Below are 57,671 nucleotides of genomic sequence, written 5' to 3' on the forward strand. Positions count from 1 at the left end.
GTAGTGTGGGGGATCCCATGTGAGAGTAGGTCGTCGTCAAGCTTCTAATACAGAAAGCCCTGATCAGAAATGGTCAGGGCTTTTCTCGTTTCTGAGATAGGTAATTCAAATACTTATAGTTATCTTATCTCCATAAAAGCACCGTCATCTCATCGAACAATTTCCAGTATATCCCCAGTTCCTTCTACAGCCGTAAATCACTCTTTCTGTGAGCATCGAATATAACGCTTCATTTTCGTTAAATTTGATCTTGTCTCGAATCTGTAGTCTGCACAAAAGTACAAGCGTTGTCTGAAAAAGCCTGTCAATCTTTTAAAGACGTAAATGACGTGTGCTAAAAAAGGAGAATGTAATTATGAAAGTAGCTTTTACGAGCGACAATATCGCTGGCGCATCTGAAGCCGTTGTGGAAGCGATCGTTTCGGCAGCAGCTTCTGGCGATGCGATGCCCTACGGTAACGATGACAGTACTGCATTGGTGACGCGAATGTTTGCTGAGCTGTTTGAATGTGAAGTAGATGTCTTTCTTGTTTCAACAGGCACTGCGGCAAATGTGTTGAGTTTAAGCGCAATGACACCGCAATGGGGAAGTGTTTTTTGCCATGAAGAGAGTCATTTACTGAACGATGAAAGTTCGGCTCCCGAGTTTTTCACTGGTGGCGCCCGTCTTGTCGGATTAGGTGGCTGTGATGCTAAGATAAATCCGCAGCAACTTCGGAAGCTCGTTAATCAAAAAGTGGGAGATGTACATTCTTGTCAGCCTGCGGCGTTAAGCCTTTCTCAGGTCACTGAAGTGGGGAGCGTATATTCGCTTGAAGAGATAAAAGAACTGACTGAGATCGCAAAATCGGCTGGTATTCCTACGCATATGGATGGCGCTAGATTCGCAAATGCGATTGTCTCATTAGGGTGCACTCCGGCGGAAATGACATGGAAAGCGGGTGTTGATATTGTTTCTTTTGGCGCAACAAAAAACGGTGCAATGGCAGCAGAAGCTATCGTCGTTTTTAATCGCACTTTAACTGAGAGTTTGGATATACGTCGAAAGCGAGGTGGGCATTTGCATTCGAAAATGCGGTTATTGTCATCGCAAATGATTGCCTATCTATCGAATGATTTGTGGCGTAAAAACGCAAGCCATGCCAATGATATGATGACTTTTTTGCAAGATGGCCTGAGACAAATTACGAGTATTAAGATAAACACACCAGCGCAAGCTAATATGTTGTTTTGTACGTTACCGGAAGGGATGGAGCAGTATTTATTAGAAGAAGGTTTTGCCTTTTATGGTGGACGTTGGGAAACAGGAGTTGTGCGTTTTGTAACCTCCTTTAGAACCCCTAAAGAAGGAATAGAGGCATTTATAGAAAGTGCCCAGCGTTTTCATGACCTTTATTGTTCCCCTGCACGAAACTGAGAAGGCGACACTCTAAATGCTTTCTTGAATGCTCGATTAAAATGACTCTGATCATAAAAGCCGACATCTGAAGAGATGTCGGTGATCCGCAAGTTAGTTTTTAGTAAATTATGGCGGGCTGATTCGAGTCGAAGATTTGTAAGCCAAGCATGAGGTGCAATCCCCAGCCTTTTTTGAAAGCGTCTGAGTAATTGAAAACGCGTCAGTTGTACTATTTCTGACAGATCATCTAAGTTTATTTTTTCGTGTAAGTTGGCCAAACAATAATCTCTGATTAACTTAAATTCAATGTTGTTCAGTCCATCTTGTGTAGGTATCAACTTCGGGTTCATATGTAGATAGGAAAGAAGTTCAGTAAGCGTATTAGACCAAAGGCTGTCTATATGAAGTTGGTTGGCCGATTGTCTGGTGCTTAAGGCGTGTTTTAGGTGTAAAAAGCCGTTTGTAATATGGTTTCTCTCTATCACTGTTGGGCGGATAAAATACTCTGCTTTGTCATCCCGGCGGCTTAACTCCGCATCTTCAAGCGCCTCTTGCATTAGTTTTGCTGATATTCGAAAGGTCGATAATTCATATTTGTCTTGTTGGTGCTGCGTTATCGGAGGCCTAAACGTTCCATCATGCACTTCTCCGGGGGGAACGATGCAAATTTGCCCAGGAAGGAGAGACATTTTTTGGCCTTGGACGGATTGCTCTAGTGCTCCTTGGGCTACTAATCCAATATGAAACTCTAGGTGAAAGTGTGGCTCGAACTTCACTTTAGACATTTTTGCTTCGCTAATTGTTAACCCAGGAAGCTCATCGATGTGTTGGTAGCGTAAAAGTGTCATTGAGTTTAATTCCTTTATGAAACTCGAAAATCAGTGCAGGTTATAAGTGCAGAGTATCCAGTAAATTAGACTAACTTGAATCCGGATACATTAAAACCTCTCTTTTTCGACGGTTGAATATAGAAATTTAACTTGGTTTTAAATAGACTTCCTTTCGTCTATAAAGTGCGCTCATGGAATGAGTGTAATATTCATATTCTCGTCTACGACGACAAGGAAGCTCTATATGATCTTGGATAACCAAAGTTCTTTTCAGGTCAGTTTAATCCCCAGTGTGTCTCAAAAAGGTCTCGAGCAAAATACGCTTGTGATTAAAGTATGTTATCGATTCTCTATGGACGGTGAGCTGGTTCCAACAGATGGAGATGAAATCAGTTTGCTTGAGTCATTCTATGGTGATCCGAGTTGTTCAAGTATTGAGACTACTTATGAAGGTGCGCCATTTAAAGAAGGTTTTGAAGTCTTAATCCAAGGGAAGTGTTTCCCTGAAAAACATCAAAACGCCTTATTTCTAACAGCGTCATTATCAGAGTCCTCAACGGGTTCCAGCCGCTTGTTCTGGCAGAAATCAGTCAATGTCTTTGGTGAGCGTCACATAAAAAATACTGTGTTCGGTAAGACGTCTACTCGACCTGAGCTATTAGGAGAGTTCGACTTAAAATGGGAAAACAGTTTCGGTGGACGATGCGTCGCGCCAAACAATAAACGTTTTGATCATAACCCAGTGGGAGTAGGGTGGAAGCCCAAAAAAACAGGTGTCAACCGGTTGCCCAATATTCTAAATGAGTCGATTTCTTCGTTACCTCGTCGTTCGGAACGTGCGACTGGTTTTGCTCCGATTGCCAGTCAATGGGCTCCAAGATTAGCGTTGTACGAGCAATATTCTAAGGCGTTACTTGATGTTAACTCCTCTCTCCCAGAAGCTTACTGTGTCGCGCCATCGAACCTTTACAATTGTGCTCCACTGGACCAGCAATTCAAAAAAACGCCTATTTTCCCCTGTCAGTTGATACTTGAAAATTGGTATAGAGAGGCTCCAAATTTAGAATTAATGATAAAGGAGGCTGAGATGAGTCTATGGCATATGCCGCATTTCCAGCGCCCTAAAAAACTAATTCCAAAGTGTGATACGCTTTTAGTCAATACAACCAAACAAGAAGTAACCTTGCTTTATCGAATAGGTCTAGAGAAGTCGGAGCGCGATCATGATTCTGATGTGATTTTAGTTGAATAGCTTAGTAACCCGATTAGCATAAAGCATGAATAATTGCTTTGATCATGTCAGAGGGGATTAAAAACTGTATATGGAATATACGAGCGGCGTTATTGTAATACACATTGTTAGTCTGTTTTAAACTGACATGATTGATTTCTTCCGTGTTCTTTTGCTTGGTAAAGCGCTTGATCTGCGGCGGAATATAGAGAGTCCATGGTGGCGACGTCAAATTGGCTGCTGTGGGCCACTCCGACAGACACCGTTATGTTATCTGAAATAGTGCTGAGTTTGTGTGGGATGGAAAGGTCTTCAATAGCTGTCCTTATGGTCTCTGCTAGAGTTTGGCCATCTTCATACTCTAGACCACTGTAAATGCAAGCAAACTCTTCACCTCCAACGCGATAAGAATCTAGCCCTGATATTTCTTTGTTGAAGGAAGCGAGTCGTTTGGATATAACTTGAAGCGCTTTGTCCCCTGCAACATGTCCCATGCTGTCATTAAACATTTTAAAAAAGTCGACATCAAAGACTATTAAGGTGACTGGAGTTCGCGTCCGATTGTATCTTTCAACCGCTTGACGTAAATGGACGTTAAATTGACGTCGATTATAGAGTTGGGTGAGAGGGTCTTCTTTAGATAGCCGGTTTAGTTTATTTCGTTGCTTAAAAATTAGAAGCAAAAAATAGGAAAGAACCCCTAAAAACAAAATAAATACGACAATGAGGACATTAATAGCAGTAGCAACGTTGGACAATTTGGTGACATAATTTTCAGTATGATGACGTAAAAATTTACTGCCTTGGCTGAACATTTCTGCATTGACTATTTTGAGTTTGAGTACTTGATACGATAGTTGCCTTGTGTATTCTAGCTCGTCGTCAAATGGGCTTCTAAGTAGAGTCTCTAATGCGAGAGTCTGCTTTTCAAATTCGTCTATTTCTTTCCACAAGTGCGATTTGTCTAAATTTGTATCTAGCGCTCCCCAAGTCCCGCGAATGTTGACTATTCTGTACTTGAGTTGTTCTGTTCGGTTGATCATAGAACGGCTGTTGTAGGGAAGTGAGTAGCGCTTTCTAAGCCACATTTCTTGTTCGATCAGAGCAACTTGACTAATCGATTGGTGAAGTTGGTAACGAATTTCATGCGGCGTTGTACCGACATTTTTTTGGATATCTTGAATGCTATTTTTAAACTTTAATAGGCTGCTGCCTAAGCCTGCTAAGATGATAATAACAATGAGCAGGGATGCGATATGAAATGGGCGAGATTTAGATAAATTCACGTTACTTGGCCCTTAATATCTGAGTTAAGCTCCGGGTTCTGCTGTTGCTCTTTTTTGTCAGATTTGTAGACCAGATTAGCCGATATGGTGATTTAGCGTTACTGTGTGGCGGAGTGCCATCGATTGAACGTGCAATGATAGAGGACTTGATATCTTGTTCTTTGGAATGCATAGTCTTAGCGTAATTATCAGAGGCTTCTAAATAGAGTAGCTCAAAATTTAGAATACCTGCATATCTAAGAACGACAAGCAACTTAGTGTCCACAAAGTTGCTGATTTCATCGATATCGTATCAACGTAAGCTTCATGGGGCGTTATATCAGTCAAATTTTCGAAGCTATGGTCTTGCTACCGTTGGACAGAGTATATTCGAAGGCATTGCTCGAATAGGTAATATTTATCCGCCTAAAATGATGACAGAGTGGGCGAGTACTTCAATTACCAGCTTCCCGAGTGTCAATTCATTGTAATTCAATTTGATTTCCATCGTATTAAGTTCATACGTTTTCTGTCCTAAATTGACCTTAATCCCAGATACAAAAACAGGGGCTGTGCCCATTACTGAGCCTTTTAGCTGAATGGCCCTATCATCGCTTTTGTCGACTTCTAAGTCTGTAATTTTTGTTTCATTTCGTGTTAATTGCGCGTTTGAAAAATCAAAGAGCGGTTGCTTATCTGCAGTATGAGGCTCGAGAGATAATGCTAGTATCCATTGGCCATCTTCTTTGTTAAACACATCAGGTGTTGAAGACTGCTCTGCATTTACTTTCACATTAATAATCAAGTCATCACAAGAAAATTGTAGATCAGATGATTCTATTACTTCTTGTTTGCAGGCTTCATTATTGGCAACGGTTTTCTCGCCGGGTGTTATTTGGACTTGTGTACAGGCAGTTAATGTTGCGCAAATTAAGGCAAATAGTAAGTGGTTTAGGTATTTTATATAATTGTTCATGATCATTCCTTTAGCGCAATTCAGCCGTATATTTTACGTGATTTATAGGGTTTTAGCGAATTACGCTATTTGTGTTATTTGAGCTGTCCGTCTGGATTCATGAAACACTATTAGGTTTATTGAGCTGAGTTACCATGCAATCAAAGGAGCCGTCTTCGACGCGTATGTTTACGGTATCGCCCTCGTTGACTTCATTCATTGAACGGATGGCTTTTTCGTGTGTTGTTGCAATCGCATAACCTCTGCCTAACGTATTGAGCGGGCTGACTAGATGTAATTGCTCCGCTAGTCTAGAAAAAGCGGTACTTTTTGTTGTCATTGAGTTTTGAAGCGCTTTAGTTAAGCGTTTCTCCAGCTGACCTATGTATGACTGTTCTTTCTGAATGTTTCTGATAGGGGACGCCGCATCGAGCCGTAAGTGATTTTTTTCTACTTGATTTTTACTCTGATCAATATTTCGTCGAATGGCTTCTGTCAGTTGGTGGCTAAGTCCGTTTAATTTATTTTGTTGTATTTCGAGACGTTCTTTAGGGTGACGGATTCGTTTTATTAAAAAGTCTAATTTTTGCTGAGAGGTTTGAGTTAAATTCTCAATTCGTCTAATCAGTTTGTTTTCTGACTGCTGTACATGCGATAGCAAGCTGTTTACGTCGGGGCTAAGTAACTCTGCGGCGGCCGTGGGTGTTGCTGCCCGAACATCAGCGACAAAATCTGCAACAGTAAAGTCTGTTTCATGCCCTACCGCCGAAATAATGGGAGTGGAACATTGAAAAATACTACGAGCTAAAGACTCATCGTTAAAACTCCATAGATCCTCAAGCGAACCGCCGCCTCGACCAAGAATAATCGCGTCAAAATGTCCGCTACTGTCAGCTCTTTCTAACTGTTTTGTTAAATTTACAGCTGCGCCTTGGCCCTGGACGAGCGAAGGCAATATTGTAAGCTCAGTCAAAGGAAAGCGACGCTTAAAAGCGATGACCATATCTCGGATTGCGGCACCTGCTGGGGATGTTATGATTGCAATACGTTCAGGGCGTTCTGGCAACGGCTTTTTATGAGCTTGATCAAACAGGCCTTCGAATTGCAGTTTAGCTTTAAGCCGTTCGTACGCAGCTTGCAGCGCTCCTTCTCCCGCTGACTCCATTCCCTCAATGGTCAGTTGACAGTCTCCACGTGGTCCGTAAAACGTGACTTTTGCTCTTAGTCGTACATGATCTCCATCTTTGGGGCGAAATCGAACCGCAGCGTTGCGGTTTTTAAACATGGCACAACGGATTTGAGCTTTGTCATCTTTGAGAGAAAAGTACCAATGTCCGGATGCTGGACGAGCGAAATTGGATATTTCTCCTTCCACTAGAATCCAAGGTAAACTGGCCTCAAGAAGCTGCTGTATCTGTCTATTAAGTTCCGATACGCTAAAAGTAGGTTCTGAAGTGTGTAAAGTTGTAAATTTTTTCATCAATCACTCATGGTTTTGATTTACCAAACGGCCTTCTTAAGATAGAATTACTTGCCATCTTAACACCCTGTTGGCATTGGAAACTCCCCACTATGTTGCGAATCGTTCAAGAAGCTTTAACGTTTGATGACGTTCTGCTTATCCCTGGCTATTCTGAAGTCTTACCGAAAGACGTGAGCCTAAAAACGCGTATCTCAAAAGGTATCGAACTCAATATTCCTCTTGTTTCGGCAGCAATGGATACGGTTACTGAACATCGTATGGCAATTGCATTAGCGCAAGAAGGTGGCATTGGCATCATTCATAAAAACCTTACCATTGAAGAGCAATCGGCAGAAGTGCGTCGAGTAAAAAAATTCGAAAGTGGTATCGTTCGTGACCCTGTGACAATCAATCCAAGCGCCAGTGTTCGTGAGTTGATGGCGTTGACATCAGCACACAACATTTCTGGTGTACCCGTTGTAGAAGGCAGTGATTTGGTTGGTATTGTTACCAGTCGCGATGTCCGTTTTGTAAAGGACTTCGATCAGTCGGTTGCTGATATCATGACACCAAAAGAGCGTTTGGTTACGATTGAAGAAGAAAACGCGTCTCAAGGCCGAGTTCGTAAAATGCTTCATGAGCACCGCATTGAAAAAGTTCTTATTGTAAACGATAAGTTTGAGCTTCGCGGCATGATGACTGTGACCGATATCAATAAGGCAAGAACCTACCCTGATGCTTGTAAAGACGAGCAAGGTAGTCTTCGTTGTGGTGCAGCGGTTGGAACGGGTGCAGACACAGAAGAACGTGTCACAGCACTGGCAGAAGCAGGAGTTGACCTTATCGTTGTTGACACCGCTCATGGTCATTCTAAAGGTGTAATTGATCGTGTTCGCTGGGTGAAAGAAAACTTCCCCCATATTCAAGTAGTGGGTGGTAACATCGCGACGGCAGAGGCCGCAATTGCATTAGCAGACGCAGGTGCAGACGGTGTAAAAGTGGGCATTGGCCCAGGTTCAATTTGTACCACTCGTATCGTTGCTGGTGTGGGTGTTCCGCAAATTAGCGCGGTAGCGAACGTCGCAGAAGCGATGAATCCACGCGGTATTCCTGTGATTGCGGATGGTGGTGTACGTTTTTCTGGCGACATTGCTAAAGCAATTGCAGCAGGAGCAAGCGTTATCATGGTCGGCGGATTACTTGCAGGTACTGATGAAGCTCCAGGTGAAGTCGTATTGTTCCAAGGACGTTCATTCAAAGCGTATCGTGGAATGGGATCGCTGGGCGCCATGTCACAATCTCAAGGCTCCAGTGACCGATACTTCCAAGATGCAAACAGCGGTGTCGAAAAATTAGTACCAGAAGGTATTGAAGGACGTGTTCCTTCTAAAGGCCCAATGGCGGCAGTTGTCCATCAGCTTATTGGCGGTGTGCGCGCATCCATGGGGTATACTGGTTCTGCAAATATTGAGACAATGCGTACGAAAACACAGTTTTCTCAGATTACAGGCGCAGGTATGCGTGAAAGCCACGTACATGACGTGACAATCACTAAAGAAGCGCCGAACTACCAAGCTGGCTAAGTTTGTTAGTGAAAGAAACTCAGATGGGGTGTCTATGACACCCCATCTTTATTTTATTACTTAATATTGATACGTAGCCCTTTTATAAAAAGGTGAAGGATAGGCTAATAATGTCGCAAGATATCCACGCTCATAAGATACTTATTTTAGATTTTGGTTCTCAATACACTCAGTTGATTGCACGTCGTGTTCGTGAAATTGGCGTCTTCTGTGAAATTCGAGCGTTCGATATGGACGATCAGGAAATCATCGATTTTGCTCCTAAAGGCATTATCTTAGCGGGTGGTCCTGAGTCGGTTGCAGAAGAAGGCTCACCGCGCGCTCCTGAAGCGGTATTTTCTTTAGGTGTTCCTGTACTTGGCATTTGTTATGGCATGCAAACAATGGCTGAGCAAATGGGCGGTAAAGTACAGTGCTCGGACGTACGTGAGTTTGGCTACGCTCAAATTCGCTCCCATGAAAACTACGCATTGTTAAATGGAATCTCGGATCACATCGCCAATAATGGTGTGCCATTACTTGATGTTTGGATGAGCCATGGAGATAAAGTTGTTGAAATGCCCGAAGGCTTTTCTTTAATGGCGTCTACTGAAAGTTGTCCTATTGCAGGTATGGCAAACGAAGCGAAGAAGTTCTACGGCGTTCAATTCCATCCTGAAGTAACACACACCAAGCAAGGCGGCTTAATCTTATCACGATTTGTTGCCGATATTTGTGAATGTAAAACACTGTGGACACCTGCAAATATTGCTGATGATGCGATCACGCGCATGCGTAATCAAGTAGGCGACAAAAAGGTCCTACTAGCACTTTCTGGTGGTGTTGATTCCTCGGTTGTTGCAGCCCTTTTGCATAAAGCCATTGGCGACAAATTGACATGTGTTTTTGTGGATAATGGTTTACTTCGTTTAGACGAAGGCGATCAAGTAATGTCTATGTTTGCAGAAAACATGGGTGTGAATGTGATTCGTGTTAATGCACAAGAACTGTTCCTAGGAAAACTTGCTGGTGTTGCTGACCCCGAGCAGAAACGTAAGATTATCGGTAATACTTTTATCGATATTTTTGACGAAGAAGCGGCTAAATTAACAGACGTTGATTTTCTAGCTCAAGGTACGATTTACCCTGATGTTATTGAGTCTGCAGCTTCTAAAACAGGTAAAGCGCATGTGATTAAATCTCACCATAATGTGGGTGGCCTTCCTGAAGACATGCAATTCGAATTGGTAGAACCTCTTCGTGAGCTGTTTAAAGATGAAGTTCGCAAACTGGGTGTTGAGCTTGGTTTACCTCCACACATGGTTTACCGCCATCCGTTCCCAGGACCAGGCTTAGGCGTTCGTATCTTAGGTGAAGTTAAAAAAGACTACGCAGACATATTACGTCGTGCGGATGCTATCTTCATCGAAGAGTTGCGTGCATCAGGCTGGTACGATAAAACCAGTCAGGCATTTGCTGTGTTCTTGCCAGTGAAGTCTGTGGGCGTTGTTGGTGATGGTCGTCGTTACGAGTACGTCGTAGCACTACGAGCGGTAGAAACAATTGATTTCATGACCGCTCGATGGGCACATCTTCCTTATGATCTTTTGGAAAAAGTTTCAGGTCGTATTATCAACGAGATTGAGCATATTTCTCGTGTTACTTATGACGTGTCGTCAAAACCACCCGCTACGATTGAGTGGGAGTAGTATCGTAAAACATACAACAAGTATGTACCGTTTTCATACTAATAAAAAAAACCTCACTATAGCGTGAGGTTTTTTTATGGTTGCATACTAAACGCTCAATAGGTTATCGGGTGTATATGAGATGGCATTCGCTTCGTTCCGTTCAAATAAACCAATATGTCTGAAGAATGCTCTCTAGTGGTTCTTCCGGTTATGCCTATCTCCTCTATGATGCTTATCATTGTTGCCTTTTCTATTTTCTCTACTATTTTCTTTCTGCGAAGATCGGCGATGGTTATCTGAGGATTTATTCTTTTGTGATTGATGTTCTTTGGGCTGCTCTGGTTTTCTTGACGGCGATGGTGAGTGGGCTGGTGGAGTGTGGTTTTTTGTATTCGGACGCAACGAATGATCACTTAAAACTTCTAAATCTCGTTGATTGGGGCGTTCTGGATGCACATTTATTTCAGTGTCGTTGTTGTCTCTAGTCGGTTTTCTATATTCAACAAAGTAATGTTTAGCGGACTGACCAAATACTTTTTGACGAGAAACCTTCTCGATACCGTTAGGTGTAATGGTTACTTTGTCTCCTGCTTGAATGCCAATGCGGGAAGGAAGTCGCTTGTTCGCAAGCTTGAGAATGCCTACGCTGTCGTTGTAGGCGATGCTGGTAAGTTTCCAATTTTCTGTGAGCTGCGCTTTTTTCGTTACGTCAGTGCTATAAAATTGACCATTGAAGAAGTATCCACTTACTGCAACTTTATCTCCGATCGACATGTTGGGCCAATCTCCAGGAGCTTCTGGGTCTTTTAAGACGGTTTCTCCTAGTATGGTCACCGAATCGTTGGCGACTTGCTCTACTTCTCCAAGCAATACATGCTCTATTTGTACTTCTTTCGCGAACCATATATCGCCTTTTTTATAACTAAGAACTGCGACTTGCTGTCCTAGCCTAAGCTCTCTCTCTTTAGCTCTCTTACCATCAATTGAGATTAACGTGTCACTATTCAGTTCTATTTCAATACCATTCACCCAAATGCTGCCGAATTCGGTGATGGTGCCGATAATACCTGTGCCGCCTAATCCCCTGTCGTCTGCTAAGCCTGTTCCGCCAAGCCCACGATCATCGGTCATCGTTTTGCCAGTACCGCCAAGCCCACGATCATCGGTCATCGTTTTGCCAGTACCGCCGATGCCTCGATCATCGCTTGCACCGACAAGCAGTGACAGCGAAATTGCAATAAGCAGGAGCTTGAATCGCTTAAGCACTTGTTTGCTCCTCTCCGGGAGTATTTGACTGTGATGGGATTTCTTCTTCTCTAAAAAAATAGGTTCCCAGAATGAATCGGTGATGATTTTCGAGTTTCTTTAAGTCGTCTTTTTCTGCAAGTTGCTGTGCTTGTTTGTTTAAAGCGAGTAGGAGTGTGTGGCTGCCTTCGTGAGCGGATTGTTGTAGTTTATCCACTGATTGTTTAGACAACCGATTATAAAAGACGGAGCGTTCCGGATACGATGAATTAGAACTGTCTAAATTATGCTCGCAAGCTGAAATGTGTTCTGAGGTATTTCTGGCAAAAAAACTCATTTTTGTTTCTAGGTCGTCGCTAGGAAACAAAGCTTCAAGATTTAGCTTCAATTTTGAATTAGGTAACTCTATAAGTAAGCCTCTTTGAAGCCATTCGTCGAGTAGCGTTCTTGGTCTAATATCCTGACTGACTTGCTTTACTAAAGAGTCAAAGGATTTAGAGCCATGTCGTTCCAACTCCAAAGGATCACCACTAGCACTGAGATAGCCGCTGTCGCCTAGCCAAATGCTGAGTGCTCTTGATGTGATAGAGTGCTTACTTGTGGAAATCGGAGCGTTATTGTTGGCTTCAGAAAGCCTTTTAACATCCTTACGATGTACCCCGCTCACTATGCTAATACGGCTTTGGGTGACTTTCTCGTTGTTGGATTCTAGTGACTTTTTGACTTCACGAACATAGGCGTCTTTAGTTAGTTCAGCGAACTCTGGAAACGTGACGCCATATCGAATAGCTAATCGAGTTAGGGCGCCTAAAACGCGTTTTAAAGCGATAAATACGAGACGCTTCGTATTTTCCTCTGTGTTTTCGGTGTTTTTATCAGGCATATTACTTAAAGGCGCATTATTATGAGTTGCGTATTAAGTTTAATGTTGTGTGGGAAAAAATGCCACTTTCCTGAGGCGGATGTGTTTAGATAGGCATTTTAACGAACAATAAAGGTAGATAAGTGTTATTTCCTGATCGCTTAGTGCAAGGCCGTTTGATCAAACGCTATAAACGCTTCTTAGCAGACATTATGTTAGATAATGGTGAGCTCATTACAGCTCATTGTCCCAATACTGGCTCTATGAAACGGTGCCAGCAAGAGGGAGCCAGGGTGTGGGTATCGAAAAGTGATAACCCTAAGCGGAAACTCGCCTATACTTGGGAACTGGTCGAAGTAGATGGACAGTTTCTAGCCTGTATTAATACGAGTCGTCCAAATAAACTGGTTGGAGAGGCGATTGCCGCTGGCGTTGTATCGGAATTGCACGGTTACAACGAAATGAAAGCGGAAGTTAAATATGGGAAAAACAGCAGGATTGATTGGTTACTGTCAAATGGCGATGGTAAATGTTACGTGGAAGTGAAAAACGTTACTTTATTAGAGTCCAATGGACAGGGTTATTTTCCCGATGCTGTCACTGATAGAGGAAGAAAGCACCTTTATGAGTTAATACAAATGGTAGAGGAAGGAAATCGAGCAGTATTATTTTTCTGTGTAAGTCATACAGGCATTACTTCTGTTACTGCCGCTGAACATATCGATATAAAGTATGCGCAGTCGCTTAAAGAAGCGATTGAAAAAGGCGTTGAAGTGATAGCCTACCGAGTTGACATTTCAACCGATGGAATGAGCATTGCAGCGTCCGTGCCTCTCATTACTTAACACTTTGTAGCAAAGACTTTTTCTTTAACGAGGGTGTTCCGTGTAAAATAGCGCCCCAATCAAATTTGCCTAAAGGGTCAGATCATGGCAGAAACGCATTACCGGCACGTCCAAGAACATTTTAGCTACCTAATACGCAAAAATGTGCTCAAAGCGGGAGGGAAATTACCTTCTGAACGTGAAATAGGTGAGCAGTTCAATTTGACCCGAGTGACGGTTCGGCAGGCGCTGCAGAATCTAGAGGCGGAGGGGGTTATTTATCGAGAAAACCGTAAAGGCTGGTTTGTTACGCCTCCCGCAGTTACTTATAATCCCGCGGCACAACTAAGTTTTAACGTATATGTGTCCGAACAGGGCTTTGCTCCATCGACCGAAAAGATAGAGCAGGTGGTTCAATCTGCATCCGCAAAAATTGCTCAAAAAATGGGAATAAAAAAAGGGGCGCCTGTTTTATTTTTGCATCGTCGGCGGTTTATTGACAAACGCCCCGTATTGATTGAGAGAATGTACATTAACATAGCTTGTCTTCCGGGAATTGAAGACGAAGATCTTACTCAGTCTCTTAGCCAGCTACTTAAGAACAAATACGATCTTAGTTACCGTGATATGGATTTGTCGTTTAAGTCCACTTCATTACCCGAAGAAGCCGCCAAAGATTTAGGGATCGCCTCCGGTCAGCCTGGGCTTCATGTCGAGCGTGTAAACTACATTAATGGCAACCAAGTGCTTGAATTGGATTATGAATTCTGGCGTCATGATGCCGTCAACATCGCAATTGAGGTTCGAGAATAGCTTTTTGGCGGCAAAATATTTCGCTTTAAATGATTTGAATTCGAACCTTTCGTCTCTCCCTGCTCTAATACACTGAAGTTAATAGTATTTTTAATACCTTTCCTCTAGAAGATTCCTATCGTTCATTATTAGAACAATTAAAAGTCTTTTTTGTCATATGGATGACATAAAAGGCTGTTATCTTTTACTTGTCTTCTGGTCTATACCAGTATATTTTAAAAATAGACAGTTTGAAATTGGGCTTTCTGATCATGAAATCAGGCCATTCTGGCAATAATTGATTAGAGGCCTAATAGATTACTTGAATCGACGCCCCTTAATGATTGGAGAAGTGAAGATGAGCAAGAAAAACTGGATGCATCGTTTAGCAGTACTGGCGGGTATCACCACGGTATCTGTTGCAGCACACGCAGCGAAAACGGAACTTACTGTATACACAGCAGTAGAAGCAGAAGATTTGAAAAAATATGCTGCGCGTTTCAATGAAGATCACCCCGATATTAAAATTAACTGGGTACGTGATTCTACAGGTATCGTAACGGCTAAATTGCTTGCTGAAAAAGAAAACCCACAAGCGGATGTTGTTTGGGGTCTTGCTGCTACCAGTTTGATGCTTTTAGACGGCGAAGGCATGCTGCAATCATATAAACCTAAAGGTTTTGAAAAACTATCTCCAAAATTCCGTGACAATTCGGCAGAGCCAGTTTGGACAGGAATGGACGCTTGGATGGCTGCTGTTTGTTATAACACGGTAGAAGGCGAAAAATTGGGGCTGCCAAAACCTACTTCTTGGCAAGACCTAACAAAACCAGTGTACAAAGGGCATATCATCATGCCTAACCCAAATTCATCTGGCACAGGCTTTCTAGACGTAAGTAGCTGGTTGCAAATTTTTGGTGAAGAAAAAGGCTGGGAATATATGGATGGCCTACACCAAAATATCAGTCGTTACACGCATTCAGGTTCTAAGCCTTGTAAACTGGCCGCTGCGGGTGAAACTCCAATTGGAATCTCATTTGCTTTCCGTGCTGCAAAGTCCAAGAAAAAAGGCGCTCCACTAGATATCGTATTCCCTTCTGAAGGTTTAGGATGGGACATGGAAGCGACTTCAATTATCAAAGGTACTGACAAATTAGATGCTGCCAAGACACTCGTTGATTGGACTGTTTCTAAGAAAGCGAATGAAATGTATAACAAAGGTTATGCAGTAGTGGCTATGCCAGGTATTGCAAAACCTGTTAAATATTTCCCTGAAAATGCTGAGTCAATGATGATCGATAATGACTTCGGTTGGTCAGCGGCAAACCGCAAAGCCATTTTGAAAACATGGCAAGAGCGTTATGACAGCAAAAGTGATCCAAAATAATCACTAACTCAATCCAATGCCCTAGTCGTTAACAACGCTAGGGCATTTGTTTTACCGAAGACAAGATAAAGGACCCCCCATGAGCAGCACCTATTTAGCGCTTCATAATATTCATCAAAAATTTGGCACTCATCACGCGTTGAAAGACGTCTCTCTTGATGTTGCTGAAGGCGAGTTTGTATGCTTCTTAGGACCATCTGGGTGTGGTAAAACCAGTTTACTGCGAATTATCGCTGGGCTGGATTTACCAACGGCTGGGAAAGTGAATCAGGCAGGTACAGACATTACTTACGCTCCTGTTAAGCACCGTGACTTTGGTATCGTATTTCAATCCTATGCTTTGTTTCCAAACCTTTCGGTAGAAGACAACATTGCATACGGTCTAGTGACTCAAAATGTTTCCGCTCCGCAACGCAGAGCTCGTGTTAAAGAACTGCTTGCGACTGTTGGTTTATCGGGCAGCGAGAGTAAATATCCAGCACAGCTTTCGGGCGGTCAGCAACAACGGGTGGCGTTGGCCAGAGCATTGGCAACCTCGCCAGGACTTCTTTTATTGGATGAGCCGCTATCTGCATTGGATGCTCGTGTACGAGCGCACCTTCGCCAAGAAATTAAACAGCTGCAAGAGAAGCTAGGCGTAACCACTATCATGGTGACCCATGATCAGGAAGAAGCGCTCACAATGGCTGACAAAATTGTTGTAATGAACCACGGTGTTATTGAGCAAATAGGCTCTCCGCAAACGGTTTATACTCAGCCAAAGTCGGCATTTGTCGCGTCGTTTGTCGGTGAAATGAACTTCTTACAAGCGGATGTTGCAGGTGATCGAACATTGAAATCCGGTGATCACACAATAGAATTTAATGGTTTGCTTGATCCAAAACAGAGCGACATTCAAGTGGCGATTCGCCCTGAAGACATTCGTTTCTTTGCTGATCAAGACGGTGAAAATACGTATGCAGGTCGTGTTGCTCATACTGAATTTCTAGGGTCCCGTGTTCGTTCAACACTGAAGCTAGACGGTATTGACGCTCCTTTGCTTGCAGACGTGTCTATGAATGAAATGGCAACACTCAATATTGAAGCAGGACATCCTGTATATTGCCAGCTTCCTAAAGATCGACTTCATGTGTTCGAAGGAGCAAAATAATGGATGCTACTTCAACCGTAAGCCGAACGAATAGCAATAAGCGCCCGTTCTTCGGTCAAAAAAGCTTGGATGAATGGTTGCTAGGCAGTGTGCTTGTTGTGGGTATTATTGCCCTGTTTATATGCATCGTGTTGCCGATTTATTCTCTACTTTCGAAGAGCGTTCAAAATAACGCAGGTGAATTTGTAGGTCTTGATAACTTTCTTACTTTTATCACTACACCAAGTTTGTCTAGCTCGATTGGCAACTCTGTTTCAATCGCGCTTATTTGTACCTTCATTGTAACGTCGTTGGCGTTTATGGCTGCATATGGCTTAACGCGAACAAAGATTCCCCTAAAGGGAACATTTCGTCTTGTAATGGCGTTGCCTATATTGGCTCCTTCTCTTTTGCCTGCGATAAGTTTGGTGTACTTATTCGGGAACCAAGGGATCATGAAAGAGCTGCTTATGGGGGAGAGTATTTACGGCCCCATTGGTATTATCATTGGCTCGTGTTTCTGGACATTTCCACATGCACTTATGATTATGGTGACGGCATTAAGCAATACGGATGCTCGATTGTATGAATCTGCAGATGTGCTTGGTGCATCACCAGCACGCACCTTTTTCACTGTTACATTACCCGGAGCGAAATACGGCATAATCAGTGTGGCGTTTGTTGTATTTACGCTTGTAATTACAGACTTTGGTGTGCCAAAAGTCATCGGTGGGCAATTTAATGTGCTTGCGACCGACATCTATAAGCAAGTTATTGGGCAGCAAAACTTTGAAATGGGCGCTGCAGTTAGTGTTATTTTGTTGTTACCCGCTATTCTAACCTTCATAACAGATCGTTGGTTGCAACGTCGCCAGTCCGCATTGTTGACTTCCAAAGCTGTGCCTTGGGTAGCTCCGAAACGTCCAATAGTTGATCGATTCTTTCTGGTCACTATGATTATTTTATCGGCTATCGTAATCGGTATTATTGCGATGGCTGTCTACGCTTCTTTGGTGACCTTTTGGCCTTATAACCTTGCTCTGTCCCTTAATAATTATCAGTTTGACCTCATGGATGGCGGCGGTTGGGAAAGCTACTGGAACTCCATTGAAATGGCATGTTACACAGCCGTGATCGGTACGGGTTTTATTTTCTTTCAGTCTTATTTGGTAGAAAAGTTGGGTGGCTATAAGGTGATTAAGTGGTTCTTCCATTTGTTCGCTATTTTGCCTTTGGCCGTGCCGGGGTTGGTTTTAGGTCTTGCTTATATATTCTTTTTTAACGCACCTAATAATCCATTGAACGGCATTTACGGTACTATGGCAATCTTAGTCGTTTGTACAATTAGCCACTTTTATACTGTGTGTCATCTGACTGGAACAACGGCATTGAAACAAATCGACCCTGAGTTTGAATCCGTGTCTGCATCTCTAAAAGTTCCGCAAATATATACGTTCTGGCGTGTGTCTTTACCAGTATGCTTACCTGCAGTATTAGACATTGCGAGTTACTTGTTCGTGAATGCCATGACGACGGTGTCGGCGGTTGTGTTCTTGTACTCGTACAATACAACGTTGGCATCGGTTGCTGTGCTAAACATGGATGATGCGGGGGACATTGCTCCTGCTGCTGCAATGGCGGTTATGATTATGATGACGTGTATGGTCGCGAAAATCATTCATTGGTTTGTGGGTGATGTGCTGCTGAAAAGCTCTCAACGCTGGCGTGTGCGTTAGTGGTTTTTCACGCACTTGTTTCATTGTATTTAAATAGATAAACACATGACTTTTACTGCGATCGTCCTAGTGTTGATCTCTGCCTTTATGCATGCGGGCTGGAATTATTTCGGAAAGAGTTCCAGCCCGTCGGTTCCCTTTTTCTTTTTTTCGACGCTGGCTGGCGCTATTCTGTTTTCGCCAATTTTACTTTGGCAATATGAACTCCTTGCTTCTATCAACGGTCTGATTCTACTGTTTCTTTTTGCGACAGGCTTTTTTCAGGCTTTGTATTTGTGGGGGCTTTCAGAAGCGTATAAAACAGGTGAAATGTCGATAGCGTATCCCATTGCGCGCTCGTCACCGTTAATTTTAGTTTGTATTTCCAGTCTTATTTTAGGGCGTGAGGAAAGCATCAGTGTTCAAGCAATATTAGGGATTGTATTGATTGTAGCAGGGTGCTTTTTCATACCGTTAACGAGCTTTCGCTCATTAAAGCTTTCCCAATACCTTAATCGAACCACCTTGTTTGCTTTGGTTGCGGCATTTGCAACTGCTGGATATTCGTTGATTGATGACGAAGCAACGAGCCAAATGAGAGGGCTTGTTTTTCCTTCTGGAGAACCCGTTGCCTCCGTAGCAGAAATAGCATTAGTTTACGTCGTTCTTCAAAACGTCTTTGCTGTATTTTGGATGGTTGGTTTTGTTTTTTTTAGGCGTTCTCAACGAGACGCTTTTTATGATGTTGTTAGAAATAAGTGGCATTACGGTGTGTTGACCGCTGTTCTTATGTTGGGCACGTATGCGCTTGTTATTTTAAGTATGGCCTTTGTGGAAGATGTTAGTTACGTAGTGGCTTTTCGCCAACTGAGTATTCCATTGGGGGTTTTGTTTGCGGTTATTGGCTTTGGTGAGAAGCTTTATATGCCAAAGTTAACCGGAGTGATTTTAACCTTTATTGGCTTAGTCGCAGTCGCACTAGGGTAAAGGTCTTTTTTAAGGAGTTGTCATGGCATTAGCCTTTTTTGATTTGGACAATACATTAGTTGCTGGCGATACCGCTCAGGCATTTTCAGAATATTTGGCCGAAAGCGGAATTCCAACGCCGGAAGATTTTTTAGAAACTAATCATGCCTATATGGAAGATTATGATAATGGAACGTTAGACCTTGCTCAGTATATGCGTTACACCCTAGCGCCATTGACGCAACTGTCGGCACTGCAAGTAAATGACTTGATTCAGCAGTTTATTAAAGATGTCGTTGTTGATATGGCGTTGGAGAAGGCGAAAAACTTATTAGATCAGCACAAAAAAGACGGAGACGAAGTCGTTATTATTTCCGCTACGGGCACGCACCTTGTCGCTCCAATCGCTCAATATTTAGGCGTTAAGCATGCCTTAGGTGTGGATATCGAATATCGTGATGGCATTATTACTGGCGAGATTGTAGGAGTACCTACGTTTCGTGAAGGAAAAGTGACTCGCGCCATTGGCTGGGCAAACGAACACGGTTATGACATGAAGGAAACATACTTCTACAGTGATTCTCATAATGATTTGCCATTATTGGAAAATGCTTTGTATCCTATCGCGGTCGATCCTGATCCTGTTCTGATGGAGACGGCGAAGCAGAATGGTTGGGAGATCATTAGCCTTCGTTAAGGCAGTGAATTTCATTTGGCTTGCTTACGTCTTTGTGCAAAGACTTTCTTCATTGCTTTGCCAAAAATAAACGTCTAATTTTTATTTAACGCTGAAAAGTCCCTTAGATAATAAGCCAGTCTTTTTAGGTTAGAGTTCGCAGTTTGAGCGAACTCTAACCCATACATTCTTCCTTGATTCCCTCTATTCGAAAATAGCTGAATTAATTTACCATTGTTGAGTTCCTCGTCAATTAAGCATATTGGACAAAGCGCGATGCCTTGCGCTGCCAACGCCGCACTTTTTAGCAAATGAAAGTCTTCATAGATAAGGTCGGGTTGTGATGGCAAGTGTAAACCCAATTTCGAAAACCAATCCTGCCAAGCGCTTATAGAGTTATCGTGCAACAGCGTCGAATGAAGCAAGCTCTCGGGCGACTTGATGTTGTTAGTGTCCCGAAATAACGGGCTACAGACTGCAATGGTTTCTCCCTTTAAGACAGGAAACAGATAATTCTGTGTCTGATAATTTCGATCGTAACCCTTGATAAGAATGTCGGTGGCATTGAGCCTTTCTGGAGCAGAGGCAAGATACTTGATCGATAATCGGATTGATGGATTATTGGATCTAAAGGGCAATACTTTAGGCAATAGCCAAATATCCAGCAGTGAGGGTTGGACATAGAGTGTTAGGCTTTCTTGACCGCTTTCAAGCTCAGTTAATGCGGACGCAATGTCCTTAAAGGGCGATTCCAGACGGTCAGCCAGTTTTATTCCTGCTTCAGTGGGAACCAGTTGCCGACCTTGTTTTATCCATAAAGCTTGGTCTAACTGCTTCTCTAGACGTTTTAGCTGGTGGCTCACAGCGGATTCGGTAAGGGATAGGTGATCAGCTGTGCTCTTTAGACTGCCGAGTCTAACGGCCAGTTGAAATGTGTAAAGGGCGCTATAGGGAATCGACATATACTCAAACTTTTGTCATCTATTTCTATAAATATATCCATTTTTTAATGTTTTCGCATTGTCTAATCTATTTTCTAATCTTGTGAATATTAGAGATTGAGCCTGGGATCAGTTGATTGAACTGTTAATTTATAAGGTCGTTGCGAGGAAAAGGTATGTCGAATGTTGAAGCCGCTTATCGAGCGGGTAAAGGATCCAAACTAGAAATTGATGCACCGTTTTATGATGGGCTTAAACAGCATAATGCTAAGCGTACGCTTATTGAAACTGTTCATATTCCACTTAGATCAGGGAAAGCGTGGAAAGTACCTGCGGGGCACATCTTCAGAGTTAAAGTGTCTGAAGGCCCACAAGTAGGCGACTTTAATATGTGGAATTTACATGATCCAAGAGAGCGAATGTGGGCGTCTCGGACCCGTCAGATTCAGCGGGCACATGTGAGCATCCATGATCGAATTTGGTCGACGCTGCCATTTTTACGTCCTATGGTCACCATTATTGACGATACGTTAGCGGATTATGGGGAAGATGCAGAAGGCGGCCGAGTGCATGATTTATTGGGTACTCGTTGTGACCCTTATGTGAACCACCTTTTAACGGGCGATGATTTCGATTTCCACTGTCATTCAAATTTGGTCAGAGCTGTTTTGCCGTTTGGTCTGACCGAGTTCGATGTCCACGATGTGTTGAATATTTTCCAATGCACTGGGCTTAATGACGAAGATAAGTACTTTATGAAAGCTTGTCCCGCTAAAAAAGGCGATTACTTAGAGTTTTTCGCAGAGATAGACCTTCTATGTGCGCTTTCATGTTGCCCGGGCGGTGATCTTTCGGTTGATTTATGGGGGCCTGATGCAAAAGACCCTTTGTCTACTTGTCACCCTCTTGAAGTGGAAATCTACAAGCTTGAGGACAGTGCGCTAGACGGTTGGCAGCCTCCAAAGAGCCCAAATTATAAAGGGCGGCATGGGATGAACATGCCTGACATTGATTGGTCTGCGAAAAAGCGTGAGCTGAACGATTAAAGCCTCAGAGGCGGCGCATGCTTTGTGTGCTTTTCACTTTTGATATCAGATTTGGAGGTAACGCTTGTTTGTATTGTTCGCTATGCTGATTAGTGTCATCGATCTGATAAGGAGTTGTCTATGAGTTATCCTATAAAGGGCGCTTGCCAATGTGGGCAAGTTCAAATTGTGTTGAATAACCCTCCAGCAAAAGTGTTGGCGTGCCATTGCAAAGAATGTCAGAAACTGTCGACCAGTGTGTTTAGTCTTACGCTCTTCGTTAAGGAAGAAACCGTTGAAATTTCAGGTGAAATGGGAGATTGGAGCCGCAACGCGGACGGTGGGAATACCGCCGCGGCGAAATTCTGTACGGGATGTGGTAATCGTATTTATCATTACAACCCGCTTGATACGAGCGTTCTAAAGCTCAAGTTAACCGCTTTTGATGATGTTGAATTTAAACCAGATGCTCACATCTGGGTGAAAAGTAAAAAAAGCTGGTATCAGATCCCCGAAGGCGTACCGACATTTGAAACCGTGCCTTAGTTTAGGACGGAGGTGCGAATTTACGGACTAATCCTCGAAATTGGTCGTAAGTCAGTCCTAAATAACGTGCCGCTTTGCGTTGGTTGTGCTGATGCCGACCTAATGCTTTGGAAACAAGCTCACGCTGAAGTCGCTCTACCTCGTGTTTATAGTCAATCGGCTGGTCATTGAAAGCGTCGTTCGAATGAGCGGTGTTTACGGTAGAGGTATTCGTCTCTTCTTGGCCTATTTTAGATAAGGGCTCATGATCAAGTGCAAACGGATTAATGATAATGGACGTGAGTTCATGGCTGGTTTTCCCTGTGCGAAAAACCGAGCGTTCAATCACATTTTTAAGTTCTCGAACATTCCCTGGCCATTCGTAGTCGAATAGGGTTGTTAGCGCTTGCTCACTAAAACCAGGAAAGACGTCCCAACCAAGCTCAGTGGTAAACCTAATCGCAAAAAACTCTGCAAGCTCTTCAAGGTCTTCTTTGCGGTGACGAAGTGGAGGAATGTTTACGACATCAAACGCCAATCGATCGAGTAAATCTGAGCGAAATAGACCTTCTTTTGCCAGCTTAAGCAGATCTGCATTGGTCGCCGCAATAATACGCACGTCCACACTGATTGTTTGGCTTCCTCCTAGACGTTCGAATTCACCGTATTCTAAAACGCGTAAAAGTTTTTCTTGGGCGCGCATGGGCAATGTACCCAATTCATCTAAGAATAAAGTACCGGAATGGGCGCGCTCAAAGCGTCCTTTATGAGATTTCGTTGCGCCGGTAAAGGCTCCTTGTTCATGACCGAATAACTCACTTTCGAGTAATTCTTCAGAGAGCGTCGCGCAGTTAAGCGAGATAAACTGTTGGTCCCAGCGTTTTGATAGATAGTGCAAGCGCTCTGCGATCAACTCTTTCCCTGTCCCGCGTTCTCCACAAATCAATACGGATCGATCAATCTCAGCTAACTGAGAGGCGTGTTCTAATGTGTGAGCGAGCGCGTTTGAACTGCCGACAATTCGCTGAGGTTTGGTTATCATCACTTTGCCCAATTATTTGATGCCAGAATTGGTTTATTTAACCATATTTAGCAGGTTTAAAATGCCATTAATGGGTTTTATACGCCTTTTAAATGCTTATGAAATTATGGGGTAGTTTATTAATCTTATAAAAATCATAGGGTTATTAGGCTTGGCATGCATCCTGATATGTATAAATTAATTATTCAATGTGGCATTGAGCGCTACTTTGAATATTCATCTATCGACAATGAGGAAGAGATCATGGGTATTTTTTCAAGAATGACAGACATCATTAACAGCAATCTTACTTCGCTGTTGGACAAAGCCGAAGACCCGAAAAAAATGATTCGAATGATGATTCAGGAAATGGAAGAGACTTTAGTTGAAGTGCGCTCCAGTACAGCAAGAGTAATAGCGGATCGTAAGACCACAGGTCGCAGGCTTGAGCGTCTAAAAGCAGACATTCAAGAGTGGGAAAAGAAGGCCGTATTGGCCATCGAGAAAGGCCGAGAAGATCTTGCAAGAGCGGCGCTATCTGAGAAGCAACAATCCGAAAAGGAAATGGATGGAATCAATGCAGAACTGGGCAATTTAGATGAACACCTAGAGCAATTGAATGAAGAAATTGCACAATTGCAGAGTAAGTTAGATGACGCTAAAGCGAAGCAAAAAGCGCTACTAATGCGACAGTCTAGCGTTGAAAACCGCCTTAAAGTAAAGCGTCAAAGTCATCGTGCTGACATCAGCGATGCATTTGAAAAGTTTGAACGCTTTGAGCGTCGAATGGATCATCTGGAAGGACAAGTTGAGTCAATGGACATGGGAGCGACCTCGAAACAAGATTTACACGCTCAATTTGACGAGCTGGAAAACAATGATGCAATAAATGATGAACTGGCGCGCCTTAAAGATAAGATGGACAAACAAAGCTAAGCTTCTAGAAATCAAATAAAGGGATCAATGTTATGAGTATGGCCGTATTTTTCTTTGTACCCACGATCATTTTTATGACATTTGTCGCGCCTATCTGGTTATTGTTGCATTACCGCAGCCGAACCCGATCCGTAAAAGGCTTGGATTCGACCGAAAAGAAAGAGCTGGAACACCTTTTAGCTCAGGCCGACAAGTTGTCAGACAGAGTAAGAACGCTAGAACAGATATTGGATGAGACAAGCCCACAATGGCGAGCACACGCTACGGCAGAAGAACGTGACTAGTCGCGGTGAGCTGTGCGTTTGATCAATAGGAGAGCGAGAATGAAATATAAGTACCAAGGTGATTTTAAACAAAAAAAGAAACAGGGCTGGGCGTTAAATCTTTATCGGAACACACAGAAGGGCTACATTGGCGGAGTATGCGCAGGGCTTGCTGATCACTTCGACATCGATACTTGGGTTGTCCGACTTGCTGTTTTCGGTGGTTTTTTGTTTTTGGGTGGGTTTACCGTGATGGCGTATATTGGGCTTTGGGTATTTCTTGATCCTAAACCCGACTACGAAGATATCGAGTACGAATACGATGAGCGACATCATACTTATCGTCCGAAAAAAATGTTCAAGTATGCTGAGAGTGCGTCCGCTAGATTACATAAAGCAAAAGAGAAGCTGAATACGATTGCTGCTAGTGTAACCAATATGGAACGTCATGTGACGTCTCGGAAATTTGATTTAAACCGTCAGTTTTCAGATTTGAAAGATGACTAGAAAAAGTTTGTAAGGGAGGTTGCCGTACTCTTTTTTGCATAACCCATACATCGCTTCTTTTACTATGATTAATAGGCAGTAATAGGAGTGATGAGATGCGAATTGATATACAGCTGAGTGTCGTTTTATTCTTTGTATTAATCTTAAGGTCGCAAGGAGAAGCGGCTACTCAAGTGGAACAAAACGATTGGCAGTGGAATTTACCGCATGATGTAGACCCTCCCTTTGTTCCCGAAAATAACCCAATGAGTAGCGCAAAAGTAGAATTGGGACGCGAGCTGTTTTTCGATTCCAACCTTTCAGGAGCGGGGTATGTCTCTTGCTCGACGTGCCACCTTCCGGAAAGGTCCTTTTCCGAAAATCGAAAGGTGTCCGTTGGTATCACCGGAGAATTTCATACCCGCAACGCGCTCTCGCTCGTTAATACGGCCTATATGACCACATTGACGTGGGCTGACCCAAACATCACCTTGTTTGAAGAGCAAGCGAAAGTTCCCATGTTTGGTACGCACCCTATTGAAATGGGAACACTAGGCTATGAAAACAAAGTGTTGAATTTCCTTTCCGAGCACCCGCTTTACCCTGATAAGTTCAAGGCCGCATTTCCTAAGCGAGACACTATCGATTTTGAACAGGTATTTATGGCGTTAGGTGCTTATCAGCGAACATTAATCAGTGTGAATGCTCCTTATGATCAATACCGTTATTATGGTCAAAAAGATGCCATTAGCGAAGCGGCTATAAAAGGCGAAGCTTTGTTTTTCAGTAAGGAACTCGGATGTTCTGGTTGCCATGCAGGTCGGCACTTTAGCGACGCAACGGGACAACCAAGCTTTCATAATACAGGGCTTTATAATGTGGATAAAAAAGGCAGTTACCCTCAAGGAGAGCAGGGGCTTTTCGAAGTGACTAACGTCGACTCAGATAAGGGTAAGTTTCGAACTCCTACGTTACGTAATATCGAGCTGTCAGCACCTTATATGCATGACGGTTCGATAAATACGCTTGAAGAGGTTATTGCACATTATGCCGCAGGTGGGCGCTCCGCCATGGAAACAAGCGATTCGCCTTTGCGTGACATCAGAATATCGGGATTTGAGTTGTCAGATCGAGAGGCGAGTTACTTGATTGAGTTCTTAAAAAGCCTGACAGATACGTCGTATATTGAAAATCAGATGCGTAACGCGCCATTTCAGTAGGTGCGTAAGGAGTTGTCTCATATCGCGCTCGGCATAATGAGAAAAAACTTTAAATAAAGTTATTTATGAGATCCCCTCCAAGCGATAAAAATAATTGCAGAATAAATCAGCACAAAATGTGCATATTTTTATTATAGTAATAATACACATGCAATTTGGTTATTTTCAGGCTTTCTCGATCGACCTTAGAGAGCCTTTGATTTGTGAGGGTTACTATGCAGAAATTATCACTTACCGTGGTTTTTGCCTCGATATCACTCGCAGGATGCGATTTAGATGGCTCCGGAAATTCGAGCTCCTCATCGAGTACATCAACTACGTCTTCGGTTGCTGTTGAAATGGAAGGCAAATTTCCGACAGGTCTTTCTGTCGCATCGCCTTTGCAACGCTCTTCAAGCGCGACCACAGCATCTCGAATGCTAAACAGAACGGCGTCAGATGCGAAATACAGTATGGAAGCAATTACGACGGAAATTGAGGCCGTCAGTACAAGCGCATCCTCTTTTTCTTCGAAATTTGATATATCTCATTTCTTTACGGATGTTGGCAGTGCGGAGTGTTTTGGCCCTCAGGTAATGTATGAGAATCACCCTGATGGAACGGCAGGCAATTCAGGGACACTTCCTTCTGGTGATGTGGGCATTTGGACAGACACAAATGGATCAACGAACGAGGCCTGTGCGGCAGCCGAGTTGAATGCACAAATGCGCGGAGCCGCAAACCGAACCTTTATGTCCATGATGAGCTTTGCTGGATTATTGGCAGTCGCACGACTCGATGGTGTTTCATTGCCTACTGCTGGTGGAACGCCGGCCGACCTGAGCAGCTCACTCAGCTCTAGAATGCCATCCTCTATTTCGGTCACAACGGCACAGTTGAGTCAAAGCAGTGCGGGTGTTTGGTCTTATACGCTGGAGTTTGAATATACCGATTCAACGCCACCCACGGGCGCAACGACACCTCAAACCATTGGTCTTAGAATGGAACACACGCCAGGGTCGTCATCAACGGCGTATGAAGGGGTGATTCAATATCAAATGGACGATTATTATAGCCCTTCTGGAAATTGTACCGCTGACACGCACGGTGGTGCCAATATCACGCACAATGGTTCGCTTCATTATAAACGTAACGGCGACAATATTGTGACTCAGCACAGATACGGTAACTTGTGCGGGCATGATCAGACTAACTTCTCAGAAGCCATTACGGGTAAGACACTGCAGCACTTGAGCCCCACGAGTGCGTGGGATAATAACTTTTCTATCTTAACAGCAGAGTTTGATCGAACAGACAGAAGTGGTTCATACGCTTATACATGGCAAGCGGGGTTTGTTGATGGCAGCTCACGAATACTGTTCGTTGGTTTGAATTCGGGTGGTAACGATGGTGAATCTTACTATGGGTATGGCGATACCGTGAACACGTCCACGAGTGGAGACATCACAGGGCTTTACTGTAATTGGGCTGGACCTGGAACCCATACATTGCATGCCTATGCTCAACGCCAGTTCTTGTCTTACTCAAGCACCAGCAACCAATACGAGCTGAGCAGTACGGCCTCAAGTAATATTCGATATGCTCCGACGACATCCTGTATCTACGATACTGAAGTAACGGGAAATGAATTCCGCTACGACAGAGACATTGATGACACACTGACAGATGAAACAGATATCACCGCGTTAGTTTACTCAAGCGGCTCTGCGCCAACAGGCTACCATGACTTGGATTTAATGAGTCCAACGATAGGATCCACAACCTACACTTCGATTATGGATGCCATTGTTAATGGTAGACATTTCAGTAAGCCAACCTATCCATAAGTAGGTGAGTTTTCCCTAAATAACAGCACTGTAACCTGAAAAAGCCCATACTTATTCGAGTATGGGCTTTTTATTTACATCTGACGTTTTGACCGGATAGGACAGTATTGCTAAGCCTGCCAAAATAGCGCTGGAGCCAATAACCTCCATGTTTGAAAGCGCTTCTTCGTAGATCGCCCAGCCAAAGAATAATCCTGAGACCGGCACGAGTAATGAGTAGGGTGCGACATTGCCTAATCCATAACGCATGATGGCCCAAGTCCAAAGACCGTACCCTATTATCGTCGTTATCAGTGATTGAAAAGCAATGGACAGCCAACCATTTAACGATGGTATAGGGATCAGCTGATGTATGTCGATCATTCCAGATGATGCATATTGCTGTATCGCGGCTAAAACGAGGGTCGGTACGGGGACGAACACGCTCGACCAAATGATAAAACTAATCGGCTTGTCTGGTTTGTAAAGACGAATGATCGCATTGCAGCCAGTCCAACTGATTGCTGCAACTAAAATCAAAATAATACCTGCAACAGGAACTGCTTCTCCACGGTAAATAACAACCAGAAGAAAGCCAATAAAAGCAACGAGCACGCCAATACTTTTGCTGGTGGGGAGGCGTTCTTTAAAGAATAAAGCCGCCATAATAAGCGTCATAAAAACAGCAGACTGCAGCAAAATAGAAGACAACCCCGCAGGCATTCCAATCGCAACGGCAAGGTTGACCATTCCCCACATCCCGATACCAAATAGAAGACCGTGTAAGGCAATTATAGACATAGGCACGTTAGGACGTTTGAGAAAGAACACTAATGGCAATGCGGTAAAGGTAAAGCGTAAGCAGGTCATCATCACAGAATCCATGTGTTCTGCTCCCCAACGAATGACAACAAAGTTAAAACCCCATATGAGAGGAATGATAATAACGAGCAAGCGAGCGTACAGTGGCATGGTTGAATTCCTGTTTCATGTAGAAGAGGTAACACGATAACGGACGAATAGAGGGGAATGTAGAAGCAGATAGCAGTGATATTTCGTGATAACTGTATGGTTAAGTGTGTGGCTAGTAGCGAAAATGCGATTTGAGGCCATACAGATGACGGTATGACCTCAAAGTACGTTATAAGTTAAGAATCTGCTTCGGTAAAATTCGCTTGGATCCTCATGTTTAAAAAATCTTTGGCTGTTATCGGTGGGTAGCGATTGTCTGGGCCTTGTATCGTCTGTTCTTTGTTTGCCTGACAAAAAAACGCGATAGAGTGTCGACTGCCACAGTATTCGTCTTTTAAAGGCATACGAACACGATGAAAGTTTGATTTGAGCCGATCATCACTCCATCTCATCAACATGTCGCCTATGTTACAGGTCACAACATGGCTTCTTGGAGGAATGCTTGTCCAGCTTTGGCTGTCGATCTCTTTTCCTGGGCAAACCTGTAACCCACCATGTCCTTCATGCTGAAACAGCAAGGTAAGACAATCAAAATCTGTATGGGCGCCTGCCCGCCAAATGTTTTCTTGTTGATCGACGCCCTCGGTTGGAAAATAATGCAATAAACGCAGAGTGCTTTGATAATCCTGCTTATTTGGATCATGAGCGTTTGAAAAGAAATCGCGCTCAAAACCCAGCTTGTCGGCAAAACAAGACAGGACCTTCATTCCTAGCGACCAGCACTTATTTTCGAACGTCATCATATTATGCTGAAAGGCGGGCAATTCCTCTTCAGTTGGCCAGAGGTCTTGCATATGGAATTGCGTAATTTGGTAGGACTCTTTTTGGTCTGCGGTTCCTGTGGAAGGTCTGATTTGGCTGCGACTTTCCCAACCCGCGTTGATGCCTTTGGGTCTCAGATATTGCTCTTTTACTTTTGTTGCGAGGTTGAAAAATCGGTTTGATTCAAAAAATGCCGCATCGATTTCGCTTTTAGAAATCCCGTGATGGCTGAGTTGAAAAAAACCTATTTCGGTCGCAGCGGACCAGAGCTGTTCTGTAATTTCACTTCGGCGTTGTTCAAAGTTGCTTAAATCGATGACTCGTATTTCTCTGTCATTGGCTTCTTTGCCTGCGTTACCAACAGCAGATTCTCTATTTAATTCTTCAAGTGAATAGGTCATTACGTTCTCCATTTACATGTCGATACGGTTGTCTCTCTATCGCGGTATAGGATGAATGGAGCAATGACCTAGTGTGACCCACCTGCCAGCTTCTACTCCTCGTGTATTTTTGTTTTACCACACCCCTTCTTGGAGTTTTGCTGCTTCGTCTTCAAGGCAAGGCCCGAGGACTTCAACGTCGCGTTGCCCTGAATTAAAAACGGTTCGACACGGTAAATCTAATGTCGGGTTTTCGGGGTGATTACCTGTGATGAGTTTTAATCGGGCTTCACTTAAACCGTAAACAACACGACCTACACCCGCCCAATAAGCCGAACCTGCACACATCGCGCAAGGCTCAGCAGAAATATAGAGCGTGCATTTCGCCAAAAAGTCAGGCCGATAGGCTTTACTGGCTCGTGTCATAAGTTTGCGTTCAGCATGTCCCGTCATGTCCAAATCCGGCAAATAACCGTTGATCTGATCCATAAGTATTTGCCCTTGATCATCGGCGAGAATCGCAGCAAATGGGTGAATCCCTTTCTGCTTTGCATCTTCAGCTAATCGGAAGGTTTTTTTCAGTAGTTGAGTGTCTATTTCGTTTAGTTCATTCGCTGAATTCATAGTCATTCTCACGCATTATTCGTTATTTTTTCTTCGGTAAACTCCAAGGGAAAAAGTACATTTGTATCCATTGCACGGATTTAAATAGCAACAAACTGATTGCGGCTAAAAAGATCAGTCCAGCAAACGCCTGTGGTATTTTGAAAAACGATGTTGAGAATTGAATGAAATACCCAAGCCCTTTTTCTGCTGCGACAAATTCGGCGACAACCGCGCCAATAATGGCGAGGGTAATGGACACTCGTAAGCCGCTAAAAATATGAGGAATTGCATACGGGATCCGAATCTGCCACGTTTCACGATATCTTGGTGCGCGTAAAGATTGGCTTAATTCAATCATTTCGGGCGGTGTTTCTAACATGCCCGTCGTTGTTGAAACGACCAGTGGAAAAAACGTAATCAAACAGGTAATTAATACTCTAGAAGGATCGTCTGTGCCGAGTAATACAATGATCAAGGGGGCAACGGCGACAACAGGCGTCGATTGAATGACAATCAGAGCAGGATATAAGGTTCTATTTAATAGTTCTGATCGAATCATGCCAATTGAAAGTGGTATCGCAATCAGAATCGACAAGGCAAAACCCATCAGTGCAACACGCAATGTTGCCCAAAGGTGGGTAAGCCATCGAGAAATCTCTACGTCGAAAAAAGCCGAAACAATGGCCGAAGGCGCCGGTAATATATAATTCGGCACGTTGCCTACCTGACAAACAAGTTCCCACAAAGCAATTAAGACGATGAAGAAAAGCGCTGGAGCAAATCGATAGAGTAGCCGCCCTAAAGCGCTTTTAGGCAGGGACGCTTGGCTCATATATATGTCCTCTAATGGTGTCAGTTAATGCGACAAATTTGGGATCGTTAATTGTTTTCGATGTACGAGGTCTGGGGAGGTCTACCTTAATGAGGTCCAACACTGAGCCCGGGCGCTTACTCATGACCAGTATTCGATCAGCAAGCAATACCGCTTCATTAATCGAATGAGTGATAAAGAGCACTGTTTTTGGCTTTTCATGCCAAATTTTGAGTAAATCGAATCCGATTTGTTCTCTTGTTAATGCATCCAGTGCCGAAAAGGGTTCATCCATTAATAATATGTCTGGGTTGAGTAATAATGCCCGAACAATACCCACTCGTTGTTGCATACCGCCGGAAAGCTCGTCGGGCATTTTTTCTGAAAATTGACTGAGTCCAGCCATCTTTAGTAATTCGTCAGCGCGCTTTTCATCGTCTTTGGAGTACCTTCCGTATTTGTGCTTCAAAGGAAATAAAACATTCTTTTTCACATTTAACCACGGAAGAAGGTTTGCCTTTTGAAAGACAATCCCGACATCGTCACGAGGCTCGACAACCGGATTATTAAAAATACTGACAGAGCCGTGAGACGGGATAAGTAAACCCGCGACCATGCGTAAAAGAGTGGATTTACCGCAACCGGAAGGCCCAACCACCGCCACAAATTCGTGGCGGTGGATATTGAGGTTGATGTCTTGAACTGCCATGGGAGCGTCTGGCGATAAGTCGTACTTATGTCCAACGCCCTCCATGCAGACAAACGCGGTTTGCTGTTGGGTAGTCATGTACTGCTCCTAATCAAATGAACTGTTTGCCGGTATTAATCAGGCAAATAGTTCAAATTGACGGCGTCTTTCGGATCAAGTGCATCTGTTGAAAGAGCGTTCGCTTCAGCAACGTAGTCCCATGTTTGCATTAGACGAGTTTGCTCAAATTGACCAAAACCATCCTTTTCCGTGACATCGTTGTAAACAAGGTTTGTAATGCTTTTAATTTGAGCAGCTGCAATGCCAGCGTCGACCTCAGGCACTATATTGTGTAAAGCTTCACCTGCCTTGTCTGGGTAGGAGTAGGTAAACTCAATCGACTTTTTGTACGCTTTAATAAAGCGTTTTGCGACGTCTGGACGCTCTTCTAGGAAGCGTTCAGACGCTAAAAGTGAGGAACTGTACAGAGACAAGCCAGCACTAGACCAAGGCAGTTCTACGATCTCTTTTCCTGCTTCAGCGGCTTGCGATGTAAACAGCGCGGTATTCGTTACCCAAGCAATAATGGCATCTGTATTACCTGTAATCATCATCGGGCCGAGTGCACCAGGGTCTGATTTAACCAGCTTGATATCACTGTCTGATAAGCCATTCTCTTTTAATACCAGCGGTAGAAACGCATTCGAAGAAGTGAAAGGCGACGTTGCGACTTTTTTGCCATCCAGCTTCTCTATTGAATCGATACCGCTACTCTTGAGTGCAAAAAACGCATGCGGAGCTTGAGTGAAGTAAGGTAAGACCGCCACGACAGGCACATCGTCTTGTGCCTTGGCTGCCATCAGTGCGCCGATATCAGAGCTGCCGATATCAGATTGACCTGTTGCCATCTTAGTTAACGCGTCGGTTGAGCCTCGTCCACTGGCAATGCTTACATCCAAATCTAATGCTTCAAAAAAACCTTCTTGGATACCCACATAAACAGGCGCTTTATCACCTCCAGGTAACCAATCTAATTGAAAGGTGACTTTATCGGCAGCGAATGCTGATGATGCGCTCACTAAGCTGGCCAAAAGTGACAAACGTAACACTGATTTCATATTGAATACTCCGAGACGTAATGATAAATGTGTAAAAATGCCCTCGCACTTAGGCGGGTGACGCTTTAGTTTCAGTTGTTAATTTAGGAGCAACATTTGTTCCATGTTGTGTGGGATTGCAAATTGTTGTTTTTAACCGTTTGAAATATAAAGAATAAATAACCTCTTTTTTGTTGTGGGAATGTGTTTTTGAGGCTTATTAAGGTGCGCCATAACGGATTATGACGCACCAATTTAGTCAGTAAAAACGTACTTCAAAGCACTTAGAAAGGGCGATCGTATAAGGCTTTCTTTGGCTTTAATGTCGTTGCGGCACATACTTCAAGGAGTATTAGAACCACGCCGGCAATCTGGATTAAAGAGATGTGTGTACCAAAAGCCAAATGGTCAACAATCAGAGCTGTGATTGGATAGATGAAAGATAAAATGGCGATCAGGCTGGTGGTGGGCAGCTTAAGCGCCTTGTAGAAACAGGTGTTATTTCTGGGTATCGTGTTGAGGTTGATCCTGAAAAAGCAGGCTATAGTACGTATGCGTCAGTTACTCGGAAAAATGAAAGAACTTAAAGATCGGCTTAAATCGATTCCTCCATTTATAGAATGCGATCGAGTAACGGGCGAAGATTGTTTTTACGGCCGGTGCCGGTATAAACAAGAACCTATATGGTCGTTTTTAGTTAGATTATTGAAAAAAAGTAAATAAAGATTTAACCCTCAGAAGGCGTAAGGCCTTTAGCATATGGTTATAGTGTTTTTGCCAATCCTAAAAAAATTATAAAGGGTAAAATAATGAATAAAAATAAAATCGCTCGACTTTCAAAGCCATTACTAGCCGCTGTTACTGCCGGCCTCGTATCATTCTCAGCAGCATCCTTTGCGGATGACTACCCATCCAAACCCATTAACTACATTCTGCCTTTTAATGCAGGCGGAGAATCTGATTTATCAGCACGCTTTCAGCAAACCGTGTTTGAAAAACATGCGGGTGTAAAAACGGTTATTCAATACATGCCGGGTGCTGGTGGAGCCGTCGCTTGGTCTCAGCTTAATGGAATGGAGGCAGACGGGCATACTGTGATGGGTATTAATATCCCTCATACGATTATGCAGCCAATCGTGAAAGATTCTGGTTATAAAACAGAAGAACTGACTCCCGTATATTATTTCCATTACACGCCAAATGCGATCTTCGTTCCTGCGAACAGCAAATTTAAAACACTGAGTGATTTGACCTCATTCGCGAAGAAAAACCCAGGAATGGTGACGTTTGCAGGTTCCGGTTCTAACTCAGCTAACCATATCGGCCAGACTTTGTTTGATAAGTTTACCGGCCTAACGACAACGTATGTTCCTTTCAGCGGTATTGGGCCTGCAATGACTTCACTGATGGGCAACCAGCTAACAGCAGGTTTTGCCTACGCTACGTCGGGCGCAAGTGCAGGCGATAAACTCAGAATGTTGGCTGTTTCTTCAGAAAAACGGTTGTCTGCTTTTCCGGATGTACCGACGTTCAAAGAGCTTGGCATTAACTTAGTCGGCGGTGCGTATCGTGGTGTTGCTGTACCAAAATCAACACCAGAAGACGTACGCGTGAAGTTGTCTAATATTATCGGTGAGATCAACAAAGATCCTGAGTTCGTTAAGAAAATGGAAGACAACGGGTTCGTGTTAACGGATATTTCTTACGATGAAATGGATGCTTTCCTAGAAGCGAACCAAAAAGAATATCAAGGAGTCGCTGAGCTACTTGGTTTAACTAAGTAAGCGCGGGAGCACATCATGGACCTACTCAGCTATTTAGTGGAAGCCCTGACTCCACTTAATTTGATGTTAGCACTGGTCGGTGTCATTGCAGGTACTGTGATTGGTGCGATGCCAGGGCTTTCTGCGACAATGGCGGTTGCCGTGTTAGTGCCATTTACCTATGTGATGGGGCCCGCTTCGGGTCTCATCGTATTGGGTGCTATTTATACGGGAGCAATATATGGCGGAGCGTTCGCCGCTATTCTGGTAAATACGCCGGGCACTCCTTCCGCAATCGCGACGACCTTTGACGGTTACCCTATGGCAAAACAAGGGAAAGGCGCGCTTGCGATTTCTCTAGCGACTTTTGCCTCTGTCGGAGGGGGACTCGTAGGAGGAATCGCACTCTTGCTACTTGCTCCACCACTTGCCGAAGTTGCGCTGGCGTTTGGCCCCGCGGAATACTTTTGGATGGCGGTATTTGGCCTGACGCTGATTTCAGCCTTGTCTGTCGGTAATACACTAAAAGGGCTCATAGGCGCGTGCATCGGCTTAATTTTGTCCACAGTCGGTGTCGCCGTTGTGGGCGGAGACGTACGCTTCACGTTTGATCAAGTTTCCTTATTGGGAGGCATCGATATTACATCAGCGATTATCGGGCTGTATTGTATGCCGGTAATCATAGATCTCGTAGCAACGAAAACGCCGCACCTTAACTTTGCTTCCGCTTCGGGTGAGTCATCTCTGACGTCGGCATTTCAGCTGATTATTAAGCGTAAATTTAATTTATTTCGCAGTTCCGTAATTGGCACAATCGTGGGTATTTTACCGGGCGCGGGTGGTTCTATTGCTGGGTTGGTTTCGTATACTGAAGCGCGTCGTAGCTCTAAAGAATCGGAACAGTTTGGTAAAGGTGCACCGGATGGCATTATCGCGACGGAATCTGCTAATAATGCGACAGTAGGCGGAGGGTTTATTCCGACGTTAGTGCTTGGGATTCCGGGAACGCCGCCAGATGCGATTATATTGGGTGCTCTATTGGTTCAAGGAATCAAAACAGGCCCGACGCTTTTCACTGAGCAGGGAAGTATTGTTTATACTTTCATCTATGGCTTGTTGATCGCAACGTTATTAATGCTTCCTGTTGGGTTAATCCTCGGTAAATATGCGTACAAATCGATAGCGAAAACACCAAAGCAGTTGCTTGTGCCTACTGTAGCATTCCTTACCGTTATTGGTAGTTATGCAATTCACAGTAATCCACATGATACCTTTGTTATGTTCTCTTTGGGTGTTGTTGCATGGGTATTGTCGAAGTTTGGTTTCAGTGCTTCGCCCATTGTATTGGGGTTGGTGCTCGGAAAAATTGCCGAACAGGGCTTTGTTCAAACCTACTTAATTGGCTCCGCGCAGGGGCGAGTGCTCGAAATGTTCTTTGGACGGCCGATATCAATAGGAATCATTCTTTGTGCGATCTTTGCATTGGTGTTTCCTCTGTGGATGGCACGTAAGAAAAAGGCAGTAACTCAAGACACGACGTTGAACCACAAAACATCCAATATTGTGATGACTGGGTTGGTTATGGTTGTGGGTGGTGTATTGCTTACGCAAATGGGCGGAATGTCACCTTTGGGTTCTGTTTTCCCAAGCTACATACTTTATGCAATGTTAGGCATTGCGGCGTTGTTGCTTGTTAAAAGTCTTAAGAGTTCGAGTGAGACGAAGTTTTCTGAACTCTGTGTCGTTCCCAATGGGCGTCAGTTAGGGGTGATCGTTGTTGTTGGCGGTTGGACTTTGTCTATGTCGACATTAGGTTTTGCGCTTTCATCGTTACTCGCATTTACATTGATTATGTTAATTGCAAATTTCGATAAGCCTAAAATGTTTCCCATGCTTAAAAATGTGTCGGTTTCAGTGGTTATAGTTGGAGCATTCTACCTTTTGATGAAAGAGGTTCTTCTTCTGCGTATGCCAGAAGGCTTACTCTTCTAAGACGTGGTTTAGAAGGTCTAGAACGCTTTAGCACCGCTTGATCTTAAGCACGTAACAAAGAAAGGTCCTACCAAAAGGATCTTTCTTTGTTTTCGCTGTTAAGAAATGAATCTTGAAGATAATCCAAAAAGCGCGTTAGCTTTGCCGATTGGTTTTGTCTTTCCATATAAACAGCGTAGATGTCGGCCTCGGGGGTTTCATAGTCTTCCAAGACGATTTCAAGCTTGCCTTGGCGTATGTATTTTGCCAAATCCCATTCCGCGCGCATGACCAAACCGTGACCGTCAATCGCCCACCGCAATGCGATTTCTCCATCATTGGTTACCATGTTGGCTTTCACTTTGATAACCTCTTCTTTGCCGTTTTGATAGAAACGCCACGCGCTTGCAACTTGTTGATTTTGTTTGATAATGATGCAGTTATGCTCAGCAAGATCGGCGGGGCTATTGGGTTTTGGATAACGTTTTAAATAGCTTGGCGCAGCGCAGACTAAACGTCTATTTGGGGCTATTTTTCGTGCAATGACACGAGAATCTGGGGCTTGCCCAAATCGAATACAAACATCAATGGAATCGTCGGGAAGCGTCATTGGTCGATCTGTCAGCATGAGTTGTATCTCAACAGCTGGGTTCTCGGATAGAAATTCTGAAAGAATGGGGGCAATGTAGGTTCTTCCAAAACCTAGTGGCGCATTAACCCGTAGGAGGCCTCTTGGTGTACTTCTGCGCTTGGTAATGACCGCTTCCATCTCTTCGATCTGTTCTTTAATGTTCTTTATGTACTCTAAATAGACCTCTCCTTCATTGGTTAAGCTTACTTTTCGAGTCGTGCGGTTAACGAGCCGAACTCCCAGACGAGATTCTAAATTAGTGAGTCTTTTCGTAACGGCTGAGGGCGTTAAGTTGAGCTCGCGTGCGGTGGCTGAAAGCGCTCCATTTCTTGCCAGAGAAATAAAGAAATCATACTCAGAAGTCGGGTCCACTGTTGCCTCCAGGGAAAAAGTGTCTGTCTTTTATTTTTAACTGATTTTATGCCAGAACCCTAGAATCATATCACCAGCCTATCGTAAAAAACCAATAATAAGGGGGAGATATGGGCAACGAGCAATCCATAGAACACATGTCGGATGTAATGAGTAGGTTCACCAGCTACATCGGCAAACGATTACCTACAGACGTAAAGAAAAAGCAGGCCGAGTTAAGAAAGAAAGAAAAAAACCCGATGGCCATTGAAATTTACGACACAATGGCAGAAAACCAAGAAGCGGCAGATAAGCTCGATAGACCGAGCTGTCAAGATACGGGCGTTATTCAGTATTTTCTTAAAGTTGGTGCCAAGTTTCCTTTGATTGGAGAGTTAGAGGAAATTCTACGTGCAGCAACGTTAGGTGCGACTGAAAGAGGGCCTCTTCGACACAATGCGGTCGAGACGTTCGATGAGAAAAATACCGGTACGAACACGGGATCTAATATTCCTTGGTTAGACTGGGAAATTCTTCCGAATGAAGACACCGCAGAAATCGAAGTGTACATGGCAGGCGGTGGTTGTACATTACCAGGCCACGCAAAAGTATTGATGCCGGGGCAAGGGTACGAAGGCGTAGCGGATTTTGTTTTTGACGTGATTACCTCGCGAGGCGTTAACGCGTGCCCACCATTGTTGGTTGGGGTTGGTGTGTCAACTTCCGTTGAAACGGCAGCACGTTTGTCGAAAAAAGCGATCTTGCGTCCTGTTGATACAAGCAACCCGAACGCTAATGCAGCCTTAATGGAAGAATTGTTAGAAGAAGGTCTGAATGAAGTTGGCATCGGGCCTCAGGGCCTAACGGGTGACAACACGGTAATGGGTGTGAACATCGAATCGTCTGCACGCCACCCTTCAACGATTGGTGTTGCTGTATCAACGGGTTGTTGGGCGCATCGTCGTGGAACCATTATATTTAATGCCGATCTGAGTTACGAAGTCATCTCTCACGAGGGTGTAACGCTATGAAAAAAATCTTAACAACGCCGATTACCGATGAGGCACTAGCGGATTTAAATGTGGGTGATATCGTGTATCTGACTGGTCACCTTGTAACCTGTCGTGACGTTGCTCACCGTCGACTTATTGAGTTGAAACAACAGCTTCCGGTTGATGTACGCGGCGGGGCTATTTTTCATGCGGGCCCAATTGTTCGCGAGAAAGACGACGGATCGTTTGAAATGGTCTCTATTGGCCCGACTACAAGTATGCGAATGGAAAAATTTGAGCGTCAGTTTATTCAAGAAACTGGCGTTAAAATGATCATTGGTAAAGGCGGCATGGGCGAAGAAACCGCTGCTGGGTGCTTGGAAAACAACGCTGTGCACGCCGTATTTCCTGGTGGTTGTGCTGTTGTTGCCGCGACAAAGGTTGAAGCTATAGAAGCTGCAGAGTGGCGTGATCTCGGTATGCCTGAAACGCTTTGGGTAAATCGTGTGAAAGAGTTTGGTCCTCTGATCATCTCAATCGATACCAAAGGCAATAACATATTCGAAGAAAACAAGAAGACCTTTAATGAACGTAAAGGCGCTATTCTTGAGCGAATTCACGAGAAGGTGAAGTTCATAAAATAGAATCGTTGTACTGCGATTGAGCAGACTCACTGATAAACGTTGCGAACCTAATGGCAGCCATTGGGTTTCGTAGCGTGTATTTTAAGTGATCGTTCTTTTGTCTTTTCTTATCGGGTATTCCAATCCTACTTTTACATTTTGCATCGCGATATTGGAATAAAACTTATGAATGTTCTTATCGTTCAGAAGTAGGTCTCGCGTAATTTCTTCATAATGTTGTAAGTTATCGGCTTTTACAATGAGAATGAAGTCATTTTCTCCTGCAACATAATAACATTGCTGCACACTGTTGAAGGATTGTGCTTTCTTTTGGAAAGCGCCGATAACGTCCGTTCCACCGCGCTTCATGGCGACTTCAACAATGACCGTAACGGCGTTTCCTAGTAGCGCTTCGTTAACCACGGCGATTTCTTTATCGATTATCCCCGTTTCTTTGAGCTTCTTTATGCGCCGTTGTACTGCCGTTGCGGACAATCCGATTTCTATTCCGAGTGTTTCCGTTGTTATCCGACTGTTTCGTTGCAATCGATCCAGTATTTCCAAATCAAAATTGTCCATAGTGCTCTCATGTGCAGAAAATCTTCTTAAAGTTTGAAAAAACGCAGTTAATCTTCTGGAGTTGTTGATGTTAGCCGCGAAACGAATGTTAAACGAGTTAGACTGTATAGCATAACTAAGAAAGGAGTAGAGGCAATGCAAGGTTTAGACAGCAGCACAATTAAAGGGATTTCGCTGGGGGTACTAGCGTCCCTAATATGGGGAAGTTGGCCAGTATTTTCAAAAGTCGCCTCGCTTCAACATCTGTCGCCTGTTGATATTGTGACATTGCGTTTTATTGTCTCAGGCGTTTTACTCCTGCCAATCCTGGTCTATCAAGCCGTTAAACTGAAGTATTTGTTTAGTAAAGGCTTGTTATTGGCGATAGGAGCCGGAGCGCCATATGCTTATTTGGCGACTACTGGGATTACGTATTCTTCTAGTGCTCACTTCGGCGCGATTGGCCCGAGCACTATGCTGGTGTTTTCTACGTTGGGCAGCATCTTTTTATTTAAAGAAAAAATATCGCTAGTCCGAGGCTTAGGCATCAGTCTTATTTTGGCGGGCGTCGTGCTGATAGCTAGCCGCAGTTTTGGTGACGGGAGCGAAATTAATCACGCTGTGCTGATGGGCGACTTGATGTTTGTCGGTTGTGGCGCTTTGTGGGCATCTTTCACCCTATTTAGCAAATACTGGAAAATTCCTTCTTGGGTGGCAACTGCGATGGTTTCGGTCGTGTCTGGTATCGCTTGTATTCCTTTTACGGCTCAGGTTGTGCAAGAGGTTCCGTGGGATCTTATTTTGCAGCATGGCTTCTATCAAGGCGTGCTTGCTGCGATCGTTGCTTTGTATTGCTATGCGAGAAGTGTCAGTTACCTCGGGGCGTCAAGAGGAGCGATATTCGCTGCGCTTGTCCCGCCTGTGGCATTGGTTTTGGGTGTCATTATCTTGGGTGAGACGATTAACTTGATCGAGTCCGTTGGTCTAACGGCGGTGTGTGTTGGAATGCTCTTTGCCTTAGGTTTAATTCGAATGCCGATTATTAAATCCAGAGCGGTTTAGAATGTTTGCTCTATTAGCGGTATAGAGCAGCATAAAGTTGTCTAAACTTAGGGCGATGACCTTAACCCAATTTAATGGATGAATTATGAACAAATTATCAGAAGAGCAAATTATCGCGGCGTTAATAGTGCTTAATCAGTCATTAGAGCATCCGTGGCGAATTGAAAACGAAAAGCTAACGAAACAGTTTCAGTTTAAGAATTTTTCTCAAGCATTCGGATTTATGACAGAATGCGCTTTGTATGCCGAGAAATTGAATCATCATCCAGAATGGTTCAATGTGTACAACAAGGTGAGCATCCAGCTTACGACCCATGATGTTGGTGGTATCTCTGAGCGTGACTTTGAGTTAGCTCGGACAATGGAGTCGGCGGCTAAGTAATGAATTGGAGAGTCCATGCCAGATAGAGTAGAAGAGCTAAACCAGGTTATGACCCGTGTTGACGGCGTAGCGCCGGGGTCCGGGTTGGAAAAACATCGAAAAATGGCCGTTAGCCCTTTTGTTATGCTGCGTGGTGCGTCGTCTGTTTTTTACCGCGACTTAGCCCACTCTAAAGTGGAATTGCCTCATGGAATCAATCAGTGGCCGCAAGCCATGATCATGGGGGATTGTCACATTTCCAACTTCGGCTTTTTCAGTGAAGAAGGTTCTCACGGTGAAGAGGTGATTTTTGCACCGAATGACTTTGATGATGCGTGCGTTGGCTTTGCGGGTTGGGATCTCCTCCGCTTTGGTGTGAGTTTGATCTTAACAGCCGATCATTGTCAGGGCGTCTTGGCGGGGCGTTATGTTCCGTTAGAACCGCTTTCTAAAAGCAAAGTCGTGGACGATGCAGCAGTACAAAACGCATTGTTATCATTTATCCATGGTTATCGTTCGGCGTGTGAAAAGTTAGTCGAAAAAACATGGGATTACAGCCATGTTCTCAACGGGTTTGATAATGAGCACATTCTGTTTAAACCCGAGCAAAAAGCGATAAAGCGTATGGACTCGGGGGAAGACTTTTTAACCAAAAGTTCGCTTGCCAAAGCGGTCGACCTAACCGTGGATTTAAGTGAACAATCACCGCGTTTTCGCGACATCTCGGATCGGTTTAGTCGAATAGAGGGTGCGGAATATCGAGAGTTAGAGAAAGCATTTGCGCCGTATGTCGATGATTCGATTTTGGACATTGTTGTTAGACTCGGCGCAGGAACTGGCTCGGTCAATATGACTCGATATTATTTACTTGTTGGCCCCAATCCATTGCTCTCAAAAGCAGAAATAAGCCTTTGCCACATTGTTGAAGTAAAGAAACAGCGAGCGGCGGCTCCCTTGTATGAGTTCCACGACCTTAGCCCGATTAATCAGCTTAACCCAGCTCACTTAACCGTTAATTGTCAGCGTCGTATGCAGCGCAACCCTGACCTTGTGTTAGACGACGTTATGTGGAAAAAAGCGCCTTGGCTGGTGCGCTCTCGACATCACGCTCGGGTAGGGATCGACCCAGAAGACATTGCATGTGGTAAGCGAGCTGAAAAAGGTGGTTTCGCGGATTATGCCGAAGCGTGTGGCGTCGTGCTCGCACTGGCTCATGCTCGTTCAGATCGCCGTTCGAATCAATTCGAGAAAGCGGTAGTGGAAACCTCTAGCGAGGCTTGGAGTGGCTTAATCCAATCGCAACGAGACTACGCCAAGCAGGTGACAAGTGATTGGGAATGGTTAAGGTCTGTTGAGTTAAATTAGCAAGTAAAATTTAGGAAGGTTAGACTGAATCTAAACCTTCCTTTTTATTCTGCAGAGCTCTTTTAATCAATAGTTTGCCATTACATCTGACTGAACAGCCAAAGATCATCAAGACCTTCTTCGTTCACTACATTGCGCAATGCTCTTTCCATGGAGCCTGAACGTTCGTGGTTTATCTTCCTGCAATACTGATATACCCAGTCGACAATCCATTCTTTTTTTGGCGTTAGCTCCTCTTGAGTTACTGTGTGAGCAGCTTGAATAACTAGGTGCAGCCGCAGCGCTAATGTGCGAACACAGAGCGTATGAAACCATTCCGTTAAACTATCTCCATAGTCTTTACCGATTGATGTTTCGGAGATAAATGGAAAACCGCACCGTGTAATCTCTGCCGCGACAAAACGTTTTAAGGTTGTTTGAATCCATACAGCATCAAGCTCATTATGATACTGCTTAAACAGCGGCAGGATTTTGACTCGTGTTGGTTCTGATGGCTGGGAAATAACCTCAAACGATTGCACAGCTTGTTGGCGAGGAAGGTCAGAAGCACTGGGTCGGTCAAGATGTTCCAATAAAGTTCCGAGTAACATTGTCACTTTCTCATAGTGCCTGATGCTATCTTCGGAGGGGTATTGGATGTCATTTTTACTCTGATTTATATTCTGACATCCGCTGTCTTGAATCTCGTGGTTCTGAATAGTACCGCTTGGTATGTCGCACTCGAATAGGATCTCAGGCCACGCATCTGTGGATGTCGATTCAAGTTTTGGGATAACAGATTGCAATGAGTAAAGCGTATTCTCGATACTGCATTTTTCATTGAGCACTAAGTTCAGCAAGTGGGATACGACACTTTTCCAGTTCGCGTCTGTAACGGGCTGTGCGTAACTTTTTGGAATAGCGCGACCGCCGCTGTGGTTATCAGGGAGTTTGCTTTCGATGAGGTCAAAAGGGTGCTCGTCAAATAGGCACTTTCGTGTGATTTCTGGGCAGCTCATCGTACCGCCTTTCGTAAAGTGTTCGCCAATGGAGCGATATAAACGAGGGTAGTTAATACAGGTATTAGACAGTACCGATTCCCCATGATCTCTGTGTATCGAGCAAAGGCCTGCTTCGTTGCCCGCGCATGTAGAGTCTTTGCGTGACATGATGTAACCACCATTGTCCTTCGCAATAATATTAAAAATGTTTGGATAATGTGTGCGGTATGTTTCGACCTGCTCGTCGTCTATCGCAATGCGCCAATCCCCACTGCAACAGTTATCCTCACAGCTATCAGCGAGGCAATTAAACTCTTCTATGTAGTTAAATCCGAACGTCATTTGAGGCTGCATGCTTGTTTTCCATTTGCTAAATATCCTGAACTAGGTGGCATATAAGCCTCAGAAGTTCGATATGAATCGATGAAAAATTTAAGCAAGACTTGTTAAATCGGTTTGCTTGCTTGTTCTTCGAGTAGAAGAGAAGCGTTGAGACGTTCGCTGATTCTAGGGGCTGAAAACTCAATAAATTGGCGAATCTGTATCGGAACATAACGAGACTGCGTATGTTGCGCAAACACGGTGCCGTGATAGGTGCCATTAAAATGCCAATCAGCTAATAGAGGTATTAGTTTTTCTGAATGAATCTCATCTCGGATGGTGAATTCTGGAAAGGCAGATATGCCCAGATCTCTTAGAACGGCTTCTTTTCGTATTTCGGAATGGTTACTGGAAAAATTTCCTTGGGTTTTTACTTTTTCCAGCGACCCTAACTGGTCAAAATGCCAAATATGGTCACCTTCAAATTCTCCTAGAGAAATGCAGTTATGTTTACTTAAATCACTGGGTTTATGGGGCGTTGATTCACGTTCTAAGTACGTTGGGCTTGCGCAAACGATCTGTTTTACGCTGGCAATTTTTCGGGCAACTAATCCTTCGATAGGGTGATTGGTTAATCGATAGAGTAAGTCTACTTCGCCACTGGACGGATCGATAATATGATCTGACGCTGTTAATTTAATGGTTAATTCTGGGTGCTCTTGCATAAACTCAAACACAATGGGAGAGAGGATCAATTTAGTGAATGCTTTGGGCGCACAAATTCTCAGCTCTCCGTTTAAGAGAGTCTGCTGAGACTGAGTGATTTCTACCGCAGATTTTGCTGCGTTTAGCATGTTTTTAGCGGCTTCAAATACTTCTCGACCGATAGCATTCAAGGCCACTCTTCGTGTGGTTCTTTCCAATAACTTGGTTGATAGCCCTGCTTCAAGCTTTGATATGGTTCGACTGATCGAAGAAGGTGGTAATCCTAGTTTCTTACCTGCGTTGGTGAAACTGCCTTCTTCCACTACCGCTACCAATACAGCCAGCTCGGGTAAAAGTTCCATTAATTTATGTGGCGTCATAGAGGCATCTCATCTGTTATTTAAAGATCTCAGTATATTGATATCAAATTAGCAAAATAGATTTGTTTATTCTAATGATTATTGTCTGTTGGTTATTAATTAACATAGTAGGCGATTTATCAACCGGGATAAATATGCGACTTGCTGTTTGATAGGGTTCAGCTTTGAAGCATGTGTTAAACCCTAAAAACACCAAGGTGATCATATGAAATCAGCGCAGTATTATGCTCAAACAATGAAACTTCCCATAACCGAGATGATGCTTTTAATGGTCGCAGTTGTATGGGGCACAAGTTATGGGTTAACGAAAGAAGCGCTGGTGTTTACTGGTGTGTTTACCTTCATCGCATTGCGATTTGGCGCTACATTTTTATTACTGCTTCCTCATCTTATAAAAGCGTCAAAAGAGGGATTCAATACGGATTGGAAGCGTGTTGTGCCAACGGGTTTTATTTTACTGGCGATTTTTATTTGTGAAGTCGCAGGGATTGCATTGACCAGTGCGACCAACGCCGCCATTTTAATAAGTTTATCGATGGTAATGACTGCACTGGTAGAAAGCCTAACGTCAAAAAAATGGGTTTCAAAACCGCTGATAATCGCCTCTGTTACCAGTGTTTTTGGCGTTTTTTTATTGGCGTCTGAATCGTTAGATACGCTGACTCCACACTCTGATCTTGATTTTTTACATCTTAATAGTGGTGATTACTTTATATTGGGCGCCGCGCTTTTAAGAGCCATTATGGTGACGGCAACGAAATATCTCACACAAGATAAACGCATCACGTCATTGAGCATGACCGCCATTCAATCAGCCATTGTCTCATTGGGAGGTGTTTTGTGTGCGATAGTATTGGACGGTAAAGCGTTTGCAAATCTAACTGCAGAACAAATGTCCTTTGTGCTGCCTATATCAAGCTACTTTTGGGCAATCACGGCTTATCTAATACTTTTTGCGACTCTGTTTGCATTCTTTGCTCAAAATTATGCCGTAAGATCGCTTTCCTCCACCAAAGTGGCGTTGTTAATGGGGAGCGAACCCTTATTCGGCGCTTTGTTTGCCGCTATGTGGCTAGGGGAAAGTTTGACAGTCGTACAGATGTTCGGAGCTGTGATCATCATCATGAGTGTTCTCTATGTATCGATAAAGGATGATTAACCTTTCTTCCATGATATAGCCCCATTTCCTGCAGGCTTATAGCATTAATCGCTGATATATTTAAAATACATTCATTCGAATAAATATAATGCGGTGAGGAAACTATGAACCTAAGTGCGGCCCGTGTCTTTGTCCGAAATATTGAAGATGCAAAAGCCTTTTATGAAAACATAGGCTTAACGTTGGAGTGCTACAGCTCTGACACTCAGGTGTGCATTTTTAATACGGGTAAAACAAAACTCATTCTTGAGCTGTTAACGGAAAGTGAATCGAATTCTGAGCAATCGCTCCTTGGTCGGTTTACCGGACTTGCTTTTGATATAAGCGATATTTTTGCAAAATATGAACAATTAAAATTGTCTGGTGTGGAATTCAGCGGTCAGCCAGAGCAGCAACATTGGGGCGGTTGGCTAGCCACGTTTTTAGACCCATCTGGGAATGAGTTGCAGCTCGTTCAGTATACGGATTAGTTACCTTCTAGCGGTCTTCCCTTACACGTCTTTTTCTTTGATATTCGTCTTGCCGTACAGACGAATATCAAATGCCGTTTCTTAATTTCTTTTGTATATTTTCTGCTCTTTGATGTTTTCGTTTGCTTTCTTCCTTTGATGGCTCTTTAAAGAAAACGCACGTTTTGAATCGAGTCTACGTCTTAAATTGGCCTACTTGTTGCTGCTCATCTTCCATCGTGGATGGGAGTAAAAAAATGTCAAATTTACGGATCAATCAGGAACGTCTTTGGGCGTCTTTGATGGAAATGGCTAAAATCGGTGCCACAAAAAACGGAGGTTGTAACCGGCTTGCGGGAACCGATCTCGATAAACAAGCCAGAGATTTATTCGTTTCTTGGTGTAAAGAAGCGGGTTGTGACGTTTATATCGATAAAATAGGTAATATATTTGCCAGACGATCGGGAAAGGACAACCGAGCCCCAGCGGTTGCAACGGGCAGTCACTTAGATACACAACCTACGGGAGGTAAATTTGACGGTGTGTTTGGTGTTCTGGCTGGCGTTGAGGTACTGCGGACGCTACATGAAAATAACATACAAACGCCTACGGCAATGGAGTTTTCTGTTTGGACCAATGAAGAAGGGTCAAGGTTTCAGCCCGCGATGCAAGGCTCCGGTGTGTATGCTGGGCGATTTGATTTAGCGACGGAATTAAACAAAACCGATGAAAATGGCGTTCAACTTGGCGATGAATTGAAACGAATTGGCTACTTAGGTAAGGAAGAAATAGGCAGTCGTCATATCGGTGCCTTTTTTGAAGCGCATATAGAGCAAGGCCCCATACTAGAAGACGAAAATAAAGCCATTGGCGTTGTGCGATTAGGCCAAGGTATTCGTTGGTACAATGTTGAGGTGAATGGGCGAGAGAGTCATTCCGGTACGACGCCCATGCATTTGAGAAAAGATGCAATGGTGCCAGCGTCTCTCATCATCGCGGAACTAGAGCAAATAGCATTGCGACATGAAAATGGCTTGGGAACGACGGGGTTTATGCAGGTTTATCCGAACTCTAGAAATACCATACCGGGCAAGGTGACTTTCAGTGCCGAACTGCGCAATCCTTCGTCAGATACACTTCTTACCATGCATCAAGAGCTCATTTCATTTTGTGAGAACGTATCACGAGACCGAGATATTGGTATCAAAGTTGACCCATTTTGGTACTTCGCCCCTGTTGAGTTTAGTGCATCGGATGATGTAAAAGCGGCGACGGAGTTACTTGGTTATAGCCACATGGACATTTATTCTGGAGCGGGGCACGATGCTTGCTATATGGCGGATTTGGTACCGACCGGGATGATTTTTATTCCGTGTAAAAATGGCATTAGTCACAATGAAATCGAATACAGCTCACCCGAGCAATGCGCAGTAGGTGCAAACGTTTTGCTGCATTCGATGTTGCAGGCAAGCGAGCGGATGGTGAAGTGTTAGTTTGTATAGCCGAGATCCATTCTAAGTTGTCTCAGTTTACTGTCCATTCTGTTTTGCTCTGTGTCGTTGATGGTTTGGATATCGCTGCCTGATGTTGAATGGAAGTTTTCAGGTGGTGTATGTTCATGCTTCTCGAACCGTTCTAGGCAAGCTGTTGCTTTATTCAGATCACCTTTGTCAATGAGTCGCTGCATTAAATCCAGTTGTGTGGTGTTGTCTAGGGTACTAAACATGACACTCAGTGTGGCTTCTTTTTGAGGCAGGGCAGCTTGTTGGAAAACGCCATCTGGGATCGTAAGGAGCTGTTGTGGGATCCCCGACCAACCGGGGAGCCGCTGAATAGCCGAGGTAAGAGATTGCAGTCCTCGTAATTGCTGATTCTTGGACGTACTTTTCATATCTGCCATGCTCATGTGTGCTTGCAGCGCCAAAACGCCAGAGCGTCCCGAAGAAGACACCCCTGGTAGACCTGATTGAATCAAGCCGCTCAATAACTCGTCAACGATGGGCCGATCTTTTCCTATTGTCCATTGCTCTGGCTTGGTTGAATGCATGATGAGCTCTCCCAAGTGGTTCATAACAGACGTTATTTTATTGAGAGTATATCCTCGCGCGCCGTTTAGAAGTGGCTTTAAATGCTGAGAATCGAGTGAGCTGTTTAGCCTTTCAGAATCGCCGACTTTGGGTTTTTCCAGTTGCGCGGCAACGTGAAGTTTTTGCCAAAGTGCAGGTTTTACATGTGAGGGAATACGTACCGATTTGATTGCATCATTGGCAATGCTATGTATCAACGTTTGGGCTTGATCGCAGCTCCACTGTTGTCGGTCTTTCTTCATTAAAAGGCTAGGAGCATAGAGTTGTTCAACAAGCTCGGACTGACTCTCTTGCCCGAAAGACAGTCTGGTTGCCACTTGATTGTCTATTGGAGTCATGGTTCTGGTGGTCTGATTAAAACCAAAACTGTCCCTTGAAGGAGTATATAAATCGCTGAAGTGACTGCTTCGACTAAGAGGAATGTTTTTTGAACCTGCTTCAAGGTGTAAAGACAGAGAATGAGGCTGACTTTCCTGTATTAATGCGCCAAACGGCAGATGCGCTTCATTGTAATCAAAGGCTTGATGCTCATTTTGTCCGCTGAACAGGTTGTTGGCTGAAAAGGCGCTGTTTTCAACGGCGCGATCCAGCAAATTAAATTCATGCTCTCGACACCCAAGCATATGAACGAGCAATTGAGCATCGTTGTTGTCGATCAAATTTAGATCTTTCTCTATGTCGTTTAAGTATTGATTGACGAGCTTGTTGTCTGAATCGTTCGCCGAAATCATACCAATGCCCCCAGCCATCACTTTTGCCGATCCAAGGTTTGCGTATTTTTGGTAACTCTTACAAACAATGATTTTTAGCTTATTCTGAGCCACCTCATCTCCAAAACGCTGGCAGAGCGTATCGATATCACCGCGTTTTTCTAACGTCGCATCAAGAATGCAATACAGAGGTTGATTGGAGGTATCTTTGAGGTCTCGTTGCGCCAGTTTCTGGCTTAAAGAGGAAGACAGTGCGTCGATCCCCCATGGTGAGTCACCGTTTTTTCTCGGCGTACTGTGATTGAGTGTCGCATAGACAGTATCCGCGTTGTCAGATTCCACCATTCGGTGATACCTGAGCTGATCTACTTCATAATAGACAGGGCTGGTGCCGTGCTTTTTGGAAGACAACTCTTCGATATTGGCTTTTCCAGTAAGCTGTTCGGCAATCTCAAAACCCAATGCGAGCGCTCCCATACCTGAACTGACTAGGTGAACTGGTGGTGTTGGCACGGTTGATGGTAGACAGTCGGACGTTAAGAGCTGTTTGGATACCTGATGGAAATCTTCACTGTTGTAGGGCTTTGTTGTGCTCAGGCTGACTTGAAGCTCCTCGATCAGTGCTTGATAAGCCGTATTGAATTTTCGACTGTCATGACAAAGCTCCGGCAATGAATCTGCAATGTTCTTCATCGTAGATAAGCTGTTGGCAAGGATGGGATTCTGATTGTGTGCATCCATGGTCTCTTTTGCATCAAATACATCAATCAGTTGATCCACTAAATCGGCAGCGGCGTGTGCAAGCTTTGCGGGGCCGATATCATCCGGGATAGCCCTAAGTCGGTCACTGATATTGTGTGAAACGGATTGAAACGATTCGAGGAGCTTTTGATTGTTGATGTTGGGGTTGGGAGTAAAATTCTGGGTTTGATCTGTCGATGTAACGGAAAATGCAGAAGGTCGAGCACCATAAACGTCGACTAATTTACGAGCGGCTCCGACACTCGCTTGATGCTGAAATTCCAACGCATACATACTGTTTTTCAAAGGCTTTAAGTGTTTTTCGATATGTTGCTCCGGTGTGCCAGCAATGTCTTTCGTTCCTCTAAAATGTTCCAAAATCTGTCCCGCCGCATGTCTACTGTTAACGAATAAGACGGGCTTACGGCGTTGACCAACAGCCGATTTATAGACTGCGTCACAGGCATCCTGATAATCGAATGAAGGTCTGTCTCGGAGGTAATCAGACTCTAAATCGTTGGCCATGGTCAATTGCTTTAAATGATCTTTCGTAGGGCGATCAGGGGCAGCAAACGTGAGACCGTATTGAGCTACAATCTCTACTGCTCCTTTAAATTGAGCTAAATCGGTTTTTCGAATCTGAGAGTAGAGTGCGCCGCTCGCGCCTTCAAAATTTACCGTACGGTCAAAGCGTAGATGTCGCTGTGCACTTTGATTGAGAGCGTTATCCGATTGAGTCAGATCGACCAATCGCTTTTTGAGCTGGTTCTTACGGAGAGCTACTTCGGTATCATCTAGGCTGTGGATAGGTTTGTGAGCGTGTTCCGAAGGTGTCGGATGAGCAAATGTACGAGATCGAACAAGGGCATGAGTCGGTGTAAATGCAGCCACAGTGATTATACCTAATGAAGTGTTTAAACTTTAAGTAGGTCGTATGACTAAATGGTTCCCTTTGGGTGGTCAATCTGTGTCGATAATGAGCGAAGGAAAAGTAGACCTAGCATGCTTAATGTGCTGTCAGACCTACTTTTGTAACGGCAGTTTAATAGCGTGATTTAAAATTTCGGCAGTAGAGCGTCTAGCCTTTTTTAAACACAGTTATTGACGTCGTTATTTTGCCGTCCAGTTTATTTCTACAGGAGTATGCAGACCATCGGCTAGGTCTTTTGCACATACCTCGAATTCACTTTCTTTATCAAGTAAAAACGCGTCTTTCGCTCAAGTTGCGTGACAATCGAGCCTGTTCCACTTTTACGTAAAAGCGTGTCTATCTCCCAATCTCCAAAACGTTTACGCGTATCGACAATATCAGGACGCTCTTCTATGAATACCTTTTGTTCGTTTGCCTTTCCGATAGCGCTTATGACCCTGTCTTAAGTGTCGTAAAGTGCTCCTTTGAGCCTTTTATCATCATGAATGTACTGATTCCACTCATGACTGACTGGAACGCCACATAGTCTCAATACGTTAGATACTTGCTCTGGACTCCAATCAACCTCAATAAGAGTCCGTATATAATTGATCGTTTTTGTTGGTATTCGATACTTTTCAGACCTCTTTCGTCTTGTTAGGCAAAAAGAATGTGCTTCCTTAGGGCAATAGTGTTTCGCTTGCCTGTTACGCTTTATTTCACTATAAACCGTGGCTTTATGGCACTTAATGGCATTAGTGATATCGGACAATGACATTTTTTTGTTCTAAAAGAGCTGAAATCTGGCATAGTTTCCCCTTCGGTCAACTGCTGATAATTCATGTTTGTACTGCTTGTTTTTGTGGTGAAAAGAAGTGTACCAACTTCAACTGTTGGCTTCTTCTACACCTGTTTTGCAGTGCCGCACTTATTATCTGAATTTAGGAGCAATGTATTAGGATGACTCCTTGGGTAATTGGGATTGACGTCCGCCTTGTTTTTGAAACACTACCAATACCCTAGCGCTTTCCACCATAGACCTCCGGCGATACACCAAATTCCGAGATTTACCACGCTCATAACAAAGCCTGCTTTCCACCAGTCACCCATTGAAACATAGCCAGATCCGAAAATAATGGGAGAGGTGCCAGTAGCATAATGAGTTAAAGACATCATCAGAGAAGACGCTGCGGCCATAAGTAAGCCTAGTATGAGTGGCGGCGCACCCAGCGCAATACCTGCAGCGAAAATAGCGGCGAACATGGCGGTAATATGCGCGGTCGTGCTGGCAAAAAAGTAGTGTGTGTAGAAGTAAATTAAGACCAATATAGAAATAGAAGGGATCCACCCCAGCCCAAGATGAGTAATGTTTGTTTCGACAACGCCAGAAAACCAAGCGATTAACCCAAGTTTATTGAGATACGTTGCCATCATAATGAGGGCTGCGAACCAAGTGATTGTATCCCAAGCAGATTTTTCTTTTAAAACGTCGTCCCACGTCAGTACGCCAGTCACGAGAAGCACACTGAGCCCTAGCATCGCAGTCGTCGTAGTGTGTACTTTAAAGTCATCACCAAACAGCGCCGCAGGCAGTCCTGTCCAGAGTACGAGAAGTAGAGTAAACACTGCGATCATGATCTTCTCTTGGGTGCTGGTTTTCCCCATTGCTCGCAATTTTTGTTGGGCAAACTTTGTCGCATCCGGTGTGTGTTTAATTTCTGGAGGATAGAGGAAGTAGAGCACTAATGGCATGAGTAATAGACATAGCAATCCTGGAACTAAAGCCGCCAATGCCCACGTACCCCAAGAGATACTGATTTCTGCTCCGGTGGCATCAGCGATCAGCTTTACGATCAGCGGATTTGGGGCGGTCGCAGTAATAAACATGGCGGACGTAATGGGGTTGGTATGGTAATTCACGAGAGCCAGATAGTGACCAATTTTTCGTTGAGACCCTTCTTCAGCGGAGGAATGAAAACTCTCGGCAATGGACCTCATAATAGGGTGAACAATCCCACCCCCTCGTGCCGTATTGCTCGGTGTGACTGGAGCGAGTACCAATTCAGAAAGAGCTAAAGCATAACCAACGCCTAATGTTCGTTTGCCGAAGATCGAAATAAAGTAATAGCCAATGCGCTGTCCTAAGCCAGTTTTCGCGAGCCCTCTCGAAATGATAATGGCAATACCAATCAACCAAATAAGAGAGCTTGAAAAGCCGCTCAACGCATCTTTGATAGCTTGAGACGGACTGTTGCTGGTTACGCCAGTAAAAGCGACAAAGAAAATGGCAATAAGCGCAACCGCACCAATTGGCATAGCTTTACCAATAATGGCAATAATTGTTGCGACAAATAGAGCGAGTAAATGCCAAGCATTGACATCAACGCCATTGGGTACCGGGATAATAAACCACAATATTAAGGCGGATAGAACGGAGAGAGAAGCGGGTATTAAACGAACATGAGGTGATTGCATACAATACAAATCCTAATGAGTGTATTACACAAATGGATGTCTACTAAGGTGCTTTCTACTGAGGCGCTCTCTATTAAGACCCTTTGAGAAGCCGCTTATTCAAAGTACTGGTGAGACTGTATCGGAATTGTTTATGTCGCAACGTGATCTTAATCAAGGGTAAGTATTAAGATATTGGCGAATTGAGTGTGAGAAAACCTTAGAATCCCTTCCCAAAGCCACTATACTCTTAGACCAAAGGCATACATAGAAAGTGCCACTAGCATTGTAATTAATGTCGCGACCACTAAGGGATGTGTTATGAAGACCAAATTCGTTTTATCCTGCTTGCTGGCTGTTTTTTTGACAGCTTGTTCATATCAACCGTATAAAGATAAATCAACGCAAATACGTATACCTGTGTTCAGTGCATGGTATGAAGGAAAAGAAGTATTTTATATAACGACTGATGTATCCGATAAAGCAATGGCGAAACAAATGAAAGCAAACTATGCACCGCGTTTGCGAGACGCCATTCCTCGTTACCCTAAACCGCCTCAAGTAAAAACCGCGTTAGAGCGTGTTTATGGTTTCCCCGGCGGAGAGCAACGCAACGTGTTTCCTTCTGCACCGTGGCCGGTTGGCCCTGAAAGTACGGACGAGCAGTACTCACCACTCTGGCTTATGTATTGGGTAAAATGGGTTGATTCTTCTAAGGCTTATGAATTGAAATCGGAAGGCGATATTTATGCCGCTGAGCGAAAAGGGCTTGTAACGATCGAGCGTACGCGCATTGTGGTGAATTGTCCTGTGGTACCGAACCCCGACGAACCTTAGAACTTTTCCGCTAAAATGTCCTAAAACGCGATTGAGAACGGCCTGAATCCTATTTCAGGTCGTCCGTTCCTGGTTTTCCTTCCAATATTGTTGCGACTCATCGATTAATGACCTTTGGAGCAACAATGCACACAGTTATAAAAATATTCTTATCTGGGCTGATTACGAGCCTACTGATCTCGTCCGCGATAGCCGATAACGTTGGCTTGACGCATACCCCCGTTTATTCTGACTCTACGCGACCGTTGGACGCAACGATATGGTACGCCACAGAACAGAGTGAGCCGCAGTCTAAGATCGCAGACAATATTGTGTTCAAAGGGACGTATGCGGTTAAAAATGCGGCTCCGAAATTAGATCGCTACCCTCTCGTATTACTTTCTCATGGTTATCACGGAAACTGGCGTAATCTAAATTGGTTGGCGACCCGCTTGGTGCAACAAGGCTATTTGGTCGCGGCAGTAGACCATCCGGGAACCTCAAGTTTTCGACACGATAAAATCGATGCAGAACAATGGTGGGAGCGACCAGTAGACATCTCTCGTTTGTTGACTTGGTTACAAAAAGAAAGTGATTGGCAAGCAAGCATAGACGACTCTAACATCAGCGTTATTGGTCACTCTTTGGGCGGCTGGACTGTTATGTTATTGGCTGGGGCGACAGTAGATTACGCATCGATGCGTCAATATCACGATAAGCATCCAAGTCCTCTTGTAGAAAGCGTGAGTGAGGAAATGAGATTTGACATAGCGAAGCCCCTCAATCGTGTTTTGACAGACCGTCGCATTCAATCGTTTGTGAGCCTTGATTTGGGGGGAGCACATTCGTTTTCTGACGAAAGTTTAGAGCAAATTAATAGGTCTGTTTTAGTTCTGAGTGCGGGTATTGATATTGGGGCTCTTTCGGTTGAAGGTGGTGCTATTGATTATTTGTCTGAGGACAAGGAGTCTGGGCACATTGCGAGAAAATTACCACGTGACTCAGTGCAATATAAAGTCTACCCCGAGGCAACACATTTTAGCTTTGTGCAGCTATGTAAGCCGAATGCCTACCAGATATTAGAAGAGGAACTCTCTGGAGACGGCATAATCTGTTTGGATGGAACAATTAAAACGCGCGAACAAATGCACGATGCAATTTATCGCGACGTCAGTGTGTTTTTAACCTCACGCCGATAAGCGCTTGGTGTTCGTTCCACCACCCGAGAAAACTCTCGGTTAAAGTTCGATTTCGTCTGAAACCCGGAATTTAAATACACCTGAGTAATCGTATCGTCTGTATCAAGGAGAAGTGCTTGAGCATGGGCGATACGATATTCATTAATGACCTGTGATACGTTTCTTTGGTGTATCAAGTTAATGGCTGCGGAAATTTGTCTAGCAGGAATACACACCTTTCTAGCCAAACGATCCAGTGTGAGGTCGGGATCCAAATAAACTTGTCTGTCTTTCATATAGCGATCGATATTTTCGACAATGGCATTGGCTTCTTCCTCTGAGAGCGAGTTACTGTTTGCGTCTGCCTTTGTGGCTTTTTCTTTTAATGTCACCGTGGCAGAGCTTTCTTCACTTATCGGCGCTAGCTCTTCAGTGTCATCATGACTGGAATCGGAGTGAATACTCACACTGATTCTTACGACTGAAATGGCTAAAAGTGGCAGGATGAGAGCGTGTCCAAATGTGAGTATGAGCATGGAATGTCGACCGTCAAATACAGCGAAATCGACAGCAAAAGCCCCGTCTATCATAGCGGACAACAGCAGCATTATTCCGGCGGCTCTTTCTGCTTTTATTGCATTAGGAATGTCGCCAAGACGAACGTGTGTCGGGATATTTTCTTGTTTTATGGACAGTCTAAGCAATGCAATTCCATATACGGCATAAAGAGTCGTTAGAATCGGATCGAGAGGCGGTCGCCAAAATGGGTAGGTGAACGACGCGACAAACAGAAAAACGGGTGGAACAAAGTGCCAGTAGCTAAAGCCTGTTTTACGGTGTGCGCGTGCAAAACAATACCACGCTGTCGCAGGAATAAGTGACGCCAAAATAGGCTGTAGAAACCTAAATAAAGTGATGTCTGTCGACCATCGCAGACCAACAATAGTCGTGGTCAGTGCACACAAGGTCAGAAATAAAAATGCAGGGCGTTCATCTTTCTCATCCCTGAAATACATCACCATTGCCAATATAGAAAGTAACAGAGCGACGACAAATGGAAGCGGAATAGCGATCATAACGTGTCCTTCGTAATAAATGAGTGCGAAGCGTGTCTTATATCGTGATCTAAAACGTCCTCAATCGTGCATAAGGACGTATTTTAGTGCATTTAGTCACATTCTAGCCTCATTGAAATGGAGTTAGTAGCAGCCCAATGCGATTGGTCAAAATAGGTTGATGCTCCACAAAATGAGGTAACAGCATGCAACATTATTCTTTCAATATCGAATGTCTAGAAACAATGTCCGACAGGACAAAGAAGCAAAGCACAACATTGAGTGTGGTGCGGTCTCGTCTATTGTCTGCAATCATGATCGTACTATCGATGTTGAGTCTCCCAGCGAGTTCCTCAGGAACCGTTAAAATGCCCTTCGCGATTCCAGAAGATGCATTGGGCGTGGTTTCTATTAAGTCTCCGACAGTGGGTTCTTTACTGTATTTAAGGGGGCTGGCCGGAAAAGGGGATTTTGTCCGAAAAGACAGCAGTTTTCTGTGCTACCGAAGCACAATAAGAAT

At 44.0% G+C, this 57,671-nt stretch carries 53 protein-coding genes and 1 pseudogene (1 of these 54 running past the window's edge); 31 read left to right on the forward strand and 23 right to left on the reverse strand.

All coding sequences use genetic code 11. From position 1 onward, the window contains the following. Positions 1-355: 355 nt before the first annotated feature. Entirely contained in the window at positions 356-1,417 is a 1,062-nt protein-coding gene (locus tag DFP79_RS15175; protein WP_133504799.1) for a threonine aldolase family protein, read from the forward strand. On the opposite strand, the gene DFP79_RS15180 is transcribed toward DFP79_RS15175, so the two are convergent. Further along, a complete protein-coding gene (locus tag DFP79_RS15180; protein WP_133504800.1) occupies positions 1,393-2,247 on the reverse strand; it encodes an AraC family transcriptional regulator in 855 nt (284 codons plus the stop codon). The two genes, DFP79_RS15175 and DFP79_RS15180, sit on opposite strands and share 25 nt — an antisense overlap. Positions 2,248-2,473: 226 nt before the next feature. On the opposite strand from DFP79_RS15180, the gene DFP79_RS15185 reads away from it, so the two are divergent. Further along, positions 2,474-3,481, forward strand: coding sequence for a DUF2169 domain-containing protein (locus DFP79_RS15185; protein WP_166637717.1), 1,008 nt, complete (start codon positions 2,474-2,476; stop codon positions 3,479-3,481). Between the two features lie 107 nt (positions 3,482-3,588). Here DFP79_RS15185 and DFP79_RS15190 read toward each other — a convergent pair whose 3' ends face one another. From DFP79_RS15190 to xseA, 3 genes are all read right to left on the reverse strand, one after another. After that, positions 3,589-4,746, reverse strand: a complete 1,158-nt coding sequence (locus tag DFP79_RS15190) for a GGDEF domain-containing protein (protein WP_133504802.1) — start codon at positions 4,744-4,746, stop codon at positions 3,589-3,591. Between the two features lie 397 nt (positions 4,747-5,143). Continuing rightward, positions 5,144-5,701 carry a hypothetical protein gene (locus tag DFP79_RS15195; protein WP_133504803.1) on the reverse strand — a complete coding sequence of 186 codons (558 nt, stop codon included), beginning with the start codon at positions 5,699-5,701 and terminating at the stop codon, positions 5,144-5,146. 97 nt (positions 5,702-5,798) lie between these two features. After that, positions 5,799-7,160, reverse strand: a complete 1,362-nt coding sequence (gene xseA, locus DFP79_RS15200; protein ID WP_133504804.1) for an exodeoxyribonuclease VII large subunit — start codon at positions 7,158-7,160, stop codon at positions 5,799-5,801. A gap of 92 nt (positions 7,161-7,252) precedes the next feature. On the opposite strand from xseA, the gene guaB reads away from it, so the two are divergent. Together guaB and guaA are read left to right on the forward strand one after the other, a co-directional pair. Beyond that, the gene (gene guaB, locus DFP79_RS15205; RefSeq protein ID WP_133504805.1) at positions 7,253-8,725 is read left to right on the forward strand and encodes an IMP dehydrogenase; all 1,473 of its coding nucleotides are present in this window, start codon (positions 7,253-7,255) and stop codon (positions 8,723-8,725) included. 110 nt (positions 8,726-8,835) lie between these two features. After that, a complete protein-coding gene (gene guaA, locus DFP79_RS15210; RefSeq protein WP_133504806.1) occupies positions 8,836-10,413 on the forward strand; it encodes a glutamine-hydrolyzing GMP synthase in 1,578 nt (525 codons plus the stop codon). A gap of 174 nt (positions 10,414-10,587) precedes the next feature. On the opposite strand, the gene DFP79_RS15215 is transcribed toward guaA, so the two are convergent. Both DFP79_RS15215 and DFP79_RS15220 read right to left on the reverse strand, forming a co-directional pair. Continuing rightward, the gene (locus DFP79_RS15215) at positions 10,588-11,661 is read right to left on the reverse strand and encodes a DUF5666 domain-containing protein (RefSeq protein ID WP_133504807.1); all 1,074 of its coding nucleotides are present in this window, start codon (positions 11,659-11,661) and stop codon (positions 10,588-10,590) included. Continuing rightward, positions 11,654-12,523: a DUF6502 family protein gene (locus DFP79_RS15220; protein ID WP_133504808.1), complete on the reverse strand. Its 870-nt coding sequence runs from the start codon at positions 12,521-12,523 to the stop codon at positions 11,654-11,656. The genes DFP79_RS15215 and DFP79_RS15220 overlap by 8 nt, the downstream gene beginning before the upstream one ends. Before the next feature lie 122 nt (positions 12,524-12,645). Here DFP79_RS15220 and sfsA point away from each other — a divergent pair, with 122 nt between their 5' ends. The 7 genes from sfsA (at position 12,646) to DFP79_RS15255 (ending at position 20,012) form a co-directional block, all read left to right on the forward strand. Then, complete coding sequence (gene sfsA, locus DFP79_RS15225; protein ID WP_133504809.1) at positions 12,646-13,347, forward strand: DNA/RNA nuclease SfsA; 702 nt, start codon at positions 12,646-12,648, stop codon at positions 13,345-13,347. 84 nt (positions 13,348-13,431) lie between these two features. Then, on the forward strand, positions 13,432-14,139 hold the full coding sequence (phnR, locus tag DFP79_RS15230; protein ID WP_133504810.1) for a phosphonate utilization transcriptional regulator PhnR: 708 nt from the start codon (positions 13,432-13,434) through the stop codon (positions 14,137-14,139). Positions 14,140-14,476: 337 nt separating this feature from the next. After that, entirely contained in the window at positions 14,477-15,505 is a 1,029-nt protein-coding gene (locus DFP79_RS15235; protein ID WP_133504811.1) for a putative 2-aminoethylphosphonate ABC transporter substrate-binding protein, read from the forward strand. 79 nt (positions 15,506-15,584) lie between these two features. Next, positions 15,585-16,655 (forward strand): putative 2-aminoethylphosphonate ABC transporter ATP-binding protein, encoded by a 1,071-nt coding sequence (locus tag DFP79_RS15240; RefSeq protein WP_133504812.1) that lies wholly within the window; start codon positions 15,585-15,587, stop codon positions 16,653-16,655. After that, a complete protein-coding gene (locus DFP79_RS15245) occupies positions 16,655-18,370 on the forward strand; it encodes a putative 2-aminoethylphosphonate ABC transporter permease subunit (RefSeq protein WP_243730291.1) in 1,716 nt (571 codons plus the stop codon). The genes DFP79_RS15240 and DFP79_RS15245 overlap by 1 nt, the downstream gene beginning before the upstream one ends. Positions 18,371-18,415: 45 nt before the next feature. Then, positions 18,416-19,336 carry an EamA family transporter gene (locus DFP79_RS15250; protein ID WP_133504814.1) on the forward strand — a complete coding sequence of 307 codons (921 nt, stop codon included), beginning with the start codon at positions 18,416-18,418 and terminating at the stop codon, positions 19,334-19,336. A 22-nt stretch (positions 19,337-19,358) separates the two neighbouring features. After that, positions 19,359-20,012 (forward strand): HAD family hydrolase, encoded by a 654-nt coding sequence (locus tag DFP79_RS15255; protein ID WP_133504815.1) that lies wholly within the window; start codon positions 19,359-19,361, stop codon positions 20,010-20,012. 74 nt (positions 20,013-20,086) lie between these two features. Here the strand turns inward: DFP79_RS15255 and DFP79_RS15260 are convergent, their stop codons facing one another. Beyond that, positions 20,087-20,953, reverse strand: a complete 867-nt coding sequence (locus DFP79_RS15260) for a LysR family transcriptional regulator (protein WP_133504816.1) — start codon at positions 20,951-20,953, stop codon at positions 20,087-20,089. 155 nt (positions 20,954-21,108) lie between these two features. Between DFP79_RS15260 and DFP79_RS15265 the strand changes: the two genes are divergently transcribed. Together DFP79_RS15265 and DFP79_RS15270 are read left to right on the forward strand one after the other, a co-directional pair. Then, positions 21,109-21,978 carry an urea carboxylase-associated family protein gene (locus tag DFP79_RS15265; protein ID WP_133504817.1) on the forward strand — a complete coding sequence of 290 codons (870 nt, stop codon included), beginning with the start codon at positions 21,109-21,111 and terminating at the stop codon, positions 21,976-21,978. 120 nt (positions 21,979-22,098) lie between these two features. Then, positions 22,099-22,503 (forward strand): GFA family protein, encoded by a 405-nt coding sequence (locus DFP79_RS15270; protein WP_133504818.1) that lies wholly within the window; start codon positions 22,099-22,101, stop codon positions 22,501-22,503. Between the two features lies 1 nt (position 22,504). On the opposite strand, the gene pspF is transcribed toward DFP79_RS15270, so the two are convergent. Further along, entirely contained in the window at positions 22,505-23,524 is a 1,020-nt protein-coding gene (gene pspF, locus DFP79_RS15275) for a phage shock protein operon transcriptional activator (protein WP_133504819.1), read from the reverse strand. Between the two features lie 243 nt (positions 23,525-23,767). On the opposite strand from pspF, the gene pspA reads away from it, so the two are divergent. The 5 genes from pspA to DFP79_RS15300 all read left to right on the forward strand — a co-directional run bounded on the left by pspA (position 23,768) and on the right by DFP79_RS15300 (position 28,234). Further along, positions 23,768-24,439 (forward strand): phage shock protein PspA, encoded by a 672-nt coding sequence (gene pspA, locus DFP79_RS15280; RefSeq protein ID WP_166637725.1) that lies wholly within the window; start codon positions 23,768-23,770, stop codon positions 24,437-24,439. A 32-nt stretch (positions 24,440-24,471) separates the two neighbouring features. Continuing rightward, complete coding sequence (pspB, locus tag DFP79_RS15285; RefSeq protein ID WP_013659548.1) at positions 24,472-24,723, forward strand: envelope stress response membrane protein PspB; 252 nt, start codon at positions 24,472-24,474, stop codon at positions 24,721-24,723. 39 nt (positions 24,724-24,762) lie between these two features. Further along, the gene (locus tag DFP79_RS15290) at positions 24,763-25,209 is read left to right on the forward strand and encodes a PspC domain-containing protein (protein ID WP_133504821.1); all 447 of its coding nucleotides are present in this window, start codon (positions 24,763-24,765) and stop codon (positions 25,207-25,209) included. A 95-nt stretch (positions 25,210-25,304) separates the two neighbouring features. After that, positions 25,305-26,408, forward strand: coding sequence for a methanobactin export MATE transporter MbnM (locus DFP79_RS15295; protein WP_133504822.1), 1,104 nt, complete (start codon positions 25,305-25,307; stop codon positions 26,406-26,408). 215 nt (positions 26,409-26,623) lie between these two features. Continuing rightward, positions 26,624-28,234, forward strand: a complete 1,611-nt coding sequence (locus DFP79_RS15300) for a hypothetical protein (protein WP_133504823.1) — start codon at positions 26,624-26,626, stop codon at positions 28,232-28,234. A gap of 51 nt (positions 28,235-28,285) precedes the next feature. Here DFP79_RS15300 and DFP79_RS15305 read toward each other — a convergent pair whose 3' ends face one another. The 7 genes from DFP79_RS15305 to DFP79_RS18200 form a co-directional block, all read right to left on the reverse strand. Beyond that, positions 28,286-29,185 carry an EamA family transporter gene (locus DFP79_RS15305; protein ID WP_133504824.1) on the reverse strand — a complete coding sequence of 300 codons (900 nt, stop codon included), beginning with the start codon at positions 29,183-29,185 and terminating at the stop codon, positions 28,286-28,288. Positions 29,186-29,361: 176 nt separating this feature from the next. After that, positions 29,362-30,348 (reverse strand): isopenicillin N synthase family dioxygenase, encoded by a 987-nt coding sequence (locus DFP79_RS15310; protein ID WP_133504825.1) that lies wholly within the window; start codon positions 30,346-30,348, stop codon positions 29,362-29,364. Positions 30,349-30,462: 114 nt separating this feature from the next. Continuing rightward, positions 30,463-30,951 carry a nucleoside deaminase gene (locus DFP79_RS15315; RefSeq protein WP_133504826.1) on the reverse strand — a complete coding sequence of 163 codons (489 nt, stop codon included), beginning with the start codon at positions 30,949-30,951 and terminating at the stop codon, positions 30,463-30,465. A gap of 22 nt (positions 30,952-30,973) precedes the next feature. Next, positions 30,974-31,765 (reverse strand): ABC transporter permease, encoded by a 792-nt coding sequence (locus DFP79_RS15320; RefSeq protein WP_133504827.1) that lies wholly within the window; start codon positions 31,763-31,765, stop codon positions 30,974-30,976. Beyond that, on the reverse strand, positions 31,743-32,531 hold the full coding sequence (locus tag DFP79_RS15325) for an ABC transporter ATP-binding protein (protein ID WP_133504828.1): 789 nt from the start codon (positions 32,529-32,531) through the stop codon (positions 31,743-31,745). The genes DFP79_RS15320 and DFP79_RS15325 overlap by 23 nt, the downstream gene beginning before the upstream one ends. Before the next feature lie 35 nt (positions 32,532-32,566). Then, entirely contained in the window at positions 32,567-33,550 is a 984-nt protein-coding gene (locus DFP79_RS15330; RefSeq protein WP_133504829.1) for an ABC transporter substrate-binding protein, read from the reverse strand. A 263-nt stretch (positions 33,551-33,813) separates the two neighbouring features. After that, a complete protein-coding gene (locus DFP79_RS18200) occupies positions 33,814-34,083 on the reverse strand; it encodes an EamA family transporter (RefSeq protein WP_341777661.1) in 270 nt (89 codons plus the stop codon). Between the two features lie 255 nt (positions 34,084-34,338). Between DFP79_RS18200 and DFP79_RS15340 the strand changes: the two genes are divergently transcribed. Next, positions 34,339-35,313, forward strand: a complete 975-nt coding sequence (locus tag DFP79_RS15340; RefSeq protein WP_133504830.1) for a tripartite tricarboxylate transporter substrate binding protein — start codon at positions 34,339-34,341, stop codon at positions 35,311-35,313. A gap of 15 nt (positions 35,314-35,328) precedes the next feature. Continuing rightward, entirely contained in the window at positions 35,329-37,284 is a 1,956-nt protein-coding gene (locus tag DFP79_RS15345; protein ID WP_133504831.1) for a tripartite tricarboxylate transporter permease, read from the forward strand. A 67-nt stretch (positions 37,285-37,351) separates the two neighbouring features. On the opposite strand, the gene DFP79_RS15350 is transcribed toward DFP79_RS15345, so the two are convergent. Beyond that, the gene (locus DFP79_RS15350; protein ID WP_133504832.1) at positions 37,352-38,266 is read right to left on the reverse strand and encodes a LysR family transcriptional regulator; all 915 of its coding nucleotides are present in this window, start codon (positions 38,264-38,266) and stop codon (positions 37,352-37,354) included. A gap of 110 nt (positions 38,267-38,376) precedes the next feature. Here DFP79_RS15350 and ttdA point away from each other — a divergent pair, with 110 nt between their 5' ends. Together ttdA and ttdB are read left to right on the forward strand one after the other, a co-directional pair. Further along, positions 38,377-39,276, forward strand: coding sequence for a L(+)-tartrate dehydratase subunit alpha (gene ttdA, locus DFP79_RS15355; RefSeq protein ID WP_133504833.1), 900 nt, complete (start codon positions 38,377-38,379; stop codon positions 39,274-39,276). Next, positions 39,273-39,881 (forward strand): L(+)-tartrate dehydratase subunit beta, encoded by a 609-nt coding sequence (gene ttdB, locus DFP79_RS15360; RefSeq protein WP_133504834.1) that lies wholly within the window; start codon positions 39,273-39,275, stop codon positions 39,879-39,881. The genes ttdA and ttdB overlap by 4 nt, the downstream gene beginning before the upstream one ends. Positions 39,882-39,962: 81 nt before the next feature. Here ttdB and DFP79_RS15365 read toward each other — a convergent pair whose 3' ends face one another. Beyond that, positions 39,963-40,439 carry an Lrp/AsnC family transcriptional regulator gene (locus tag DFP79_RS15365; RefSeq protein ID WP_133504835.1) on the reverse strand — a complete coding sequence of 159 codons (477 nt, stop codon included), beginning with the start codon at positions 40,437-40,439 and terminating at the stop codon, positions 39,963-39,965. 135 nt (positions 40,440-40,574) lie between these two features. Here DFP79_RS15365 and DFP79_RS15370 point away from each other — a divergent pair, with 135 nt between their 5' ends. From DFP79_RS15370 to DFP79_RS15380, 3 genes are all read left to right on the forward strand, one after another. Continuing rightward, positions 40,575-41,480 carry a DMT family transporter gene (locus tag DFP79_RS15370; protein ID WP_133504836.1) on the forward strand — a complete coding sequence of 302 codons (906 nt, stop codon included), beginning with the start codon at positions 40,575-40,577 and terminating at the stop codon, positions 41,478-41,480. Between the two features lie 85 nt (positions 41,481-41,565). Then, positions 41,566-41,862 carry a 4a-hydroxytetrahydrobiopterin dehydratase gene (locus DFP79_RS15375; protein ID WP_133504837.1) on the forward strand — a complete coding sequence of 99 codons (297 nt, stop codon included), beginning with the start codon at positions 41,566-41,568 and terminating at the stop codon, positions 41,860-41,862. A gap of 15 nt (positions 41,863-41,877) precedes the next feature. Next, a complete protein-coding gene (locus DFP79_RS15380) occupies positions 41,878-43,206 on the forward strand; it encodes a DUF2252 family protein (RefSeq protein ID WP_133504838.1) in 1,329 nt (442 codons plus the stop codon). Positions 43,207-43,286: 80 nt separating this feature from the next. On the opposite strand, the gene fliB is transcribed toward DFP79_RS15380, so the two are convergent. Next, on the reverse strand, positions 43,287-44,540 hold the full coding sequence (fliB, locus tag DFP79_RS15385; RefSeq protein WP_133504839.1) for a flagellin lysine-N-methylase: 1,254 nt from the start codon (positions 44,538-44,540) through the stop codon (positions 43,287-43,289). Between the two features lie 92 nt (positions 44,541-44,632). Then, complete coding sequence (locus DFP79_RS15390; RefSeq protein ID WP_133504840.1) at positions 44,633-45,592, reverse strand: LysR family transcriptional regulator; 960 nt, start codon at positions 45,590-45,592, stop codon at positions 44,633-44,635. Between the two features lie 205 nt (positions 45,593-45,797). On the opposite strand from DFP79_RS15390, the gene DFP79_RS15395 reads away from it, so the two are divergent. From DFP79_RS15395 to DFP79_RS15405, 3 genes are all read left to right on the forward strand, one after another. Beyond that, positions 45,798-46,751, forward strand: a complete 954-nt coding sequence (locus DFP79_RS15395; RefSeq protein WP_133504841.1) for a DMT family transporter — start codon at positions 45,798-45,800, stop codon at positions 46,749-46,751. Between the two features lie 104 nt (positions 46,752-46,855). Further along, positions 46,856-47,221, forward strand: coding sequence for a VOC family protein (locus DFP79_RS15400; protein WP_133504842.1), 366 nt, complete (start codon positions 46,856-46,858; stop codon positions 47,219-47,221). Between the two features lie 236 nt (positions 47,222-47,457). Continuing rightward, positions 47,458-48,693 carry a Zn-dependent hydrolase gene (locus DFP79_RS15405; RefSeq protein ID WP_133504843.1) on the forward strand — a complete coding sequence of 412 codons (1,236 nt, stop codon included), beginning with the start codon at positions 47,458-47,460 and terminating at the stop codon, positions 48,691-48,693. Here DFP79_RS15405 and DFP79_RS15410 read toward each other — a convergent pair. The 3 genes and pseudogenes from DFP79_RS15410 to DFP79_RS15420 form a co-directional block, all read right to left on the reverse strand. Beyond that, positions 48,690-51,629: a hypothetical protein gene (locus DFP79_RS15410; RefSeq protein ID WP_133504844.1), complete on the reverse strand. Its 2,940-nt coding sequence runs from the start codon at positions 51,627-51,629 to the stop codon at positions 48,690-48,692. The two genes, DFP79_RS15405 and DFP79_RS15410, sit on opposite strands and share 4 nt — an antisense overlap. A 284-nt stretch (positions 51,630-51,913) precedes the next feature. Next, positions 51,914-52,491: pseudogene (locus DFP79_RS18265) on the reverse strand (IS30 family transposase); the annotation flags it as partial. Between the two features lie 165 nt (positions 52,492-52,656). Continuing rightward, complete coding sequence (locus DFP79_RS15420; protein WP_133504845.1) at positions 52,657-54,123, reverse strand: anion permease; 1,467 nt, start codon at positions 54,121-54,123, stop codon at positions 52,657-52,659. Between the two features lie 300 nt (positions 54,124-54,423). On the opposite strand from DFP79_RS15420, the gene DFP79_RS15425 reads away from it, so the two are divergent. Together DFP79_RS15425 and DFP79_RS15430 are read left to right on the forward strand one after the other, a co-directional pair. After that, complete coding sequence (locus tag DFP79_RS15425) at positions 54,424-54,939, forward strand: DUF7482 domain-containing protein (RefSeq protein WP_133504846.1); 516 nt, start codon at positions 54,424-54,426, stop codon at positions 54,937-54,939. A 125-nt stretch (positions 54,940-55,064) separates the two neighbouring features. After that, the gene (locus tag DFP79_RS15430; RefSeq protein WP_133504847.1) at positions 55,065-56,117 is read left to right on the forward strand and encodes an alpha/beta hydrolase family protein; all 1,053 of its coding nucleotides are present in this window, start codon (positions 55,065-55,067) and stop codon (positions 56,115-56,117) included. Here DFP79_RS15430 and DFP79_RS15435 read toward each other — a convergent pair. Beyond that, complete coding sequence (locus DFP79_RS15435) at positions 56,078-57,172, reverse strand: helix-turn-helix domain-containing protein (RefSeq protein WP_133504848.1); 1,095 nt, start codon at positions 57,170-57,172, stop codon at positions 56,078-56,080. The genes DFP79_RS15430 and DFP79_RS15435 overlap by 40 nt on opposite strands. A gap of 185 nt (positions 57,173-57,357) precedes the next feature. Between DFP79_RS15435 and DFP79_RS15440 the strand changes: the two genes are divergently transcribed. After that, a protein-coding gene (locus DFP79_RS15440; protein WP_133504849.1) for a hypothetical protein crosses the window boundary here: on the forward strand, positions 57,358-57,671 show its 5' portion. It continues 268 nt past the right edge of the window; only the first 314 of its 582 coding nucleotides appear in the window; its start codon is at positions 57,358-57,360; its stop codon lies beyond the right edge, outside the window.

The organism is Marinomonas balearica (genome assembly GCF_004362145.1).
GTDB lineage: Bacteria > Pseudomonadota > Gammaproteobacteria > Pseudomonadales > Marinomonadaceae > Marinomonas > Marinomonas balearica.

Coding starts and splice junctions, on each gene's coding strand:
- DFP79_RS15365 (WP_133504835.1), bottom strand. CDS start 40,439: ATGGACAATTTTGATTTGGAAATACTGGATCGATTGCAACGAAACAGT.
- DFP79_RS15430 (WP_133504847.1), top strand. CDS start 55,065: ATGCACACAGTTATAAAAATATTCTTATCTGGGCTGATTACGAGCCTA.
- DFP79_RS15340 (WP_133504830.1), top strand. CDS start 34,339: ATGAATAAAAATAAAATCGCTCGACTTTCAAAGCCATTACTAGCCGCT.
- DFP79_RS15270 (WP_133504818.1), top strand. CDS start 22,099: ATGAGTTATCCTATAAAGGGCGCTTGCCAATGTGGGCAAGTTCAAATT.
- DFP79_RS15425 (WP_133504846.1), top strand. CDS start 54,424: ATGAAGACCAAATTCGTTTTATCCTGCTTGCTGGCTGTTTTTTTGACA.
- DFP79_RS15265 (WP_133504817.1), top strand. CDS start 21,109: ATGTCGAATGTTGAAGCCGCTTATCGAGCGGGTAAAGGATCCAAACTA.
- pspA (WP_166637725.1), top strand. CDS start 23,768: ATGGGTATTTTTTCAAGAATGACAGACATCATTAACAGCAATCTTACT.
- DFP79_RS15435 (WP_133504848.1), bottom strand. CDS start 57,172: ATGATCGCTATTCCGCTTCCATTTGTCGTCGCTCTGTTACTTTCTATA.
- DFP79_RS15235 (WP_133504811.1), top strand. CDS start 14,477: ATGAGCAAGAAAAACTGGATGCATCGTTTAGCAGTACTGGCGGGTATC.
- DFP79_RS15175 (WP_133504799.1), top strand. CDS start 356: ATGAAAGTAGCTTTTACGAGCGACAATATCGCTGGCGCATCTGAAGCC.
- DFP79_RS15305 (WP_133504824.1), bottom strand. CDS start 29,185: ATGCCACTGTACGCTCGCTTGCTCGTTATTATCATTCCTCTCATATGG.
- DFP79_RS15240 (WP_133504812.1), top strand. CDS start 15,585: ATGAGCAGCACCTATTTAGCGCTTCATAATATTCATCAAAAATTTGGC.
- DFP79_RS15405 (WP_133504843.1), top strand. CDS start 47,458: ATGTCAAATTTACGGATCAATCAGGAACGTCTTTGGGCGTCTTTGATG.
- DFP79_RS15310 (WP_133504825.1), bottom strand. CDS start 30,348: ATGACCTATTCACTTGAAGAATTAAATAGAGAATCTGCTGTTGGTAAC.
- DFP79_RS15390 (WP_133504840.1), bottom strand. CDS start 45,592: ATGACGCCACATAAATTAATGGAACTTTTACCCGAGCTGGCTGTATTG.
- DFP79_RS15380 (WP_133504838.1), top strand. CDS start 41,878: ATGCCAGATAGAGTAGAAGAGCTAAACCAGGTTATGACCCGTGTTGAC.
- pspB (WP_013659548.1), top strand. CDS start 24,472: ATGAGTATGGCCGTATTTTTCTTTGTACCCACGATCATTTTTATGACA.
- xseA (WP_133504804.1), bottom strand. CDS start 7,160: ATGAAAAAATTTACAACTTTACACACTTCAGAACCTACTTTTAGCGTA.
- DFP79_RS15330 (WP_133504829.1), bottom strand. CDS start 33,550: ATGAAATCAGTGTTACGTTTGTCACTTTTGGCCAGCTTAGTGAGCGCA.
- DFP79_RS15250 (WP_133504814.1), top strand. CDS start 18,416: ATGACTTTTACTGCGATCGTCCTAGTGTTGATCTCTGCCTTTATGCAT.
- ttdA (WP_133504833.1), top strand. CDS start 38,377: ATGGGCAACGAGCAATCCATAGAACACATGTCGGATGTAATGAGTAGG.
- DFP79_RS15195 (WP_133504803.1), bottom strand. CDS start 5,701: ATGAACAATTATATAAAATACCTAAACCACTTACTATTTGCCTTAATT.
- fliB (WP_133504839.1), bottom strand. CDS start 44,540: ATGCAGCCTCAAATGACGTTCGGATTTAACTACATAGAAGAGTTTAAT.
- DFP79_RS15185 (WP_166637717.1), top strand. CDS start 2,474: ATGATCTTGGATAACCAAAGTTCTTTTCAGGTCAGTTTAATCCCCAGT.
- phnR (WP_133504810.1), top strand. CDS start 13,432: ATGGCAGAAACGCATTACCGGCACGTCCAAGAACATTTTAGCTACCTA.
- pspF (WP_133504819.1), bottom strand. CDS start 23,524: ATGATAACCAAACCTCAGCGAATTGTCGGCAGTTCAAACGCGCTCGCT.
- DFP79_RS15295 (WP_133504822.1), top strand. CDS start 25,305: ATGCGAATTGATATACAGCTGAGTGTCGTTTTATTCTTTGTATTAATC.
- DFP79_RS15320 (WP_133504827.1), bottom strand. CDS start 31,765: ATGAGCCAAGCGTCCCTGCCTAAAAGCGCTTTAGGGCGGCTACTCTAT.
- DFP79_RS15370 (WP_133504836.1), top strand. CDS start 40,575: ATGCAAGGTTTAGACAGCAGCACAATTAAAGGGATTTCGCTGGGGGTA.
- DFP79_RS15395 (WP_133504841.1), top strand. CDS start 45,798: ATGAAATCAGCGCAGTATTATGCTCAAACAATGAAACTTCCCATAACC.
- DFP79_RS15315 (WP_133504826.1), bottom strand. CDS start 30,951: ATGAATTCAGCGAATGAACTAAACGAAATAGACACTCAACTACTGAAA.
- ttdB (WP_133504834.1), top strand. CDS start 39,273: ATGAAAAAAATCTTAACAACGCCGATTACCGATGAGGCACTAGCGGAT.
- DFP79_RS15400 (WP_133504842.1), top strand. CDS start 46,856: ATGAACCTAAGTGCGGCCCGTGTCTTTGTCCGAAATATTGAAGATGCA.
- DFP79_RS15245 (WP_243730291.1), top strand. CDS start 16,655: ATGGATGCTACTTCAACCGTAAGCCGAACGAATAGCAATAAGCGCCCG.
- DFP79_RS15375 (WP_133504837.1), top strand. CDS start 41,566: ATGAACAAATTATCAGAAGAGCAAATTATCGCGGCGTTAATAGTGCTT.
- DFP79_RS15220 (WP_133504808.1), bottom strand. CDS start 12,523: ATGCCTGATAAAAACACCGAAAACACAGAGGAAAATACGAAGCGTCTC.
- DFP79_RS15255 (WP_133504815.1), top strand. CDS start 19,359: ATGGCATTAGCCTTTTTTGATTTGGACAATACATTAGTTGCTGGCGAT.
- DFP79_RS15325 (WP_133504828.1), bottom strand. CDS start 32,531: ATGACTACCCAACAGCAAACCGCGTTTGTCTGCATGGAGGGCGTTGGA.
- DFP79_RS15300 (WP_133504823.1), top strand. CDS start 26,624: ATGCAGAAATTATCACTTACCGTGGTTTTTGCCTCGATATCACTCGCA.
- DFP79_RS15260 (WP_133504816.1), bottom strand. CDS start 20,953: ATGTCGATTCCCTATAGCGCCCTTTACACATTTCAACTGGCCGTTAGA.
- guaA (WP_133504806.1), top strand. CDS start 8,836: ATGTCGCAAGATATCCACGCTCATAAGATACTTATTTTAGATTTTGGT.
- DFP79_RS15420 (WP_133504845.1), bottom strand. CDS start 54,123: ATGCAATCACCTCATGTTCGTTTAATACCCGCTTCTCTCTCCGTTCTA.
- DFP79_RS15290 (WP_133504821.1), top strand. CDS start 24,763: ATGAAATATAAGTACCAAGGTGATTTTAAACAAAAAAAGAAACAGGGC.
- DFP79_RS15180 (WP_133504800.1), bottom strand. CDS start 2,247: ATGACACTTTTACGCTACCAACACATCGATGAGCTTCCTGGGTTAACA.
- DFP79_RS15345 (WP_133504831.1), top strand. CDS start 35,329: ATGGACCTACTCAGCTATTTAGTGGAAGCCCTGACTCCACTTAATTTG.
- guaB (WP_133504805.1), top strand. CDS start 7,253: ATGTTGCGAATCGTTCAAGAAGCTTTAACGTTTGATGACGTTCTGCTT.